This window comes from Shewanella sp. SW32 (assembly GCF_025653365.1).
In the GTDB taxonomy this organism is placed as follows: domain Bacteria; phylum Pseudomonadota; class Gammaproteobacteria; order Enterobacterales; family Shewanellaceae; genus Shewanella; species Shewanella oncorhynchi.
This window is the reverse complement of sequence record NZ_JAKKSJ010000005.1, coordinates 1-57671: the sequence shown is the minus strand read 5'-3', so window position 1 is coordinate 57671 and position 57671 is coordinate 1. Positions and strand designations below refer to the sequence as shown.

At 44.6% G+C, this 57671-nt stretch carries 48 protein-coding genes, 1 tRNA gene and 1 pseudogene (1 of these 50 running past the window's edge); 16 read left to right on the top strand and 34 right to left on the bottom strand.

The features are described from left to right. Window positions 1-81: the final stretch of a GNAT family N-acetyltransferase gene (locus L5M28_RS03985; protein WP_263202563.1), read on the top strand. Its footprint begins 183 nt before the window's first position; only the last 81 of its 264 coding nucleotides appear in the window; the start codon falls outside the window, past its left edge; it ends in the stop codon at window positions 79-81. A 21-nt stretch (window positions 82-102) separates the two neighbouring features. Here L5M28_RS03985 and L5M28_RS03980 read toward each other — a convergent pair whose 3' ends face one another. The 7 genes from L5M28_RS03980 to L5M28_RS03950 all read right to left on the bottom strand — a co-directional run bounded on the left by L5M28_RS03980 (window position 103) and on the right by L5M28_RS03950 (window position 8501). Further along, window positions 103-651: an HPP family protein gene (locus L5M28_RS03980; protein WP_198573880.1), complete on the bottom strand. Its 549-nt coding sequence runs from the start codon at window positions 649-651 to the stop codon at window positions 103-105. 123 nt (window positions 652-774) lie between these two features. Beyond that, on the bottom strand, window positions 775-1185 hold the full coding sequence (locus tag L5M28_RS03975; RefSeq protein ID WP_173497266.1) for an acyl-CoA thioesterase: 411 nt from the start codon (window positions 1183-1185) through the stop codon (window positions 775-777). Window positions 1186-1310: 125 nt separating this feature from the next. Next, window positions 1311-3767: a toxin-antitoxin system YwqK family antitoxin gene (locus L5M28_RS03970; protein ID WP_263202561.1), complete on the bottom strand. Its 2457-nt coding sequence runs from the start codon at window positions 3765-3767 to the stop codon at window positions 1311-1313. A gap of 142 nt (window positions 3768-3909) precedes the next feature. Next, window positions 3910-5718, bottom strand: coding sequence for an AMP-dependent synthetase/ligase (locus L5M28_RS03965; RefSeq protein ID WP_263169385.1), 1809 nt, complete (start codon window positions 5716-5718; stop codon window positions 3910-3912). Between the two features lie 192 nt (window positions 5719-5910). Beyond that, the gene (locus tag L5M28_RS03960) at window positions 5911-7227 is read right to left on the bottom strand and encodes an ABC transporter permease (RefSeq protein ID WP_168826856.1); all 1317 of its coding nucleotides are present in this window, start codon (window positions 7225-7227) and stop codon (window positions 5911-5913) included. Then, window positions 7224-8087 (bottom strand): ABC transporter ATP-binding protein, encoded by an 864-nt coding sequence (locus tag L5M28_RS03955; RefSeq protein ID WP_263197519.1) that lies wholly within the window; start codon window positions 8085-8087, stop codon window positions 7224-7226. The genes L5M28_RS03960 and L5M28_RS03955 overlap by 4 nt, the downstream gene beginning before the upstream one ends. Window positions 8088-8129: 42 nt before the next feature. Beyond that, window positions 8130-8501 carry a GntR family transcriptional regulator gene (locus L5M28_RS03950; RefSeq protein ID WP_168826852.1) on the bottom strand — a complete coding sequence of 124 codons (372 nt, stop codon included), beginning with the start codon at window positions 8499-8501 and terminating at the stop codon, window positions 8130-8132. A 93-nt stretch (window positions 8502-8594) separates the two neighbouring features. Between L5M28_RS03950 and L5M28_RS03945 the strand changes: the two genes are divergently transcribed. From L5M28_RS03945 to L5M28_RS03930, 4 genes and pseudogenes are all read left to right on the top strand, one after another. Then, a complete protein-coding gene (locus tag L5M28_RS03945; RefSeq protein WP_263202560.1) occupies window positions 8595-10235 on the top strand; it encodes an alpha/beta hydrolase in 1641 nt (546 codons plus the stop codon). A 3-nt stretch (window positions 10236-10238) separates the two neighbouring features. Further along, complete coding sequence (locus L5M28_RS03940) at window positions 10239-10973, top strand: ATP-binding cassette domain-containing protein (RefSeq protein ID WP_219254690.1); 735 nt, start codon at window positions 10239-10241, stop codon at window positions 10971-10973. 94 nt (window positions 10974-11067) lie between these two features. Beyond that, window positions 11068-12216: an ABC transporter permease gene (locus L5M28_RS03935; protein ID WP_263179449.1), complete on the top strand. Its 1149-nt coding sequence runs from the start codon at window positions 11068-11070 to the stop codon at window positions 12214-12216. A 109-nt stretch (window positions 12217-12325) separates the two neighbouring features. After that, window positions 12326-12573: pseudogene (locus L5M28_RS03930) on the top strand (hypothetical protein). Between the two features lie 71 nt (window positions 12574-12644). On the opposite strand, the gene mog reads toward L5M28_RS03930, so the two are convergent. The 6 genes from mog to L5M28_RS03900 form a co-directional block, all read right to left on the bottom strand. After that, window positions 12645-13178: a molybdopterin adenylyltransferase gene (gene mog / locus L5M28_RS03925; RefSeq protein ID WP_105250920.1), complete on the bottom strand. Its 534-nt coding sequence runs from the start codon at window positions 13176-13178 to the stop codon at window positions 12645-12647. Window positions 13179-13496: 318 nt separating this feature from the next. Next, a complete protein-coding gene (locus L5M28_RS03920; RefSeq protein ID WP_105250911.1) occupies window positions 13497-13961 on the bottom strand; it encodes an NlpC/P60 family protein in 465 nt (154 codons plus the stop codon). A 136-nt stretch (window positions 13962-14097) separates the two neighbouring features. Beyond that, window positions 14098-14835 carry a sulfite exporter TauE/SafE family protein gene (locus tag L5M28_RS03915; RefSeq protein ID WP_263202559.1) on the bottom strand — a complete coding sequence of 246 codons (738 nt, stop codon included), beginning with the start codon at window positions 14833-14835 and terminating at the stop codon, window positions 14098-14100. A 235-nt stretch (window positions 14836-15070) separates the two neighbouring features. Further along, a complete protein-coding gene (locus tag L5M28_RS03910; RefSeq protein ID WP_173497262.1) occupies window positions 15071-16315 on the bottom strand; it encodes an MFS transporter in 1245 nt (414 codons plus the stop codon). A gap of 107 nt (window positions 16316-16422) precedes the next feature. Then, window positions 16423-17154: a LytR/AlgR family response regulator transcription factor gene (locus L5M28_RS03905; RefSeq protein WP_105250908.1), complete on the bottom strand. Its 732-nt coding sequence runs from the start codon at window positions 17152-17154 to the stop codon at window positions 16423-16425. Further along, complete coding sequence (locus L5M28_RS03900) at window positions 17148-18821, bottom strand: sensor histidine kinase (RefSeq protein ID WP_287478759.1); 1674 nt, start codon at window positions 18819-18821, stop codon at window positions 17148-17150. The genes L5M28_RS03905 and L5M28_RS03900 overlap by 7 nt, the downstream gene beginning before the upstream one ends. A 584-nt stretch (window positions 18822-19405) precedes the next feature. Between L5M28_RS03900 and L5M28_RS03895 the strand changes: the two genes are divergently transcribed. From L5M28_RS03895 to L5M28_RS03865, 7 genes are all read left to right on the top strand, one after another. Next, window positions 19406-20329, top strand: coding sequence for a pirin family protein (locus L5M28_RS03895; protein ID WP_263202558.1), 924 nt, complete (start codon window positions 19406-19408; stop codon window positions 20327-20329). 283 nt (window positions 20330-20612) lie between these two features. Continuing rightward, the gene (locus L5M28_RS03890) at window positions 20613-21659 is read left to right on the top strand and encodes a PAS domain-containing sensor histidine kinase (RefSeq protein ID WP_263202556.1); all 1047 of its coding nucleotides are present in this window, start codon (window positions 20613-20615) and stop codon (window positions 21657-21659) included. Further along, a complete protein-coding gene (locus L5M28_RS03885; protein ID WP_131524531.1) occupies window positions 21660-22343 on the top strand; it encodes a response regulator transcription factor in 684 nt (227 codons plus the stop codon). A 32-nt stretch (window positions 22344-22375) separates the two neighbouring features. Next, window positions 22376-23077: a potassium channel family protein gene (locus L5M28_RS03880; protein WP_113941209.1), complete on the top strand. Its 702-nt coding sequence runs from the start codon at window positions 22376-22378 to the stop codon at window positions 23075-23077. A gap of 1 nt (window position 23078) precedes the next feature. After that, on the top strand, window positions 23079-24443 hold the full coding sequence (locus L5M28_RS03875) for a TrkH family potassium uptake protein (RefSeq protein WP_131524530.1): 1365 nt from the start codon (window positions 23079-23081) through the stop codon (window positions 24441-24443). An 846-nt stretch (window positions 24444-25289) separates the two neighbouring features. Continuing rightward, the gene (locus L5M28_RS03870; RefSeq protein ID WP_263202554.1) at window positions 25290-25925 is read left to right on the top strand and encodes a hypothetical protein; all 636 of its coding nucleotides are present in this window, start codon (window positions 25290-25292) and stop codon (window positions 25923-25925) included. Further along, complete coding sequence (locus L5M28_RS03865) at window positions 25925-26917, top strand: DUF262 domain-containing protein (protein WP_263202552.1); 993 nt, start codon at window positions 25925-25927, stop codon at window positions 26915-26917. The genes L5M28_RS03870 and L5M28_RS03865 overlap by 1 nt, the downstream gene beginning before the upstream one ends. Window positions 26918-27145: 228 nt before the next feature. Here the strand turns inward: L5M28_RS03865 and L5M28_RS03860 are convergent, their stop codons facing one another. The 18 genes from L5M28_RS03860 to L5M28_RS03775 form a co-directional block, all read right to left on the bottom strand. Beyond that, window positions 27146-28399 carry a TniQ family protein gene (locus L5M28_RS03860; RefSeq protein ID WP_263202551.1) on the bottom strand — a complete coding sequence of 418 codons (1254 nt, stop codon included), beginning with the start codon at window positions 28397-28399 and terminating at the stop codon, window positions 27146-27148. Further along, window positions 28392-29168, bottom strand: coding sequence for a M48 family metallopeptidase (locus tag L5M28_RS03855; protein WP_263202549.1), 777 nt, complete (start codon window positions 29166-29168; stop codon window positions 28392-28394). Before L5M28_RS03855 ends, L5M28_RS03860 begins: the two co-directional genes overlap by 8 nt. Beyond that, the gene (locus L5M28_RS03850; protein ID WP_263202547.1) at window positions 29165-32443 is read right to left on the bottom strand and encodes a type I restriction endonuclease subunit R; all 3279 of its coding nucleotides are present in this window, start codon (window positions 32441-32443) and stop codon (window positions 29165-29167) included. Before L5M28_RS03850 ends, L5M28_RS03855 begins: the two co-directional genes overlap by 4 nt. Window positions 32444-32463: 20 nt before the next feature. Beyond that, window positions 32464-34527, bottom strand: coding sequence for a UvrD-helicase domain-containing protein (locus tag L5M28_RS03845; RefSeq protein ID WP_263202545.1), 2064 nt, complete (start codon window positions 34525-34527; stop codon window positions 32464-32466). Continuing rightward, window positions 34528-36525 carry an ATP-binding protein gene (locus tag L5M28_RS03840; RefSeq protein WP_263202543.1) on the bottom strand — a complete coding sequence of 666 codons (1998 nt, stop codon included), beginning with the start codon at window positions 36523-36525 and terminating at the stop codon, window positions 34528-34530. After that, entirely contained in the window at window positions 36522-37799 is a 1278-nt protein-coding gene (locus tag L5M28_RS03835) for an SIR2 family protein (RefSeq protein ID WP_263202541.1), read from the bottom strand. The genes L5M28_RS03840 and L5M28_RS03835 overlap by 4 nt, the downstream gene beginning before the upstream one ends. Window positions 37800-37814: 15 nt before the next feature. Then, window positions 37815-39026: a restriction endonuclease subunit S gene (locus tag L5M28_RS03830; RefSeq protein WP_263202539.1), complete on the bottom strand. Its 1212-nt coding sequence runs from the start codon at window positions 39024-39026 to the stop codon at window positions 37815-37817. Next, window positions 39016-40527: a type I restriction-modification system subunit M gene (locus L5M28_RS03825; protein WP_263202537.1), complete on the bottom strand. Its 1512-nt coding sequence runs from the start codon at window positions 40525-40527 to the stop codon at window positions 39016-39018. The genes L5M28_RS03830 and L5M28_RS03825 overlap by 11 nt, the downstream gene beginning before the upstream one ends. A 2-nt stretch (window positions 40528-40529) precedes the next feature. After that, the gene (locus L5M28_RS03820; protein ID WP_263202536.1) at window positions 40530-41168 is read right to left on the bottom strand and encodes a restriction endonuclease subunit S; all 639 of its coding nucleotides are present in this window, start codon (window positions 41166-41168) and stop codon (window positions 40530-40532) included. Next, window positions 41152-41553: a hypothetical protein gene (locus tag L5M28_RS03815; RefSeq protein ID WP_263202535.1), complete on the bottom strand. Its 402-nt coding sequence runs from the start codon at window positions 41551-41553 to the stop codon at window positions 41152-41154. Before L5M28_RS03815 ends, L5M28_RS03820 begins: the two co-directional genes overlap by 17 nt. 251 nt (window positions 41554-41804) lie before the next feature. After that, on the bottom strand, window positions 41805-43202 hold the full coding sequence (locus tag L5M28_RS03810; protein WP_263202534.1) for a TnsD family Tn7-like transposition protein: 1398 nt from the start codon (window positions 43200-43202) through the stop codon (window positions 41805-41807). A 34-nt stretch (window positions 43203-43236) separates the two neighbouring features. Continuing rightward, entirely contained in the window at window positions 43237-44688 is a 1452-nt protein-coding gene (locus tag L5M28_RS03805) for an ATP-binding protein (RefSeq protein ID WP_263202532.1), read from the bottom strand. Next, window positions 44688-46844 (bottom strand): transposase, encoded by a 2157-nt coding sequence (locus tag L5M28_RS03800; protein WP_263202530.1) that lies wholly within the window; start codon window positions 46842-46844, stop codon window positions 44688-44690. Before L5M28_RS03800 ends, L5M28_RS03805 begins: the two co-directional genes overlap by 1 nt. Then, window positions 46834-47658, bottom strand: a complete 825-nt coding sequence (locus L5M28_RS03795; RefSeq protein WP_263202529.1) for a TnsA endonuclease N-terminal domain-containing protein — start codon at window positions 47656-47658, stop codon at window positions 46834-46836. Before L5M28_RS03795 ends, L5M28_RS03800 begins: the two co-directional genes overlap by 11 nt. Before the next feature lie 124 nt (window positions 47659-47782). Next, a complete protein-coding gene (locus tag L5M28_RS03790) occupies window positions 47783-48967 on the bottom strand; it encodes an NAD(P)/FAD-dependent oxidoreductase (protein ID WP_263202527.1) in 1185 nt (394 codons plus the stop codon). Between the two features lie 309 nt (window positions 48968-49276). Then, a complete protein-coding gene (gpsA, locus tag L5M28_RS03785; protein WP_105250843.1) occupies window positions 49277-50293 on the bottom strand; it encodes an NAD(P)H-dependent glycerol-3-phosphate dehydrogenase in 1017 nt (338 codons plus the stop codon). 4 nt (window positions 50294-50297) lie between these two features. Beyond that, window positions 50298-50783 (bottom strand): protein-export chaperone SecB, encoded by a 486-nt coding sequence (gene secB / locus L5M28_RS03780; protein WP_006083777.1) that lies wholly within the window; start codon window positions 50781-50783, stop codon window positions 50298-50300. A 295-nt stretch (window positions 50784-51078) separates the two neighbouring features. Further along, the gene (locus tag L5M28_RS03775) at window positions 51079-51513 is read right to left on the bottom strand and encodes a rhodanese-like domain-containing protein (protein WP_105253030.1); all 435 of its coding nucleotides are present in this window, start codon (window positions 51511-51513) and stop codon (window positions 51079-51081) included. Window positions 51514-51780: 267 nt separating this feature from the next. On the opposite strand from L5M28_RS03775, the gene gpmM reads away from it, so the two are divergent. The 4 genes from gpmM to L5M28_RS03755 are packed head-to-tail and all read left to right on the top strand — an operon-like array spanning window position 51781 to window position 56475. Further along, on the top strand, window positions 51781-53325 hold the full coding sequence (gene gpmM, locus L5M28_RS03770; protein WP_105250842.1) for a 2,3-bisphosphoglycerate-independent phosphoglycerate mutase: 1545 nt from the start codon (window positions 51781-51783) through the stop codon (window positions 53323-53325). A 10-nt stretch (window positions 53326-53335) separates the two neighbouring features. Continuing rightward, window positions 53336-54469, top strand: a complete 1134-nt coding sequence (locus L5M28_RS03765; protein WP_113941204.1) for a murein hydrolase activator EnvC family protein — start codon at window positions 53336-53338, stop codon at window positions 54467-54469. A gap of 32 nt (window positions 54470-54501) precedes the next feature. Next, a complete protein-coding gene (locus tag L5M28_RS03760) occupies window positions 54502-55710 on the top strand; it encodes a S41 family peptidase (protein WP_263202525.1) in 1209 nt (402 codons plus the stop codon). A gap of 9 nt (window positions 55711-55719) precedes the next feature. Further along, window positions 55720-56475 carry a divergent polysaccharide deacetylase family protein gene (locus L5M28_RS03755; protein WP_263202523.1) on the top strand — a complete coding sequence of 252 codons (756 nt, stop codon included), beginning with the start codon at window positions 55720-55722 and terminating at the stop codon, window positions 56473-56475. Here the strand turns inward: L5M28_RS03755 and L5M28_RS03750 are convergent. The 3 genes from L5M28_RS03750 to L5M28_RS03740 form a co-directional block, all read right to left on the bottom strand. Further along, window positions 56450-56905, bottom strand: coding sequence for an Rrf2 family transcriptional regulator (locus tag L5M28_RS03750; RefSeq protein WP_105250838.1), 456 nt, complete (start codon window positions 56903-56905; stop codon window positions 56450-56452). The genes L5M28_RS03755 and L5M28_RS03750 overlap by 26 nt on opposite strands. Window positions 56906-56927: 22 nt before the next feature. Then, window positions 56928-57182: a YkgJ family cysteine cluster protein gene (locus L5M28_RS03745; protein WP_131525655.1), complete on the bottom strand. Its 255-nt coding sequence runs from the start codon at window positions 57180-57182 to the stop codon at window positions 56928-56930. A 336-nt stretch (window positions 57183-57518) separates the two neighbouring features. Further along, window positions 57519-57595 (bottom strand) — tRNA-Asp (locus L5M28_RS03740). Window positions 57596-57671: the final 76 nt, after the last annotated feature.

Genomic DNA, 57671 nt, shown 5'->3' with positions numbered 1-57671 from the left:
CGCCACGGCTTAAAGTGGGCTAAAGGCCAAGACTTTACTATCCAAGCCAGCTGCTGGTATGTGCAGAAGTTTTTGAAATAGGCAGATTTAAGAACAAGTTCGCTAAATCCAATAAACAGGGTAATGGCGCTTGGGATCGGTGGAGAGGTTATTGACCACCAGCGCGACCAGTAAGAGTAATACTGAGCCGAGGAACACTGGCATTAACGCGTAAAGAAAGCCGAGTTGATGCACGTTTTCACCGCCAATCACGGCAATCAATGCCGTTGCGCCGCCCGGTGGATGAAGAGTGCGAGTCAGGTACATGAATGCGATAGACAGGGATACCGCTAAGGCGCTCGACAGCACCACATAATCGCCACACACTTGGTACACTGCGACCCCAATTAAGGCCGATAACACACTGCCACCAATCAAGTTACGCGGCTGAGAAAACTCCGCCAGCGGTGCACCGTACACTAGCACAGCCGACGCGCCGAACGAGCCAATGACAAACATAGTGTCGACAAGGTTTTCACTCATATAATTTGCGAGACTCGCAACCAAGTAAATGCCACAGAAAGCCCCAACCCATGACCACACAATCTTTTTAAGTGGCTGTCTTGGTGGACAAATGTCCTTCGATCGCATGCGGGTAAAATAGAATCTCATGGTTAATCCGAACCGATAAAAATTAAGCGATACAGACAAGTGATCTGCATCACAGTTAGCGGGTCGACAAATTAACCCTTCAGCAGCGCAATTGCAATTACGCTGACCGAAAGAGTAAGCAGACTAAGCGCTTTCACCACTCAGATTAGCGAGCATTTCGCGGATATCTTCAGGAATCGGGCGGCTTTTTTCACTGCTGTAATCGTAATGTACGAGTGTGGTTTTCACTTCGGCGGTCTTGTTACCCGCTTGCCAACAGGTTTGGGTCAGCTCGAAACTGCTATTACCAATACGGCTGACATAGGTTTTTACTGTGACACTCTTGCCATAGTAAGTCGGCGCGATAAATGCCACGGTAAACCCCGCTACGATTAAGTTCCACTGATGTAAATCCAGCTCAGGATTAAAAATCTCAAAGATTGGCGTGCGCGCCGCTTCGCACCATACGGGGATAACAGTGTTGTTGATATGACCTAGGCCGTCGGTTTCAGTAAATCTTGGATTGATTTCGAGACTGTATTCTGTGGCTGACATGCAAACTTCCTTTTTATTATTTTATGAATGGAAGAGCGTGGTGATTATCGCAATGAAACCAACCACCAAACTCATCCATTATCCTAAGCCAAACAGGTTCTAGCCACTAGCCCAAACCTAGCATTTTAAAACTGACAACTCGCCGTTTCTGGGGTTTGCTTGCCGTTAGCATCGTACTTTTTAAGGCATCCAGCCTTACCCATATCATACATTTTCTCGTATTCTAACTTGCCATTTTTATAAGACTTATACACCCCATGAGTTTTTGGGTTCTCTAAGTGATAAATCTTACGGCCCTTAGTGATATGTGAGTAATCGGCAAAACCCGGCTCTTCGGAATAGATAACACCGTTAATGTAGCGCTTGTGGATCACATGCTGTTCATCGATACGCAGCATTTCATTCGCTATCTTGCCATTCATGTCGTAACACACTTTATCCACGGCATAATTGCTATCGAGGTCTTCAATACAACTCACTGCACCATTATCAAAGTACTCGCGCTGTATACCGCAGCGCGCAATGGCGTTATCCCAGAAATAAGGTTCACCGTTCCAGGTTTCGCCTTCTTGCTGGCAGTAGTTCCACAGGCTTCTTAATTGCCCATTAGGATAGAAACTGTAATGGGGGCCAGAGACACGGTTATTCACTTGGTGACCATATCGGGAGAGTGAGTAACCACCATCAGTGGAATAACTGATACTTGGGCCGTATTCCTTACCCGCTTTGTACGTTTTTAAATTTAATAAACGGCCATTGGAATCAAACTGATATTCTTTATCTACAGCGCCATTGGTGTAATAAGCCAATTTATACAAGGAGCCGCTGCTATGATATTCGCGCTGCTCACCGTGTTTTATCGATGAAATTTCTTCATTTTTACCATTAATCACCCCTTCACAATCATCTGAGTAGGGATTCTCACGCATAATACATTCATCGTGCGAAGGCTTAAGCGTCACCGCTTCATTGAATTTATAACTCGTTAGTTCAGTCAGCTCACCGTTCTGGGGATTAAAGCGCATTTGCTGACCATCCAACTCTCCTTGGCGGTAGTTAGCGATATCCACCACGACATTCGGACTTGAATACCAAATACTCTGACCATTAAGGCGACCCTGCTCATAATGACGGGTATTAAACATCAGATTATTTTTGTCGAATGATTTAGACTCTCCTTGACGTAAGCCATTGACATAGTTCACTTCGGTACGAGTCCCATCTTCGGCTTTAAATGCCCAAAGGCCAGTGCGTTTTCCTGCAAGATAGGCGCCTTCACCTACTTGATCACGGAAATGTCCGCTCGTCACTTTATCGACCCAAGCGCCTTGCTTCACACCCTTTTGATATTGGCCTTTGCTGCCATCAGCCTCAAGCCACTCGCCATCTTTTACGCCATTAAGATAAATACCTTTTGCCACTAATCGCTTATCGCCTTCTGCACTGGAGTCATAATCGGGCTCATAGACTTCGTAGGGGCCGTCGAGCACATCCTGATTGTAATGGGCAAAACCAAAGTTATCGGCCTCATCGAACATCGACTGTGCAATCCATTTACCTTGCTTTTTACCGTCAAGATATTCGCCTTCCCAATAAATGGCTTGGTTCTCTGTCTCCATCCACTTACCGACTTTTTTGCCCTGTTTGTAGTTACCAGAGTAAACCACGCTACCATTGCGACCATCGTAGGCTGCATACGGGCCATCAAGCACGCCTTGGGCATAATGACTTTCACTGGCAAGCCCTGCCCAAGTGCTCGCCATGCTCATACTCATAAAATCGTAGGATGGGCCAGTTTTAGGGATCACGGCACCACCACTTTTAAGCCAATCAAAGTCATCGGCCTCAAAGGCCACGCTCACCAATACAAAACTGCCATCTTCTTCACTATATCCACTGCGATCAAAGGTGGTCACAAGGCTATATTGATGCTCATTACCTTGGGCATCTTTATCTTTACGAGTGAGTGGATAACGTAATTTATATTCGACGGCTGTCTTCACATCGACGGGTGAACCTTCGGAATTACGATAACCCACTAAGGTCGGCTTGAGCTTAGTAGAACCATCGACAATCGCTTTAATGGCGGGATCTTCAATCGCGTCAACATCATAGGTCATACGATATTGTTGCGGCGGAATTTGGCTTAACACTTTACGAACGCTACCCACGGTAAACGAGGTTAAGGTTGGTGCGACTTCATCGAGCACAACCTGTAGACGGGGAAGTTTTGTGAGATCATCCCCTTCAAAACCATAGCCCCGTAAATGCTGACCATCGGCATCTTTAAGCATGACAACCACTTCTTTGGTGCCACCTTTATCAAAATCGAGGTAAAAAACCGCAACCACTTCAGCAGAACCATAATCATCAAGACGCACGCCGGGCGCATCGCCATAGAGCATTTCGCCCCACACTTTATGATCTTTTTGATAGAAATTGAGCCATTGCCCGTTAGGCAAGTCCACTGGGCCATGGACGATTTTGTCGTAATCCTCAGCGTCAGCTGCAGGAATGACAGTTAAAGAAGATAACAACACCGCACTCACTGCAGCGAATAAACTACGAATCGAAAGTTCCATTTAACTACACCTTTTATACCGACGCCTCGCGCCTCATGCGCACCAGTAAACGGGGCGAATTTTAAGCGAAGAAAAGCACTTCAGGAAGTAGTAGATAAAAAAAAGGCCGCTTCTGCGGCCTTTAGCAACAACAACTTAACAATTAGTTGTTGTACATAGCATTTATTTCATGGGCGTATTTATGGTAAATCATCTTGCGGCGCAGCTTGAGCGTTGGGGTGATTAAACCCGCTTCCATCGAAAACGCTTCAGGCAACAGAGTGAACTTTTTAATCTGTTCAAAACCGGCCAACTCATGCTGTAACTGCTTTAAGCGTTGCTCAAAATGCTCAACCACATGACTATGGCGCAGCAATTCTAAAGGTGACTCATACTTCAGCCCTTTGTCCTTCGCCCACGCTTCAAGTGACTCAAACGCAGGCACAATCAAAGCAGTCACATAATTACGCGCATCGGCAATAATAGCCACTTGCTCGATAAAAGGACAACAGCCCACGGCGCCCTCAACCCTTTGCGGCGCGATATATTTACCGTTGGAGGTCTTCATCAATTCTTTAATACGATCGGTAATAAATAAATTGCCGTTCGCATCGAAACGCCCTGCATCGCCGGTTTTTAACCAACCATCCTCAAACGCAGCGGCGGTATCTTCAGGACGATTGTAATAGCCGCGCATCACAGTAGCGCCGCGGACTAAAATCTCATCATCCTTACCTAGCTTGATTTCGGTTTCCAGCAAAGGTTGTCCATTGGAACCTGGCACTCGATTACCTAAGGTATTGCAGGTCACAGTCGCGTTAGTTTCTGTCATACCGTATCCACAAAGTACTGGAATATTAATCGCATGGAAAAAACTACCGACATTCACATCTAAGGCTGCGCCACCGCAAGGCATAAACTTCAAACGGCCACCGAGCACGGCTTGCAGCTTGCTATACACCAGCTTGTGCGCCAAACGCCATTGCAGCGACAACCACAATCCGCCCTTAGCACGACCTTGGCCAACTTCGAACTGACGTTGGCCGACGCGCATCGCCCAAGCAAACAACTTCTTACGACCGTCGGCTGATTTGGCGACTTTATCTTGTACGGCGCTATACACTTTTTCGAGGAAACGCGGCACCACACACAAGGTATGTGGACGCACGGCGCTAATCGCCTCTTTCACTCTTTGGGTATTTTGCAGATAGACGTTATGACCGCCACGGCACAAGACGTAGAAACTCCAACTGCGCTCAAATACATGGCTCAATGGCAAAAATGCCAAAGACACATCGCCAGAATGGAAGGCCAGTTTTTGATCGTGCTGGCGTATGGTAGACGCCATATTACGGTAATCCAGCATCACGCCCTTAGGATCGCCCGTCGTGCCGGAGGTATAAATTAAGGTCAGTAAATCATCGAGATTTGCAGCGTGTAAACGCTGATGAAGCTCGGCTTCTTGCTCAATGTTTAACTGAGTGTCACCCGCCAATAGGGTATCTAGATGCCAATGCTGATTGGCCTTATCGGCAGCGAGTGTCACGCTGGCATCGAATACAATCACATGCTCTAGGCTTGGGCATAAGGCTTGCAACTCACACGCCATGGCGTATTGCTTAGCATCGTCGACAAAAATCACTTTAGCGGTGGCGTCGTTAACGATAAAGCTAGCCTGTTCGACGGTACTGGTGGGATAAATTGGCACCACAACGGCGCGAGTTTTGAGAGTGCCGACATCGGCACAAGTCCACTGCGGGCAGTTTTGCGCCAGAATAACGCAACGGTCTTGCACTTGTACGCCAAGTTCGATCAACACTTGTGCAATTTTACTGCTGATTTGGTCGAAGGCTTGCCAACTCACCTGATACCAAGGAGCGGCCATTTCAAAACCTTCCAGCGCTACTGCGTCTTTTAAAGACTCGCTCTGCTGCTGTAATAGTCGAATAACATGATATTGATCGAGAGACATAAGAGACTCACCTTTTTAGCTTACAAGTGTACCGCTTTTGCAGCATTCTACCTGAAGGCCAAATAAAAACTAAGAGTTTTTGCTCTAATGTTGTGCAAATGTCGCCCAAATCACGCTGTAAATAGGCTTTAGCGGCGTACCACTCTTAGTTTCACTTACTTGTCAGGGCGAACAAAATTTAATCTCAGAACGTCAACATGACCTCATAACATCGCCCTTCCAGAGGGTTCTCTTGCCCCAAATCAGCACCGCTTGCCCCAGCAGTATTAAGAGTAGATCCCATAGCAACCAATTAGTTAAATTGCCGCCATCACGTAAAGAGGTAAGGCTGATAGACACCCACAGGGAATGCCCCGCGACGACCATCATAGTGAGCGTGATATGCAAAACTCGGCGACACATACAGCCAAAACCTAACGTCAAGGCGCAGGCCCAGTAAGTGCTGAGCACCAGATGACCCACTAACTGCATATTCAGATCACCATTGAGCCAGCCCAACAGCAGACTACACGCCAGCATAATGCCGACGACCACATTCAGGAGTCTTTGCTGTCCAAGGCAAAATGCCGCTATGAATCCTTTTCGACCATCAAACCCTGGCATCAACAATAAGGTTTCTGTCGAGCGCGAGCGTTGCACTCGGCTCCAATGCACCAGCGAACAACTAATCACACTGAACTGCGCCAAAAACAATAATACAGGGATATTCAAATGAAATTGATGCGACAACAGCCCAAGCACTAAGCAGACTACGGGCAATAGCAGCAGTAAAATCGTCAACATAGGGCCAATAAAAAAATTGGTGGGATGCAAATAACGCTCGAAGCGACTCAAGATACGCATGGATTGCAGATTCGGCAGCCAAAACCACCCCATTTCGAGACCATTGAGATATACCGTCCTCGCCTCAGCGCGCCAAGGTAAAATACGGCATGCACGCGCAATCAGCATACCTAAAATCAGCAGGGCAATAGCACTTAGCCAAAGGGGAATGTGCTCTACAATCAATGGGATAAATGGCATTAAGACAAAAAGTAAAAACGAAGCATAAAACCACTGAGTACTGAGTAAACAAAGCCAAATAAAAGTTAAACTCATCACCAAAGCCAGCACTAAGCTCGCTAGGCTAGCCGTCAAACCTAAAGCTAAACAGAACAAGACTCCTATGCCAAAAACGCTAGCTAAAACAGTGACACTTTGAATGTAGATATGGCGACGATAATGGGGAATTAACTGTGCGCATTCATTCGCCATCAGACGTATGAGTTGCCATGCAACCGCCGCCGAGCTTGAGATAATCCCCATAGAAAATAACAGTTCAGCACTATCATTTTTACCATAAACTGCGGCGATACAAGCTAAGATCACCCCCAGTATAGCCATACCTAAAAAGCTCACACTGCCGATATCAAAACACCAAAAGCGCAGCATGCCCTTGAAAGGATTCATTCGTGGACTCGTTCTTTCGCCCTTCGCGACTTGTATCTGCTTATGGTGCGCCACACTCATCTGTGTAGCTCCATAAACAGTTGCTCCAAGTTTAAAGCTTCATTCTTTAACACACCTGATATTGACGCGCTGTGCTCACCTAAATCCACCAGCACCGAATCGCCAACACGGCTCAGCACTGTAATGGACTCAGGCAACACAGTTTCGGGCACGAGAGTGAGTAAGCGCACTTCTTCACGCAGGGCATCGATTTCCTTAAACAGCACTAACTCACCCTGTTTAATCAATGCCACATGGCTGGCAACTCGCTCTAGATCTGAGGTGATATGGGATGAAAACAGCACGGCAGAGCCAGATTCAAGGGCGAGATCGAACAAATCGACCATAAATTTGCGCCGGACTATAGGGTCGAGGCTGGCAACGGGTTCATCGAGGATTAACAACTCAGGGCGATAGGCCATCGCCATAATCAAGGCTAGCGACTGCCTTTGCCCAACCGATAAACGCTGCACCTGTTGGGTCACATCTAACTCGAAACGTACCAACCAATCTTGCTCTAATTGCATGTCCCAATTGGGATAAAAGCTGCGGTGTAAATCGAGGGCGCGTTCAATGGTAAAACCTTCATAACCAAAAGGTTGCTGCGGTACATAACCTAAACGCTCCTTTGCCTTTGAAGTTAAGTTTTCGGGCGTTTCGCCTAAGGTAACAATACTGCCAGAATCCGGTGTGAGCACACCCAAGGCGCAGCGCATTAGGGTCGATTTACCCGCCCCATTTTGCCCCAATAACCCCACTACCATACCCGCCGACAAAGTTAACGATAAATCCTTAAGCGCCCACTTTTCACCCACGCCTTTGCCACGAAAGATTTTATTCACTCGGTTAAATTCAAGTATTGGCGTGCGCTCTTGGTCCATCGAATTTCATCCTTTTTATGCTATTTATCGGTACATTACTTTCTAATCTTGCCAGCGCTCATTTAGCAGTTGCAGCAACTCGGGCAAGCTGACACCTAACTGCTTTGCCTGCGACAACAGGGCATCGAGCTGGGGTTCGAGCAGACTAATACCCGATGCCATAGTCTCAGTTCGCAACGCAACTTTTGTCGCTTGGCCGCGGCGACGTTCGAGCCAACCTTGGTCAACCAGCTGTTGAATGGCGCGGGAAACTGTCATGGGATTTACCGCTAAATGCTCGGCAATCTGGCGCACTGAGGGTAATACGTCTTCCACTTGCAGTTGACCGCCCACAATTAAACGCACGACTTGTTCGTGTAATTGTTTGTAAATGGGTTCACCACTGCTGGGGTTGACATTTAAAAGTTCTAACATTAGCCTTTACACACTGTATTAATACATTGATACACCGATACACTGGTATTTAAATTAACACACTCGTCCTGAAATGCAAAAAGGAAAGCGCGCATGATACATAGCATGACACACAGGAAGTTAAGCAACACAGTTCAACGCCTTGTGCCAACTCAGCCACGCCATGGTGCGACTAGTGCCACATGGCACACGCGTACTTTGAGAATGAGCGCCCTCATACTGGCAATGGCAAGTACGGCGACGTGGGCGAGTGATGTTAAAAGCCAAGAGACACAAGCGACGGCAGATATAGCTAGGAACATGGCGAATGACACCGACACTTGTTATGTGGAAGGCGTATCCGATCGTCTAAACTGCGGTTTTGTGACTGTGCCAGAAAACCCTAACAAACCCGATGGCAAACAGATCCAAGTGCATTACGTTGTTTTGCCTGCGGTGAAAAATGCCAATCATGAAGAAGCCTTGCTGGCGATTGCAGGCGGCCCAGGACAATCGGCCATAGAGAACGCGGCAGGTTTCGATGCCATGCTGAGCAAAGTCCGCCAACAGCGGGATATTTTACTGATCGATCAAAGGGGCACAGGCCGTTCGAATGTGCTGGCCTGCGATGAAGGTGCTCAATCTCCACTGTCCTTCGATGACGATAATGTCGATACCTTAGCCGAAACGCAAAAATGCTTAGCCAAAATTGATGCCGACGTGACCCAATATGGCAGCCTCAATGCGATTAAAGACTTCGAAGCCGTACGTGCGCACTTAGGCTATAAAAAACTGCATATTTACGGCATCTCCTACGGCACTCGCATGGCGCAACTTTACATGCGTTTATATCCAGAGCACTTAGCCACAGTGACCTTAGACGGCATAGTGCCCATGCAGCAAAGCGTATTAGAAATTGGCTCGGCAATTGATCGTGGCTTCGACTTATTGTTTAAGGATTGCCAAGCAACCGCCGCCTGTAACAGTCAATTCCCCGAGTTAAAAGCGGACTTTGAGCGAATCGACGCTAAGCTCGCCACAGGCCCTGTGATGGAAAACGTTTACGATCCCGTCACGGGCGAAAAAACCATGTTAACCATGACGCGCGGTAAATTCTCTGGCTCGATCCGTATGGCGCTGTATCAAGCCAATGTGCGCGCCCTCTTGCCCCATGCGATTCATCAAGCATCGAAAAACAACTTCCAACCCATACTCGGCCTATATGCCCTCACTATCGACAATGCTGGCATGGCGATGGGCATGCACGCATCTGTGGTCTGTGGCGAAGATATGCACCGCATTACCCCAACCATGCGCGAGCAGGCCAAAAAATCCTTTATGGGCAGAACCATGCTCGAAGGCTTAGAGGCGACTTGTTCAGTATGGAAAGTCCCTGCGGTCGATGACAGCTTTAGCGAGCCCATTAACAGCAACATTCCGACCTTGTTGTTATCCGGCGAAATCGACCCCGCCACCCCACCAAGCTGGGGCGAGTTAGCCATGGAAAAACTCACCAATGCCAAACACTTTGTCGCTCCTTATGCGACCCACGGTGTGGCCTATCAATCCTGCGCCAATAACCTGATTGCCGATCTCGTCCGCTCAGGCTCAGTCAACAATCTCGACGGCGAGTGCTTAAACAAAGATGTGCGCCGCAGCTTTTATTTAAATGCCAGCTCGGTGGAACCGCTTAATACGACCAGCACAAAAACCACGACAACAGATGATCACGCCAGCACTGGAGCTAAGGAATAAGCCATGATTAAAGTATCCCATCTTTCCAAACGCATCGGTGACGTGCAGGCGCTGAATGACTTAAGTTTCGTCGCACAAAACGGCCAAATCACAGGACTACTCGGCCCGAACGGGGCAGGTAAAACGACCTGTTTACGCACGATTTTTGGCCTGCTGAAACCCGATAACGGCAAGGCTGAAATCGAAGGCATAGATGTCGCCATCGACCCTATTGGCGCTAAGCAGCAACTCGGGCTATTCCCCGACCCTTTTGGTCTGTATGAACGCTTAACACCAAGGGAATACATTCGCTATTTTGCCGAGCTAAGCGGCTTATCATCCAAGGACGCCAAAGAGGCCACCAGCCAAGTGATTGCGAAATTGCGCCTCGAAGACATTAGCGATCGCCGCTGCAAAGGCTTTTCCCAAGGACAAAGAATGAAAACCGCCCTCGCACAGGCAATCGTCCACAGCCCGAGCAATATTATCCTCGACGAGCCGACCCGTGGGCTGGATGTGATGAGCACTCGCCTACTGCGTGACATTCTTATCGATCTTAAAAATCAAGGACATTGCGTGCTGTTCTCGAGCCATGTGATGCAAGAAGTCGCCGCACTGTGTGACCAAGTGATCGTCATGGCCCAAGGCAGAGTCGTCGCCATTGGTAGCCCAACAGAGCTTTGCATTCAAACAGGCAAAGACTCGCTCGAAGAAGCCTTTATTCAACTGATCGGCACGGATGAAGGGATAGCGGCATGATGACTCAGCAAAGATTACGCCCGCAGGTTTTAACCTTTAAGACCTTGATATATAAAAGCGTGGCATTTAAGAACATGGTTAAGGGAATGACAGCATGAATAAAATAATCGCTATGGTTCGTAAAGAACTCATCGATGCCGCCCGCGATAAGCGCTCTGTGATGGCGGGTCTCTACTACGCCATAGGCACGCCGCTGATCATGTGCGGCCTATTTATGGTGTTAATTGGCCAGCTAACCAGTCCTGATGATTTGAAAATCACCATTAAAAATCCCGATAAAGCACCGGATTTAGTAAGATTTTTATCAAATAAGGGCATCACTCAAGGCGCAGCCGATGGCTCTGACGCCAAAGACCTTAAAGCAATAGAACTGATCATCAGCACCGACTATGCCGCGCAAATGAACCAAGGCAAAAGCGCCGAAATCACTATCGTGGCCGATAATTCAGAGGAGAAACTGCAGAACTCGATTCGCAGACTCGAGAAACAACTGCAGGCCTACAGCGCTGAAATGGGCAGTTTACGTTTAATTGCCCGCGGTATCGACCCGCGCGTGGTGCAGCCACTCAAGGTGAATGTGCAAGACAAAGCCACCACAGACTCTAAGGGTGGGATGATCTTAGGTATCGCCATTTTCACTATGATTTACTCGGTATTTATCTCGGGGATGAACCTAGCTATCGACACCAGTGCCGGTGAGCGCGAACGCAACTCCTTGGCGCTGCTATTGAGCCATCCGCTGACCACTCGCCAATTAGTGCTATCAAAAATAATTGCGGTAAGCCTGTTCGCTTTGCTCGGTTTAGTGCTGATCTTGCTGGTGTCTAAAATCGCCTACGCCTTTGTGCCATGGCAGGAATTAGGCTTTAGCGTCAACATCACCACGGAATTTATGGCACTGATGTTAGTGGTCGGCATCCCCGTCGCGTTAATGGCCGCTTGTCTGCAACTGTTTGTGTCTTTTATGGCGAAAACCTTTAAGGAGGCTCAGTCCTATCTGACTATGGTGCTATTTGTGCCCTTAGCCCTGTCGATGGCCGCCAGTTACAACATAGCGCCAGATATGCTGCAGTGGTTGCCCGTCTCGGGTCAGCAACAGGCATTAATGGACTTTATCAAAGGTAAAGACTTGCCCATGTTGCAGTTACTGGTTTCGACCTTAGGCACACTCGCCATTGCGGTATTGCTCGCCTTTGGCATGGAAAGGTCGCTCAAGAGTGAAAAAGTGATCTTCGGTTTATAGGGCGCTTCGATTGATAAACTTGGGGACGATAAACTTAAACCGACAAACTTGAGGAGCGATAACTAAGTCGCTCCCAAGTTGAAAACCTCAATAGCTACGGGAGTTTGTTATGGAAAACGAATTTGTCTTAATAGTGATTATGGTCACCTTCATTATTGGCCTCAGCGCCACTAAATGTTTAAACACTATCTAAAGGCGCGCCAATTTGGAGTAGGCGCCGCAGACGATAGCCATCTTAAGGATAAAGTGACTCAACTCAGCCTACAAAACCAAGCACTGTTCGAGCGAGTACAAGTACTTGAAAAAATCGTGACAGAGCCAGAGTACGAGCTAAAGCAACAGATTAATCAGTTATGAGCCCTAAACGAACAAAACAATAAGGCCACTGAATTTCAGTGGCCTTATTGTTTTACAAGCTAGATAGAAGCTTACTTAGCCTTAGGCCTGAATGCTTTGATAACCGACTCATTGCACTCTAAATACGGGCCTTCCATCAAGTCGATACAGTAAGGAATGGCGGGGAACACGGCATCTAAACATTCGCGAATCGATTTTGGCTTGCCGGGTAAATTCACAATCAAAGAATCGCCACGCAAACCTGCGGTTTGGCGCGATAAAATGGCAGTGGGGACAAATTTCAATGACTCGGCGCGCATCAACTCGCCAAAGCCTGGCATCATGCGATCGCAGACGGCTTCAGTGGCTTCTGGGGTAACATCGCGTTTCGCAGGTCCTGTGCCACCCGTGGTGACAATTAAACAGCAATCCTGCTCGTCAGCCATTTTGATCAGCGTCGCTTCAATCACATCCTGCTCATCGGGGATCACTTGATAAATCGGCTCCCACTCGCTGGTGAGATAGTCGTTGAGCGTGTCGATAATCGCCTTGCCTGAGATATCTTCATAAATTCCCGCGCTGGCGCGATCGCTGACCGTCACAATACCGATTTTTGCTTTGCTCATAGGAAATCCCCAATGATGTTGAAATGAAACATGCCGAAGTGAAAATTGTCGACATCAAGCATGGAAGAAGCCGCGACAGCTTCGACCTTAAGCCGCAGCTAAAATAGCATAAATGCTCGGAAAAGGGGGCGACTAAAACGTGATGAAGTTCGCGCAACACCGTTTAGACACTCGGAATTTAAAAATTGTTCATTGATGACAAACGCCTTCCCCAAAGCAAAGCAGCATTGGGCCGATAAAAACATGCCATAAAGGGAGATTAGCTCAGGCACTCACACTGCAAGTTGAGCCATTCAAAAGATAAAAACGATCAAAGGGCTAAATCCGCCGTGCATTCCAATACTTAGACGCCCAATAACTGTTATGCAGGCTCGAAATCTTCACCCCTTGGCTAGTGGAAACGTGGAGAAAATTGTCGCCTCCTACATAAATGCCGACATGATGTGTGCTCCAGCCCGTCTTGAAAAATACCAAGTCACCCTTGCGCAGTTGGTTTCTCGGCACGGGTTTACCTAAGGCTTGTTGCTCTTCGACTGTGCGCGGTAAAGTCATACCCAACATCTTCTGATAGGCGACAGACACAAAAGCCGAGCAATCTATGCCACGCTTAGTGCCACCACCAAGGCGATAAGGTACTCCACGCCACTCAGAATGCAGTTCGGAGATATTGCTATCATTCCAAACTGTGGCGGGTTCAACTTGCTTTACCACAGGCTTAGGTTCTGGCGCGCTAGCACAAGCGCCAAGGCCTAAGGCTAAGATAACTATCAGTAATCGTTTCATAGCTTCAAACTCATTGCAGGCAGATTTCACAGTAACGTAATTTTGAGTTTTTATCAGGTAAATTCAGGGCGGCTGGGGATCAAAACGCCCCAACACCCGCGCACTCTAGCAGACTAATATAACCTAAAGCTTAAAACTATAACGCCGTCCACAATAAACGCACACCCACCAGCACCATTAAAATCAAGATGATGCGTTTAAATAACCTATCGTCAATTTTATCTTGAATGAACAAACCTAACTTTACCCCTAACCATGCCAGCGGCACCAATAACAGAGAAACGATAATATTCTCTTGGTTGATCTGCCCAAGCAAACTGTAAGGAACAAGTTTAACCAGATTCACCACCGCAAAAAACACCACGGCAGTGGCTAAAAACTCTGCCTTGGCCAAGCGCAACGGCAACAAATAAGCGTTGAGTGGCGGCCCGCCCGCATGGGCAACAAAGCTCGTAAAGCCAGCGGTTAAGCCACACAAGCGCCCAACCAAAGGTGAAGGTAATGCTTGAGTTTTATCCCCAAGGATCAAACCATACAAACCAAAACCTAAGGACACACAGCCTAGAATCGCCCGTAAGTAATCTTCGTTTAATCGATCGAACAACCAATAGGCTATGACTATGCCCACAATCGCCGCGGGTAAGAGGATCCATAAATGACGCGAATTATGTTGCCCCCACCATGATCGTACACTTAAAAAATCCATATAAATCAGCAGTGGTAACATGACTGCCGCCGCTGTAGCAGGGCTAATTGCCAGCGCCAATAGCGGGACAGTTAACCCGCCCACGCCACCCGCAAAACCGGATTTAGAAATCCCCGTAATCAATACTGCGGGTATTGCCACCAACCAAAAAAGAGGGTCCGTTAACATCAACACATCCTGAATAACGCCTTAAGGCTATCAAGTTACCTGTTGTTGGTGTGATAAAAAAGAGGCTGCAATTAGCTAACATCAAAAGTGTAATCACATAGATAAGTCAGCGAGCCTAAACGTGAGTAACAACCTCGCCCATAAAATACGGGATAAAAAGTAAAAAATCCGCAGCCATTTGGCTGCGGATTTTTTGTGTTAGCTTTTGGCTAAAGAGGAAAAGCTTAGCTTACGCCTATGCAGATTCGGCCGTCATATTCACTAAGCGAGGCGTACTCTTAGTCGCTTTCTTAGCTGACGCAGGAGTTTTGGGCTCTGGCATACGAATGGTTAATGACATGACTAACGCCACCACCAGTAGCACTAAAATCACGTTAAATGTTGCAATAAACCCACCAAATAACGAGGCGACAATCGAACCGATAATACTGCCGATACCGAAACCTAAGTAGATAACGCCATAGTTTTTAGTCAGGTTATTCAGGCCGAAGAAGTCGCTCACCAATGATGGATAAACAGTGATAGTACCGCCAAAACTAAAGGCAACGCAGGCAACCGCAACGAAGAACAGGTTAGCATTCAAAGGAATAAACAACAGTAACACCATACCGACTAAGGTGATGATCTGCGCCAGTGAAATAACCCGAATGCGGGGGATTTTGTCCGACAGAATACCCAGCACTAAACGACCACTGAGGTTCGCCATAGCAATCACAGCAACAGCATTGGCGGCGACCAGTACAGGCAAGTCGACCATCTTCTCACCGATATCTTTAGCCACACCAATCACATACAAACCACTCATACAGGCCGACAGGAACATCAGCGCCAGCATCCAGTATTGCGGCTTACGCATGGCTTCAGCGAGGGTGAAGTCGCGACTTTCGGCTTGCTGACTTGCGGCTGATTGTGCAGGCGCATCTTTCATCAACATACCGCCACACAAGACCAACGCCATGGCGATCAGCCCCCACAGTTGGAAGGTGGTTTCAAGGCCAGTGTTTTCGAGTAACAGCACGTTAATGTATTTAAATCCGAGGCTACCTAGACCATAAGCACCAATCGCTAACGCCGAAATCAGCCCTTTGCGTTCAGGGAACCACTTCACGCAGTTAGACAAGGTCATCAAGTAGCCAGTGCCATCGGCAAAGCCCACTAAAATCCCTGCGCACAGGTAAAGCATCATCAAGTTACTGGCTTGAGCAGTGAGTAAGAAGCCAACGCCGAGTAACAGGCCTGCGCCTAAGGTGACATTACGTACGCCAAAGCGTTCCTGTAATTTGCCCGCCATGGAAGATGCCACGGCCAAAGACAAACTCAGCAAACCAAACACAAATGCCACTTGGCTGACGGGTTCGTCGAGCTTAACGGCCAACTGCGCATTGAACAGGCTCCAAGTGTAAACTGAGCCGAGTGCAAACTGGGTGATAATAGTACCAACTAAGGTCAGGTACCGAGTACGGTTCATCTCTTTAGTCATGATGCATCTCGCTTTAGGGGATCAGGAATTGAGTCCACTATAAGAGAGATGCGATTCGCGCCGATCAATTAAGGCATGAAATACAGATCTGCAGGAATGAATGACAATTACAGCCTCATCAGCTGTCGAAAAGCCTTAATATTACTACGGCTAACGGGCACCTCGAACGACAAATCATGCAACCTAATCAGGTAAGTACTATTGAACCAAGGCACGATTTCGCGGATCTTGTTGATATTGACGCAATAGGAACGGTGACAGCGGAAAAAGCCCTCAGCGGGCAAGCGGCTGACAAACTCGCTAATGGTCATCTGCATCACATAACGGTCGGTGCGGGTGTACACATAGGTGAGTTTTTCATCGGCCTCGGCATAATAAATTTGCTCGCAGGGCGTAACGATAATCCGCTCACCTTTGACTAAATTCACGGTTCGACTGGTGTTACTCGCGGCCTCATGTTGCGGCTTTGGTGCTTGCCGCCCCACCTGTTCAATCTTCTGCAATAAGCTGATGATCCGCGGTTCATTGTAGGGCTTGAGAATATAGTCGAAGGCTTCGAGCTCAAACGCTTCTACTGCAAATTCTTTATAGGCAGTAACAAACACCACATGGGGAGGATGAGTCGATTTATGCAGATTCTTCGCCAACAAAAGGCCATCGATGGACGGTATTTGGATATCCAAAAACACCACATCGACCTCGTGATCCTGCAAATATTTAAAGGCCTCTAAGCCATCCTCGAAGCTAGCCACTATGTCTATCTCACTGTGGCTCTTCACTAAATACTCTAGCTCCTCACGGGCAAGATATTCATCTTCAACTATGATGGCTTTTAACATACTTGCGCCTCATTTTCCGGTAAGTAAAAACTGACTTCAGTCCCCGGTTCGAGCCGTTTAAGCTGCAAACCTTCGCCGTACAATAACTTCACTCTCTGGTGCACATTCATCAGCCCAATACTGCTACTTTCTACACGGCCAGCAGCTACGCCATCAATCACCTCTTGGCGGATCCCATAGCCAGTATCGCGCACAGCGACGCGAATACCTGCATCGAGTTTTTTCACTTCTATCGTCACTCTACCCGGTGCACTGCGCGGCTGAATGCCGTGCAAAATGGCGTTTTCCACCAGCGGCTGTAACAAGAGGCAAGGTACACAAAAATGCACATCGTCGACATCGAAGATCACTTCAAGCTTGTCACCAAAACGCGCCTGCTCGATCGCTACATAATCACGGACTTGCTTCACTTCTTCTTGGATATCAATCAGCTCATCGCCTTTAGCCAAGTTATAGCGCAGATAATCGGCCAGATTAGCAATCAACTGTCGCGCCTGCTGTGGCCGAATACGGATCAAAGAAGAAATCGCATTGAGGGCATTAAATAAAAAATGTGGATTAATCTTGCTCTGCAACGCCGTAAACTCCGCCTTGCGGGTCATCTCTTGCAGTTGCTCGATACGCGACACTTCCATCTGGGTCGAAATTAGCTGCGACAAACCCACAGCCATCTCCCGCAACGAGCTAGTGATACGATAGGTATTGCGATAGTAAATCTTCAACGTGCCACTCACAGTGCCGTTTTCGCGCAGCGGGATTATGATGACCGAATGAAAATCCGATAAATGATATTGGCGTAAGTCATTGTTAATAATGTTTTGATCTTGCTCTATCGCCCTTTGAGTCATTTCGCTAATCGCTTGATGACCATCGACCTCGTAGTAATCTTTACCAACGCCCATATAGGCTAATACATCGCGAGTATCGGTAATCGCCACAGCATCGGCATGGATTTCATTACGGATCACAGCGCACACTTGCTCTAAGGCATGGCGATCAATCTTGCGGAAAAAGGGTAAGGTTTTATTGGCAATATCCAGCGCGAGCTTGGCCTGCTTAGCGGCAATCAACTCTTTCTCATCGTCGAGGTCCTGCACTAGCTTGATAATCAGTCCGATACACACAGTGCCCGCAATCATGGGATAGGCAATGTGACTCACAATCTCAACGCCCACCTCGTGTGGCTCTGTCAGCAACCAAATCAACAACATGGTCAGCGTTTCGCACAACATGCCCGCCGCAATGCCATAAATCCACAACTTAGATTTGGGACATTTGTAATAAATCCACGTCGCCATAAGGCCGGCAATAATGCTAGCGATTAAACACGGAATAGAAGTATCACCATCCATATCAATAAGATATCTATGCAGCCCCGACAGCACACCCGCAGGAATACCAACCCAAGGGCCAAATAGAATCCCGCCAGAAATAATTGCGATAATCCGCACGTTAACCAACGCGCCTTCAACCTCAATGCCGGTATAAGTACTAAATACTGCAAATAAGCAAAATATCGCCGCCACAGAAACCAACTCTGCGGGGGTATGATTACGCTTTTGGAATAAACGCTGAAACGGTCGAGTGCGGGTTAAAAAAAACAGGGTCATCAGCATCAAGGCTGCCCGTTCAAATACCGCCAGTAACATCATTTGATTTTCGAGCACGCTTTCTCCTTGATCTATCACGCTGAATCACAGCCCAACGTTATATTTACCAATGATATATTTATGAGTGTTAAGCCTGTACGCTGAATGGATTAGGGTGAAGACAGGCTTTGCCGCCAACACAAGCTCCCATAAAAGATAGACTCGATTTTGCAGATCCAACGTAAGACATGGATGATAAAAATCACCGAGCCCCAAACTTGTCAAACACTCGTATTTAGGCTCGAGTAAAACATCAAACGCTAATGCCCACATAAATACAGGCTTGCTAAAGTAAAGGACAGATAAAAGTCCCATTCACGCGGGCTCAGTCACACATTCGTACTTGAATTAGGCTATCAAAGTGTATCGAAGGACAATTTGAAGAACCTAAAACACGTTAAGTTAACCACTAAAAAGTGAAATTGCCCTCTATCAGGTCACTGCCACAATTTGCAAAATCGACTGGAATACCCGAAGCTAAAACCTTCGGCTCGAATGCAAGATGAGATCACCCCCATGCGAGATTCTAGGTTCACACTTAGCAGCACTGAACCGAGCCAAACTGAACTGAGCATGCCCTAGTAATGGAATAAGGAGCGAACATGAGTGAACTAAAAGCACAGTTTTATGGTGGCCCTAAGGAATGTCCTATTGAAAATGGCCGCATTCAAGCTCAACGAATTGCCCCAAAAATCAGTGATGTCGGCGGCATACCTGTCGCACGGGCTATTCCCCAAAAAGAGCGCCGCCTTATCGGCCCTTGGTGCTTTCTCGACCATATTGGCCCAATCACCGACGGCCCGCAGTTAAACGTCGGCCAACATCCACACATTGGATTGCAAACCTTTACTTGGATGCTCGAAGGCGAAATCATGCACAGGGACAGCCTCGGCAGTGCTCAAGTGATCCGCCCAAAACAAGTTAACCTGATGACAGCCGGACACGGCATAGCCCACACCGAAGAGTCGATAGCGGGCCATCACACTATGCACGCAGCCCAACTATGGATTGCCTTACCACTGGAACACAAAGATACCACTCCGAGATTCGATCACTACCCAGAGCTGCCGACTTGGCTCGAAGCGAATATCGAATTCACCCTACTGATTGGCAATTGGCATCATAAACAGGCGCCCACATTACACTTCTCACCTATCGTTGCCATAGATCTGTTTGCCGCCCATGACGCTGAACTCACTCTGAATCTCGACCCTAGTTTCGAATATGCCCTCATGCCACTGGAAGGCCGCTTCCAAATCGAGGATGACAGTTTTGATAATAACCACCTCGCCTACCTTGGCATGCTACGCGAAACCATCACCATAAAACTCGAGGCGGGTTGTCGCATACTGCTGATTGGCGGCGCGCCATTGGCTGATCCTGTCAGCATTTGGTGGAACTTTGTTGGCCATAGCAAAGATGAAATAGTCAAAGCACAGGCAGATTGGGAAGCCGAAGATCCCCGCTTCGCCGCCGTTACTGGCTATAGTGGCAAACGCTTAGTGCCCCCACCAATACCTTGGTGATGCTTAGCTCAATGACGGGCGGGTCAATGACTCAGGGTTAGTGGTTGGATAGGCACTTTGGCATCTTACGTAATGGCCTGCGCCTAGGTTAAGGCTTACAACATGAGTGTATGCGGTAAGCCTTATCATTTACCCAAAGTGTGATGTGAACAAGCTCGAGTTTTCTAAGCTGAGTGCAAGCTAAGCCACTCACAAGGTTACAAATTTTACGACATTTTTACGCGCTATCTTAAAGTGCCTTTGCTAAAGTACAGGCACTTTCTTTATATGCGTCTTTCTATTCATGACTTCATCCATAGCGGCTCCCATGACACAATACTGGCGTTCGCACCCGACTTTATTTACCTTCATAGTGCTAGTGACGGCCATTTTCAGTAGCGCCTTTATCGATCACTTTTCACACTCGACTATCGCCGTACTGCTGATTTTACAATTGGCCGTAGTGGCCGTAGCCCTACAATGCAACGCCAACTTGGCCTATTTTGCGGCAGTATTTGAGGCGACCAGCTTTAATTTTCTATTTACCACACCACGTTATTCACTCCAGATGTTTAATCTTGAGGACATTCTCAATCTCAGTGTGTTTCTGCTTGTCGCCCTCACCACCAGCAAATTAGCCGAACACTATCGACGTCAGCAAGATGCTCTCGAACAAGCTCAGTTACGCAACAGTATTTTGCTGTCGGTTTCCCACGATTTACGCACCCCACTCGCCACTATCATAGGCACGCTCACCACCCTAAAGGAATACATGCCTAAGCTCAGCCCAGACCAAAAGGATGAGCTGATTGATAGCGCGGCGGCCGAAAGCCATCGCCTGCACCAATATATCGAAAACCTGCTGCAAGCCACTAAGTTACAACACGGCGCACTCAAATTTAGCTTGAGTGAAGACGCAATAGTGAATGTATTGCACCAAGCTATTGCCCGTTTTCCAGCCACGCAGCCGCGTATTATCATCAAGAGTGACGCCGATCTACCGTCACTGATGATCTGCAGTTCATTGATTGAGCAAGCTATTTTTAATGTATTGGATAATGCGCTGCGCTATTCGCCTTCTGATAAGCAAGTCATAGTAAAGGCGTATCAGCAGGGCGATGCATTATTGTTAGATATCCAAGATGAGGGTCTTGGCATAGAACCCGCTCAAGCGCAGGCAATTTTTGAACTCTTTTATCGCCAGCATCCCTCAACCGATAGCGGCTCGGGCCTTGGGCTTGCTGTTGCTAAGGGCATAATTACCGCCCATGGTGGCCAGATCAGCGCCGAACCTGTCGCTCATGGCAGCCTTATTCGTATCGCATTGCCGATAAAAAAGGGAGAGGAATAAATGGCTTATAAGGTGCTGGTCGTCGATGACGAAGCGCAAATCCACACTTTTATGCGGATATCGTTAGAAGCGGAAGGATTCGAATATCATGGCGCCGCCTCGATTGCGTCAGCCCTAGCGCAATATCATGCGCAGCAGCCACACGTGTTAGTGCTCGATCTTGGCCTACCCGATGGTGATGGCATCAGCTTGCTGCAAACCCTACGTCAGAGTGACAAAGTGCCTGTGCTTATCTTAACCGCCCGCGATCAAGAGGAAGAAAAAATTCGTCTTTTGGAAGCAGGCGCCAATGACTATCTCAGCAAGCCATTTGGGATCAGGGAGTTAATCGCTCGCATCAAGGTTTTAGTCCGCGATTTAGTCGATGAACCGCCATTAAGTGATTTACTGCAGTTTGGCGCACTTAAGTTGCAAAAAAGTACCCACCAGCTTTGGCTCGATCAGCAAGAAATCGCCTTAACCAAAAAGGAGTTTGCCCTGATGGAGACCTTAATGTCTCACCCTGGTCAGCTCGTTAAACAAACTGAATTACTGCGGGATATTTGGGGTAAAACCCATCAAGAAGACAGTCATTATCTGCGGATCTTAGTCAGTCAGTTACGTAAAAAACTCAATGACAGCAGCGAGCAGCAGCTCATTAAGACAGAAGCGGGCCTAGGTTATCGCTTAACAAACAATAGATAAGTATCTGTTATAAATTAGAAAAGGATATTTTAATGGCACATTTTACCGTTATTGGCTTAGGGCGATTTGGTGTCGCCGCTAGCCTAGAATTGATCCACTTAGGCCACACGGTCACTGGCGTGGATAGTGACCCTAAAATGGTGGAAAAATACGTAGAAGACCTAACCGAAGCGGTTATTTGTGATTGTTCCGACGAAGCCGCACTACGTGAGCTAGATCTCGCAAACAGTGAAGCCGTACTGGTCGCAATTGGCGAAGATATGCAATCAAGTTTGCTGTGCACCTTGGCACTGAAAAATCTAGGCGTAGAAGTCATTTGGGTCAAGGCCAGCACTAAAGCGCATCACACTATCGTCTCTAAACTCGGCGTCGCCCGCATCATACATCCAGAGGAAGAAATGGGCATACGTGTTGCCCAGTCACTCAACTATCCTATGGTGAACAATTTCCTGCCGATTGGTGATGGTCTCTATGTGGTCGAAATCCATATCAAGCCTCACCTTGATCAAACCACTGTCAGCCAACTCCTCGGCGCTGCACAGGATGATGTTAAAGATGATGTAAAAAGCAATGTGATACGTAATCCTAAAGGCAAAGTCGCCGCCATTATGGTTAAGCGGGATCTGACGGTTTTCAGCAAAATTGATAGTCAATTTATCCTGCAAACGAATGACGCCTTACTGCTCTGCGGTAGCCGTACTGAGCTCAAATACCTAGCGCCAAGGTTGGTGTAACTTGGTTCAATGGCATCCCTCCATCATGGCGATTGAGCATAAACCCAAATCGAGTAAAAAGCTGTTAGGCGCACCGCCCTTCATCCTAAGCGTGAGCTTTGCATTATTGATCATCTTAGGCACTTGCTTACTCAAACTGCCCATAGCAACCGAATCGTCTATTACGTGGCTACAAAGTCTGTTCACGGCCACCTCGGCAGTAACAGTGACAGGGCTGGTTGTTGTCGATACTGGCACTGTTTTTACGCCCTTTGGGCAAATCGTCATAGCGCTGTTAATTCAATGCGGTGGACTTGGGCTGATGACCTTCGCCATTGTCACCTTGATCGCCATTGGCGGTAGAATTGGTTTTTTACACCAAACAGTCGCAAAAGAGGCTTTTAATCAAACAGATACATCGACTCTAGTGTCAACGGCAAAATCAGTGTTAGTGTTTTCCTTACTGGTTGAAGCCGTAGGCATGGCCATTCTTTCCGTGTACTGGAGTCAGGAACTTGGTTGGCAAACCAGCTTATTCCACGGTTTTTTCTACACCATCAGCGCCTTTAACAACGCAGGTTTTGCCCTCAGTGCCGACAGCCTAATGCCCTATGTTGCCGATCCTGTCATTAATCTCACCATCACAGGCCTGCTCATCATAGGTGGCCTCGGATTTTCGGTGTGGATAGATCTTCGTAGGAACAAACGTTGGTCAAAACTCAGCGTTTACAGCCGCATGATGATCACAGGCACTATGATTATCAACGCCGTCGCCGTGATTGCGATTTACTTTATTGAGTACAACAACCCCAATACCTTGGCGCCCTTAAGCGAACTCGGGAAATGGTTAGCCTCATGGTTTCAAGCCGTGACACCGCGCACCGCAGGCTTTAATACACTAGCAATTGACCAACTCGAAGATGGTACAACACTACTCATGCTGGTATTGATGTTTATTGGCGGCGGCTCATTAAGTACCGCCAGCGGTATTAAGGTGGTCACCTTTATGGTGCTCATCTTGGCAACTTATGGCTATTTACGCCGCGATGAAGCTATTTATGTATTTAAGCGCGAGATCCCCAAAGACACTGTCAGCAAAGCCTTGGCGCTAACCATGATCTCCATTGGCGTCACTTGGCTAGCCATCTTCGCACTGGTATTAAGTGAAAACGCACCGTTAATTGATATCGTCTTTGAGGCCGTATCGGCACTGGGCACAGTCGGTTTGTCCCGCGGTTTGACAGGCAACTTAACTACTCTAGGCCAAGCCATCATCATTTTTATAATGTTCATGGGTCGCCTAGGCCCACTCGTACTCGCCTACTTCCTCGCCAGCCCAAGGACCAAGAAACTGCGCTACGCAGAAACCAAACTGGCGATTGGTTAGACGGCAGGCACTGCAAAAACACCATAGTTACAATCAGTTTAGCTGTGGGCGATCAGCAACTGGCACAAGGGGGCGTTAATGTAATAGTTAGCGTGCCCACTTTTTGTTTCGTTAAAAATCCGCAATCGACCAGTTGCTCTAAATATTTAGTGGGCCAGTAGTAAGCAAAGCAAACGAGTCTATATAGATAAATTTCGCTCTTTTTTATACTTAAGAGAGTCAATATGTATAGTTTTCCTCAAAAATTATACATGACGGAGAAAACACGTATCGTTTTTCAAGTTTTCTATACATCACATCTATCTAGTTCAACTCATGGATAAGTTTGTTAACCACTGACTAATGCTTAAAAATCTATGACTATTCAATCGCTGTAGCTTCTTAATCCATGATGTTCATGGGTAGCCTCAGCCCACTCATGATCACCGACTCCCTCGTCAATCCAAGGGTGAAAAAACTGCGCTATGCAGAAACAAAACTGACGATCAGTTAAAAAGATTGGTTGGACTGCAGGCACTGCAAAATGGTTAATGCCGTCCTTGCAACGACTCACCACGAATGGCCGCAGCTACAGGAGAGTTATGCAATTGTATTTCTATCACTTGGTTTTGAGTCGATATCTGTGCGTTTTATATCAAACCTCTAAAGATAAAAAACATTTAAAAATAATCACTTAAAAATTATCACTTCTAGGAAATAGATTTGGAAAACGAGCATGCAAAATTTCCCTGATAAATTATTGTATTTGAAAAACAATCGAAAGCTGATAAGTTCAATGTAATACAGACAGTTAATGTGCGCACTTTTACTGACCTAATGAGGTAAAAGCATATTCGCACTAATAGAATGTTAGAAGCAAAAGGAATAATTGTGCATCTTGAAAATTTTATGGAACAGTTAAAAGAACAAGATACGATTGAAAAACAATATGATTTCTGTAGAAAATTTGTTCTTCATGGAACTCCTCATGTATTTAGTGGAAGAGATAATGACTTTTATGAATTTAGAAAGAAGATCGCATATAAGTTCAATATTCCTTTTCATGAAATTTATATCACAGGATCAGGAAAATTAGGCTTCAGCCCTTTTCAACTTAAAAAATTTGATTATGATTCTGATATCGATGTAGCCATTATCTCACCTAGTTTATTTGAAAAAATTATGAGAGATATTTCTAAGTACCAAATGTCATTTCGTAAAGCTCGTACTGTTGTTCGTCAAAGTGAACTAGAGATGTACCACCAGTTTTTGGAATACGTAGCTTTAGGTTGGATTAGGCCAGATAAACTGCCAATTTCATTTCAAATGAAAACATTTAAAAATGATTGGTTTGATTTCTTTCAAAGTATGTCATATGGGAAATCTGAAGTTGGTAATTATAAAGTAAATGCAGGTGTTTTTAAGAGTTACGAGCATCTTGAAGATTATATAGTAAGTGGATTAATAGACATTAGAAAAAGTCGAATTTTAAGGAGAAAATAATGGCATATCAAATAAAACCTTCTGTAACCAATCCTACAATTGCTGATATCTATGAAAAAATTGAAGATAACAAGTTGAATTTATCGCCTGATTTTCAACGTAAGTTTGTGTGGACTCACGAGCATCAAGAACAATTCTTAGACACTATATTAAATGGTTTCCCGTTCCCGGAAATATATGTTTGCCAGGGTGACATTGATACAAAAAAGCTAAGAACAAGCCAAAAAGTAATAGATGGTCAGCAACGCTTAACTACAATTAAAAACTATATAGAGGATTCTTTTGATAAACCTTTGACAATTGTAAAAAAATTCGATGACTTAGAAGAAAATGAACGTGAAGAGTTTCTCTCCTATCAGATCGTTGTAAGAGATATCGGAAAAGTTGATGATTCTCTGGTGAGAGAAATATTCAGACGTATTAATTTAACTAAATTTAAATTGTCTGATATTGAAATTCAAAATGCTATTTACGATGGTAAATTTATTCAAACGGCTAAAGAATTGTCAAATGAGGTAGGGCTAGAAGAGTTTGGTGTTTTTCACGATTCAGAGTTTACTCGGATGGCAGACGTACACTTTTTTCTTCAAGTTATGTCTACGCTGGAGCGTGGAGGGTACTATCATCGGGATAATGAACTTGAGAAATGTATTGCAGAGTTTAACGAGGAATATCCTAATTACCATAAAATAAAATCTTTGATTTTAAATGCAATTTCAATTGTTAAATCGTTAAATCTAGATGTAGATTCAATTTGGTTCAGGAAATCAAACTTCTTTACGCTAATTGTTGAAATTTGCATGATTATAAATATCCCATCTAACTTTAAAGATAACTTACTATCTTTTGAAGAAAATATACTTAAAAACAAGCATACAAAAGACAATGATTTTGGAATTTATTATGGCTACATGTACGCAGGTACAAACAATAGAAAATCTAGGGTCACTAGATCAGAGATCTTTAGAAATACAGTATTAGTTGACTTCTAACATATTACTCAAACGGAAAAAGTAGCTGGCCTCTGCTCATTTCGAGCTAATTTTAGCCAGCTATTTTATTGCAGCTTAGCAAAACGTTATCAATAAAATAAACTCAATTAAACCAGATAGTCCGTAGCCTAAATTTCATTATTATTATACAAGCTAGAGACTTGATTAGGAACAATAAAGTTTGTACACTAAATCAAGTTTGGAATAATAAAGTTTGTACACTAATAATTAAGAGGGATGACAAACTTTGTTTAACTGAAAATTTACCTCCTCAAGATATTTCTTATCGTTATCAGTAACCTTTGGATAAAGATCGATAGCTCCCCATATCGACTCCTTTCTAGCTCTTATCGGTCTGCCCTGCATTGATATTCTTGCCAATGTATAAGAGTTTTCAAATAACTTCTTAAGGGTCAATTCAGTTGCATCTACATTGAAAGTGCCTTGATGTGTTTTCATAATGCAAGACTTTGCAGTACAAGTACCACAATCCCTCTCTGAACGCTTTGCAAAGATTTCTCGGAGAACTCCTTGTTTTCTTGGCCCCAACTCCAAACCGATAAGACTGACTTCATTAACCATGAACGAATTTAGTAATGCAGACTCATATTCTGCACAAAGCAGAAAAATACTCGCAAAGTCTCGCCTGTAATCAAATTTATAAAGTGTATAATAAGCAAAAAACTCTGCTTTCCTGGAGGTATATCTCTTATATAACGGATCAAGAACAAAATATTGATGTGTGACTTTTGCGGAAAAATTCCTCAATACTGTGTTTTCGAATAATGAATAATTATCATAGACCCATCGAGCAAAAACTGCCATCAAACATCCTGGAGCAAACTTAATCGGAAATAAATACCGCCCCGTTTTATCCCATGAAAGTTTTCTATAGTTATTGCTAACCTTTTCAGATTGAACCTTTAAAGTAATCGCATGTTTACAATCTTTTCCACTAAACAAGCGCTGCACGGCTTTTAACGTTTTAGAAAATCCCAACTCAGGTAGTTCTTTAAGTGGCTGACCATGAATAAGACATACATTTGAACAATCCCAAAAGTAGCGAAAATACCCATAACCAACACTATTAATCCCCTCTTTTATACAAGATAAGCAATATCTCACTCCCCTTGTAGGCATTGCACGCTCTCTCGCTCTTCGACCACCAAAAAATGTAGACTCGATTCGGTAGGTATATTCAGCAGGATTGTCAAAAAGACTGTTGCCATAGCCATCAACCGACAAATTCATATCTATTGTTTCTAGCAAGACATGGTCAGGATAGCGAGAGAAAAGATGCTCATATCCCTTATGGACAAATGGACTAACTATCCATCGGCCTAGGTCATTGATAATACCAATGGGCTTGACATTAGGGTCATACGCTAACAATGTTCGCAGTAAGGTACTATGTATAGATTCGTCATTGGGAACTTGCTCACGCAATAATTGAGCTAATTCAAAATCGAAATTTTCACTCATTCAAATACAGCTCCGCCATCCCATCTAGACGGCTTTTAACTTCTTTCCAATTGGGCATAACGCTTGTCAGTAAACGCCAAAAGCGCTCGCTATGGTTGTGTTCTGCAATGTGGCAAAGCTCATGCAAAATCACGTAATCAATACACTCTTTAGGCGCTTTGATAAGGTGGGGATTCAGCATTAACGTGCCTTTAGCTGAACAACTTCCCCACTGTTTAGTCATTGGTAAAACACGAAAACTCGGCACACCATCCACCCAAGGAGTTTGAGCAAGCAGCACACTTAAACGATCGTGGAAAACTTTCTTTGCTCTGACGCTATACCAACCTGACACCATAGCTTTAGTCATCGCGGCTTTGTCATTATTGAAGCGCATCAAGCTAACCTTTAGTTTGCCTCGTTCTATCTTAACAGAATGTGCTTCATCTAGATTTTCAATGACTTTAAGCACGTAACGACGACCCAAATAAAATTGCATTTCACCGCTGATGTATGCTTTGGGCTGCACGTATAACAAATGATTGCGAAACTCCTTGAGCGAATCGTAAACCCAACGCGCCCGTTTCAACACTGCTTCATGGATATATTCCCGCTTAGCATCATCCGGTGCTGTAACTACGATTTCACAATTAGGGTGTACCTTGATTGCAATTTTTCTTGGCTTATTTTCCGCAAGTGGTTTACGGACCACTTCATAGGTCACAGCTTCATCACCATAAATAAAGCTGTACTCCTCTTTATTATCCTCAGTAGAGTTTATAGAAGTCATGCTTGAAAACTTGCCAAGCCAAGACGAGTAATTTGAATAACATCAGCTAAAACCGCTTTTGCCTTCTCCATTCCAACAGCTTTGAACAGTGCAGGCAGTAACTCTCGGCGAATCTGGTTTTCTATTTCACTAGGGTTAATTGAGTATTCAGCAACAGCCGCGGTAACCGCAGCATCAATCAACAGCGCATGCTCAAATCGCTCATCCTCGCTAAGCGAACTTTCATGACCCACATTCTTGAGGAACAAGCCATAATAAGCTTGGACATGGCGCCTAATTTTCGGGTTAAGCTCTGCAAAGCGATCGTTAGGCATCCCTTCAACCTGGCGTTCCTTTACTTGCTCTTCAAAATCAGCAAATAGAAGATATTGCTTAACAGGCGCATCAAACATCTCTTTGGCTTGTTCAATTGCCTTTTTGAGGAGATTAGAGAAATACTCCTGTGCGTAAGGGTCATCCGCTAAATCTTGCTCAATCATTTTAGTTACACGTCCAGTGATGACGTCTTTCTTATTCCGAGCTTCATCATCAGTCATGTCTTCTGGTTTGGCGGCTTTTCCCATATTACCGACCAAATAAGCGCCGTCAGGCTCTTTAATTTCGACCCCTGCAATATGCTTATCTAACAAACCGCGAATATCTTCGGCATATTGATCATAATCAACCGTCTCTTCAGCATCTTCACGAACTTGTTTGCGAAGTTCAGACATGGATTTCAGCGTCTTTTTATACAAATCACGCTTATCATCAAAGCTCTTATCATCAAAGTACGTTGCTGATTGCAGCGCTACCTTTAAACAGTTGGCGAACAGTGTCAGTGCCGAATAGAAATCTTCACGCTTTTTCAGATTAGTATCAATCAGTTGACCATCAATGGTTTCAATCTTAGGCGTCAGAGCTTGGCGTAGCGCCTGACCATCTTGCTTGTTCTTCACATCATCAAAGATTGCCCACAGGTCGCGATACAAACTTGGCAGCTTCTTGTATTCTGTATCCATCCGGCTATATAAGCCTTTGAGATCGTCAATGTCGAAGCCGCCTTGAGTTCGCTCTGCCAGTTCTTGGTAATCAGCAATAGTGGAATCTAACTCTTTGAGGATTCCACGATAATCGATCAGATAACCAAATTGCTTTTTCTGATGTAGACGGTTAACTCGAGCAATGGCTTGGATTAAGTTATGCTGTTTCAGTGGCTTATCGATATAAAGCACTGTGTTTTTCGGCTCATCAAAACCTGTCAGTAGTTTATCAACCACTATCATAATGTCTGGGCCATCATCACGACCAAAGGCTTCGATGATCTGTTTGGTGTAGGTTTTCTCGTCCATATTACCTACGTTCTCTTTCCACCAATTCTGCACTAAGTCTTTGCTTTCACCATCAACGGTATCGTGACCTTCGCGTGTGTCAGGCGGAGACATCGCAACTACGGAAGTGACTTTGCCAATCTTATCCAATTGCTTCTTGTATTGGATTGCAGAAGCTTTTGAGTCACACGCTAATTGGCCTTTTAGCCCTTGGCTTTTAAAGTTTTGGAAATGGTCTGAAATGTCATAGGCAATTAACTCCAAACGCCCTTCGGTTTGGTAGATCTGGCCTTTTTGTGAGAACTTTTTCTTCAGGTCAGTACGCTGCTTTTCCGAGAGCTTATCTGTTGCTCGGTCAAACCAGGCATCAATCGCACGGTCGTTGGTGCTGAGTTCAGGAATACGTTCTTCATACAACAATGGGGTGACCGTTTGGTCTTCGACCGCTTGCTGCATTGTGTAGGAGTGAATGATTTTTCCGAACTTGTTCTCGGTCTTATCATCTTTCAGCAGCGGCGTCCCTGTAAAACCAATGTATGCGGCCTTGGGTAGAGCTTGCTGCATAAAGATATTGTTCGAACCGTTTTGGCTGCGGTGGCCTTCATCGACCAACACAATAATATCGGGGCTATCGTTGTAACACTCAGGTAAAGTGATAGCCGTACCGAACTTGTTAATGATAGAAAAAATGATCCGCTCATTTCCCTTACCAATTTGTTCAGCAAGGCGTCTGCCCGTAGTAGCCATCGCATCTTTCTTGTCTCTATCCGATAAGGCACCGCCAGAGGCAAATGTACGGGCTAGTTGATCTTCCAAATCTACTCGGTCTGTCACTATCACAACTCGGCACTTTTTAAGCTCCTCAAGCCAAATTAATGCCTTTGAGAGGAACACCATGGTGAAGGATTTACCCGAACCAGTGGTATGCCAAATCACCCCACCGTTACGCGCCCCCTTTCTCGCACCTGATAATGAGTCGTCGAACGAAGTGACTCTCTCAATCAGCGCCTTAATGCCAAATACCTGCTGATAACGAGCAACAATCTTGCCCGCTTTTTTATCGAATAAAGTAAATAGCCGCGCCATATCTAACAGGCGATCATGTCGCAGTAGTGAAACCAATAAGCGGTCTTGGTCCGTCACGACCAGCTCTCCACCTGCAATCAGAGATAAATACTCATCGCACAATTTGGCAGGACGGTGGTTAAACAACAGGTCGAGTTTGTCTTGTGCTAACTGAGTGTTTTTCAGACGTTCAAAGGTCGCTTCGGTAAGCTTTTCCTCTTTCCATTTTGCCCAAAATTTACTGGGTGTGCCGCAAGTGCCATATAGGCCTTCTTTGCCATTTATTGAAAGTAGCAGTTGGCAATAGGCAAACAGATGAGGAATTTCATCATTCTTCTGATTACGAATATTTTGCGAAATACCTTCAGCTACCGTCGGTTTACCTCCATGAGATGAATCAGGTCGTTTAGCCTCTATCACCACCCAAGGCAACCCATTAACAAAACAGACAATATCAGGGATGCGTTTACCTGTGCCGTGTGTGTTTTCAACTTCCATCTCTTCGGTGAAGTGGTACTTGTTATTGGCTGGCGTCTCCCAATCAATAATTTGGATAGTTGGATTGGCTTTTTTGCCCTCGATAAACTCAGTCACAGTAATGCCATAGGTTAAGGCATTGTAGAGCTTTTCATTTGCGGCATTTAAGCCAGCATTCATCGCTGGCGCGGCCAACTCTTGAATGATTTTATCAATAGCAGAATCCGTGAGTGGATAGTCCTTCCCGAGAAATGTATGGGTTTTGTGTTTCAGCACACTGCGCAAGACATTAGGTAGAATCACCGATGACATGCGGCCACGCATCGCCAAGCATTCCGCAGGCGGAATAAACTGGTAGCCAAGGTTAGTGAGCAAGGTGAGAGCAGGTATTTTAGCGCTGAACTCTTCTGTGAAATTTGCAATCATAATATGCCCTTAGCTTCCTTTCACAGCATTAAGCTCTCGTTCTGCTTGACTGATATCAGTCCTGCATCAATCAGCTTTTGAATATGTGGTTCGATTTCATTTTGGGTTGAAAGGGCCAGTGTAAGGTCGAACTTTGCGCGACTAAGCATAATGTAAGTAGTGCTAGATAGTGTGTTATTCGTCAGTGGAGCTATCACAACTGGAAATTCACGCCCCGCAATTTCGTCAGTAGAGATCAACAAAATATCTTTACTTTTATTAGATACATTGCCCAAACCAATAGAGTATCGAGCGGATAATAAGTCTTGAAAACGCTTCAAGTTGGCGCTGTTTTCATAAAATACAACCAAGGGGAAACGCTCAGTAAAATGGTTTTGAATGTACGATAGTTTCTCTGACACTAAGCTATAGAAGTCTTCCGTACTGTATATCCGCTTTAAAGAAGGTTGAGAATAACCAATCTGATCATCAAAATAATCTTGTTTAATGTCTTCAATCGCTCGCCCTAAAATAAGCTGCCTATAATTGTAACTTACCGTTCCTAACTCATAGGTTTGTCTGAAATTGTGGCGAAGCTTAAATAGGTTCTGCTTACCGTTCTCTGAGAACTCATTGTCGACAAAAAGAACACTGCTCCACGAGCCAACTCCTTGCTCAAGTTCCTGCTGAGACTCATCGCCCGCTAAAATCGTATTGTTGGCTTGTAGTCGAATCAACTCAATAGCTAGTTGAGAAACATCTTGAGCTTCATCAATAATCACAGTATGAAAACTATTTAAATGAGTAACGTGTTTGTTTGCATAGCGCGACAAAAGAGCCATTGGAATAGCCGAGCCAAATGCAGCCTTTAGGTTATCTTCTGAGACGAGCAACTTATCTAATACCACTTTAATTTGGTTTATTTTTTCCCGCATATAGCTGAGTTTTTGCTCGTTAACTTTCGCATTTTCTCGCTGTTTTTGTTCAAGGCTAGTCTTGTATTTTTGAACAATATTCCGAACTTTGGCTTCGTCGCCCAAGTTCAGTTTCACCTCTTCTGATTGAAATCCTAATCGCCTTAAAAGAGATTTACGTTTTTGGGCAAGAAGCTCAGATTCAGCTTTTTTCTGGTATCTAGCAAGCTGCTCCCTATCTTCTTTTTTCAAAGCATCTTGAGCTTGCATGAGCTTTTTACGCTCAAGGCAAAACTCTTCACACGACCGAATAATCAACTGAAGCTGCGAAGAAAAATTTTGGGAGCCAGCTAGTTGTGCACTTTTCTTCTTATCTGTAAGGCTTACAGAAGTAAGCTCTTCGATGTCGGTGATTTTGCGGTACTCTTCAACATAGCCATTTACTTTGTGGTAAGCGTCTATCAGAGTATCAAGAGTGAGTGATTCAGCATCAGCGTAGAATGACTTAACAAATTCAGTTTGAGTGTAAATTTTAATGTCATAAACTTGGAGGCTTTCTAAAAGCTTCTGAAAAGGCTCAACCACCTGCTTGTTTTTGACAATGATGCAAATTCGATCAGAACTAATCTTCTCGTGGAGTTGTAACAACTTGATTTTTTGAAGAACAGTTGTGGATTTGCCTGTTCCTGCTGCGCCGTCAATGATGTAGTTTCCTGTACCATAAATTGCTTTTCCTTGAGCACCTGTTGGGATAATTTCACGCATTGACATAAAGTTGCTGGCATCAATCTTTTTCTGGCCAGAGATATGTATCTCTTTATCAGAAGGTGCAGCCGCTTCAGATTTACTCAGCTCTTGTTTAGCACTTTCATAATAGGCTTTTCCCTCAAATGAGCTGTACTTCACTTCGGTTAAATCATCAGCATTGGGTAAGTAAGAACCTATCAGTTGAGCTTTGCCTAATGCAGGACTGAGCTGCCCTAGTTCAAAACCAAGAAAAGCCTTGGCTCTTATATCTGTCCAAGGAAAAACTCTGTAATGCCCCTGAGAGCCGCAACCTGTTGCTAAGTCATAATAACTTGCCTTGGTTAGGTAGATGCTAGTTTCATCGAATTTAATTCGGTGAAAAATAGGTTTATCTTGATGAAGCTTAGAGTGCTCTTCATAGTCATGTAGTAACTCTTCTCTCACTTAGGCTTCCTCCTCTGCATCTGACATAAACGAGACAAGTGGTAATGTCGGAGGCGGCGGTGGAAAAGCCTTAAACCATTCTTCATGAACTCTGCAGTTCTCACTATTTGGTTCAGGTGATGCCTGTTTAATACGAACATGCAAAGGCATTGAAACGCAGTTGCCGAACACTAAAGCCTCTCCTGGTACAGATTGCTTTATCTTGTTAGCAAAATCATCGGAGAAATAAGGCAAAATCGCATAGACATATTTCATATCTATCTCATTTTGAATACGGTGGATAATAAAGTTAGAGCACTGTGATAAAACAGTTCCTGACAACTCAGAGGGGCGCTGTGAAGAGATCAGTAAATACAGCGCATACTTACGGCCTTCACGTGCTATCTGCTCAAAAATATTTTCTCTTAATAGGTACTTTGTATCTCTCTTGATATAGCGGTGAGCTTCATCTAGTACCAAATGGATGGGCTTCTCCCGCCTTTGAGAACCTTTGAGCTTCTTCCGATAAGAGAAGTTAAGCCTTGATGTCACAGACGTTAGAGTTTCGAGGGCATCTCTTGAAAGCTCACTGGTATCAATGATTACCATATTGGTTTGTGCTGGAACTGTACATTTAGAGTTCCATAACCATTCAAGATAGCTCTCAATATCAGATGTGCTTGCAGGCCTATTCCGCATAAATCGGCAATCAGGATTATCAAGGAAAAAGTCCAGCCTAGTCATCATTGTTGAAGTGTATTCTCTGACCCTACCATTGCCTCTGGCATCTTCTTCAAGCAGAGCCATATTTGCAGCTTGCTTTAGAAAGCGATAGTCAAAATACTCCTCACCATGAGCTCTGCAATCCATGACTTCACGTACAGCAGCGTCATTAATTTTACCTCTAACAATTGTCAGAGCATTCTTTAGCTTATCCTTATTTTCACCGTATGAGATGGTACAGCTTGCAAGTAAGTTGTTCAGGTCGTCAATGACCCCTGCGGCTTGGCAAGCTATATTCAGATTAACATCAAGTTTAATTAGCTCAACTATGCCGTAAATTACGCTTTTGGCAGCAGTAATAATTACGGTTTCACTATCTCCTTGAGCATGAAGAGTGTGGAGCAAATTACATATCTTAAAACGAAGATAATTGATCAGTTTCAAGCGTTCATCTCCATCACGAGTGGAGATCATGTAGAACTTATAACTTTCCTGAAGCACCTTGTCCCAAAATGGTCGTTGAGTGGCATCCGTTGCCATCAAAAAAGCACTCCACTCGTCAATATTCATCAGAAAATGAGGGAGATAAAATGGCTCATAGCCATCTTCAGCAGTTTCAATGTTGGGCTTTAAGAATCGGACGCTTAAATTAGGGCATTTATCATGATTAACAAATGCATTGCGATACTCGCCATTAACATCAAAAATCAAGATCCTAGAGCCAATGGCTGAGTTATTCCGCTTCTTGTGTATATCCTGAATGATATGCGCAATGGTATTAGATTTGCCACTTCCAGAGTTGCCTAAAACGGCAGAGTGGATGTTGAAAAATGAGTTAATCGAGATATCGATAGGGTAGTTAATTAAGTTTTTACTCTCCCCCAAATGAAAGCTTTGGTGAACCTTGCTGCACAGTTCTTTGTCTAGGTTGGTCTGAAGTATCAACTTCATATCTTCAAACGTGACAATGTTAACTTCACTGTAGATAGCAGGGAAAATACCTACCCCAAGGTTAAAACGCTCATCTCTTGTGATTGTACCGATAGGCTTTAGTAGCAACTCTCTGCTGCTATCTACATCATAAGCCGCTGTATCACCCTTCATATCACTATCAAAGATAGAGATCACTTCACAAATGAGTTGCTCACCAATGGAATTAGTGGTCTTAAGGTAGCTACCAATGTTTCCAAAGTAGTAGATAACACCCGCAAGATTAACCGAATTCCCCCTTACTTCTGTTGATACTTTAACTTTAAACTGGTTAAAGTTAACCGAGGTGATTTTGCCAACTCTCATAAGTCACCTCTTGCCCGCTTCAGAGTTCGCATAAAGTCCTCAAGCAAATCGCTGTCACGGCTCTTATCTAAGTCAGGAATGAGTTTGTTGACGATATATTCGAAGTAGTGAATTTTTTTTGGCTCACCTTTTTCATCAACCTCTTTCGGGTGCTTACCTGAAATTTGATAAATACGCCTATCTGGAAGTTGCGTGAGGTTTTCATGTGAAGAGTAATCACCAAAGATCACCACGCTCAAACTTGGGTTTGATGCAAGAGCGGCATAAATGGCATTGTTAATATGCTCATCACTAAAGCTGTAGCCAATCACAATCAATACCCCATGTTGAAGCAGTAATTTGTTTTGAAACTCCCTAATCAAATCGGCATACGGTGAACCTAAACTCTTGTTCTGCTTTAAAGGTGTAGGATAAATCAAAACATTTTTTTGTAATGGTTCTTGTGTTGGCTTAACATCAATCTCTTTTATGTTAAAAAACGAGTTGTCATCTGACTCAATCCAGCTTATTGACCCATGTAACTTGTAGAGGTAAACCATGTTCTCTAATGGCTCATACTTCTCCATGCCAGAGTCAACTTTACGGGAAAAAGTGTAGGAGAAACGAGCAGGATTAAAAGTTCGGGCAAGGCCGCTGCTAAAGCCGTTGTTGTAGTTGATGTTCAGGTATCCAAGAGCTGTTTCACTTAGTAGGTCATTGTTGGTAGTAAAAACATTTACTCTGGCGAGATCTTTGTTTCGTAGTGAGAGTTTTTGGTAGAGCTTCTTATACAGATCTAATGATTTTTTTGCGGGAACAGCATTACAATCAATGTTGATTGATGTGTAGATTTGAGACTCGATAAGACTGATTAAGTAGTCGTTAACCTTATCCTCTTTACCAACTCCTTTCAGGTAAGATCGCTTTGAGTAGAGGGTGCCCAACATGTTTTCAAGGTTATTAGGTGAGTACTTTTTTACTTCCTGAAAAGCATCTTTCAATTCATCATGAGTAAAATTACGACCGCCAAATACGATATCTGCTGATGTATTCGTGTCGCATACTTTGTTCTCAACAATTTGAATTAGTGGAGCCATAGCAGGTATCGCATCGGCACTTGCACCTGCCCCAAGAAGAAAATGCAAGTTTTTAATGTTGGTCAGATCAGACATCTTACTCCTGATCTTCTCCAGCCCTGTCTCTACATCATCCGAGTCACCAAACAGCGAATCCTGCCCTTGTTTAAAAATCAGTAACTGTTTGGCTAATTGCTTTTCGCCTGATCCATCAAACATAACTACAACTCCCTTTTAATTAACTTGCACTCTGCGCTTACCCGTCAATAACTGCTGCATTAACGCCTTTTTCTCATCCTTCAGGTGAGCGAGTTTGGTTTCTAGTAGTTCAATCTCTCTATCAGCAGAGGTAAGAACTGAGGCGATTTTTTGTTGTTCTTCGTAGGTCGGACAATAGATTTTCAAACCAGCAACATCAGATGAGTTGATTGCAGGGTAATTGGAACCGACAACTAAACTATCAATTTGCCCAGTAACATGAGAGCTAAAAATATACTGATAAATGTAATCTCCACTCACACGCTTTTTAGGCGTCAGTACAGAAAAACCAGTTGAAGCAATACAATCAGCGTGCTTTTGAGATATCTTGGCAAATCCTTTTAGATTGGGACGAACGGTTGATAATAAGACATCGCCATTTTGTAGAACGCGACGAGCACGGGATGGAGCAGTGGCGTATTTATGAACTTCTAGGTTCACACCAATGGTTCCTGTCGCCACATCGGAAAGCGATATGTATTTAAACTCAAAATCATCAGGAGTTTTTTTACCTAATGATTTTTTATCTACATGCACTAAATCGGATAGTGTGTGACGCTCCCAATCTCCCTCAAACACCTTCCCAGTTTCAGGATTGACCAAGCGTTTTTTCCCCGTCAACAACTGCTGCATCAGAGCTTTTTTCTCCTGCTGGCTGGTTGCAATCAGCTTTTCGGTGGTCGCAATCGCTTTATCCCAAGTAGAGAGGATTTCGGCGATTTTTTGTTGTTCTGGAAGGGGGGGAACTGGAACTTTCAGTGCTCTTAGTACTGAAAGATTTAATGCAGACTGAGAACTTCCAGAAGAAGATAATCCTATTCTGTTCTTTGCTACATCAGAATTTAAATAGTGAACTAAGAACTCATAGTTTTTCGTACGAATTCTGCCAATATTTCTATGGATATTAGCACCATCCAAACTTGCTGGAACGATCGCTATGCGCCCAACAGTTCCAACTAAAGAAATGAGAATATCGTTAACTTGGATTTTTGATCTTCTGTACTCAAAATCTAACTCATCAGAAATTCTGTGGATATTTTCTTGATTATCCAAATTTCCGAGTAAATCTTTAATCTGTAAAAGAGGAGTTCCATTTGTACAGTACTCTCCAGGTTTCAACACGCCATAAGTTATAGGTGCATGACAAAGAGATTCCAACGTGGCTTGATTCCAATCCTTAGGCACCATAACCCAACTCCTCCAGATAACCTGCCATTTCCGCTTCTAGATCCGCCAGTTCACTTTGCAGAGCTAAGCGTTCATTACGCACAGCCATCAGGTCGATTTCGTCTTCTTCCTCAAAGGTATCAACATAACGCGGAATATTAAGGTTGTAGTCGTTCTCGGCAATCTCTTCTAACGTCGCCAGATACGCGTATTTATCCACGCTCTCACGGGCTTGATAGGTATCGACAATCTTCTGGATATTCTCTTCGGTCAGTACGTTCTGGTTTTTGCCTGGTTTAAACTCACGCGAGGCATCAATAAACAGAACCTTGTTATCGTCTTTGTGCTTTTTTAAAATCAGAATGGCCGCAGGAATCCCAGTGCCAAAAAAGAGTTTTTCTGGCAGACCGATTACGGCATCCAACAGGTTTTCTTTTATCAATTGTTGGCGGATTTGGCCTTCTGATGAGGCGCGGAATAACACACCATGCGGAACCACTACACCCATTCTTCCCGATTGTGGTTTTAGGGTTTCAATCATATGCGAGATAAACGCATAGTCGCCCTTGGTTTTGGGCGGCACACCACGGCGGAAGCGACCAAAGTGATCGCTTTCAGCATCTTCGTGGCCCCATTTATCCAAACTAAATGGCGGGTTAGCGGTTACCACATCAAAGTGTAGCAAGCCACCGTTGGCATCCTGAAGTTTCGGGTTACGAATGGTATCGCCCCATTCAATGCGGTGGTTATCTTCGCCATGCAGAAACATGTTCATTTTCGCCAGTGACCAGGTTGAGCCAATCGCTTCCTGACCATACAGGGCATATTTCTTCGAACCACCAAAGTTCTTCTGTACTTGCTTGCCACACTTCATCAACAATGAGCCCGATCCACAGGCAGGGTCGCAAATGGTATCGCCTTCTTGTGGTGCAAGAATAATCGACAGCAGATCCGAAACTTCCGCAGGGGTGTAGAATTCGCCTGCCGATTTACCGCTACCAGCAGCAAAGTGTTTAATGAGGTATTCGTAGGCATTGCCAATCACATCCAGTGAGCCGACACGGCTTGGACGTAGGCTAAGGGTTGGTTTGCCAAAGTCTTCTAATAAGTGGCGCAGAATATCGTTTTTCTGCTTTTCATCACCGAGTTTGTCAGTGTTAAAGCTGATGTCTTGGAACACACCTTTGAGTTTGGTATTCGCTTCTTCAATCGCGTGGAGCGCGGTATCAATTCGTGAACCATTACCTACTTCAAAACGTGCTTCATACAAATCCCAGAACGAGCTGCCAGTTGGAATTTTAAACGACTGGTTTTCAAGCATTTCAGCGATCAGTTCAGGAATATCGCCGTATTCTTTTTTCAGATCTTCCACTTTGTCTTGATGTACATCGGAGATGTACTTTAAGAACAGCATGGTGAGGATAAAGTCTTTGTAAATCGATGGATCTACCGTGCCACGAAAAGTATCACAGGCATTCCATACGGCTTTGTTGATTTCGCTTTGGTTGATTGGGGTATTCATCGTTATTTAGTCTCATTAAGTAATTGTTGAAACATGCCTTGAAGCATTGTTTTTCGATTCATTAGCAGAGCTTGGGTTAATGCCTGCTCTTTTTCCCATAACTGATTGAGGTGAAGTATTTTCTTTTGTGTCTCGATAGATGGGATATTGAGCTTTATCTCATTGCCAATAGATGTTTTAAGCATGACAGCCATCGATGACCCCTGACTTCCTGCACCTTCAGACAGTAAAAATTGAATTGAAGGTTGGTTTAATGACCAACACAAGAATTCGGGTAACACCTCAACCGTTGGTGTAATCACTAAGAACTGACTCGTTACCACCAAAGGTAATGAATCTTCCGAATTATCAACAACACAGGATGCTTGGAAGTAACCGCCTCTCGAACCTCTTGAAGGCAGTATTACCGTTCCAGACTCGACTAATGCTTTATCTTTACCCTGCCAGTCAATAGCAGGGAGTTTGCTTGGATCAAGCAAGAAAGAATTTGAAATTTCAGCTATCTCACGCACATCTTTAATCTGAGCAATACGAGCACTGCCCGTTTCTGCCTCAACTTCTTCCACCTTTTCTCGAAATGTGTACCCAGTCCGAATATCGGCTACTTCACTGAGTAATCGAAGATTAGTGTTTTGAAGCATAAAAACTCTCCGAATCGGCTTGCTTTACTAGAAAACAGGCTTTTTTAGTCGAACCATCACATTTGTAAAACTTTGCATCAGCCCACCCACACCGTTTTGCTTCGTCCAAAAACCACTGCTCCATGATTACTGTGAGCTTCTTTCGTGTGTCATGGTGATATTTGTTATAAATGTTCATCACACGATCATATTCACAAATAATTGAGTCATTTTCTTCTGCCGCTTTTGGAAACTGATATTGCGCACGCTTTTGAGCTTTTCCACTAATAGGAACAAGGGTTTCTTGAATATTGTGAGGATAACCGCCTTCATTCAGAAGCTTTTTCTGAATGAAAGTCGCTGTAATTTCTTGCACACGAGCGGTTATTTGGTAATCTTGATGCATAAATAAATCTCCTATATGTCTATCGTCGTATTGAGGTTTAGATGAGGTTCAGGTGGCCGCCTGAACCTCATCAATCACACCAAATAAAATGCAGTAGAGCACCTACAGATGATGTAATAAGGTCATATTAGTATGCACCTAGATTAACGTCAAGGTGTTTTACACTTTTTATCTACTGTATTTTTTCCATCAAAAAATGAAGGTGATGTCTAAATTTTGTGCGATTTGATGCCTCAAATTTAGAATCGGTGTTATTTCAGCCTAATCCTAGGATGTCGATGTGGGTGGGATGGCTTGGGTAGTACGGATTCAAGCCATTCAGGTTCATGATGATATAGCCAGTAAAACGCTGCGTTACAATCTCGCTTTATCTCTTTTCTAATCCTTAACGGATTATTGTATCGGTATCGAAGTATCTGGCATTTGTAGCGTCGCCGTTTCGATTCATGCTTACACTGCTTTCTCCACTCAACCAGCCCATTTACGCTCGAAATCAACATTTCAACACTTCCTGTCGATACAGATAAGCGTCGGGCGATCTCAGAGCGATGAAAACCGTTCTGTGCAAGAGCAATAACGCGCTCTCTAAGCGATGATTTTAGCTTCGTGGGGTCAAACAGATCCAGCATCCCAAAAGAATACGCCACGGATTTTACATAAGTCCGACTCTTTCCTGTTTGCTTGCTTATCGATGAAATTGATAGCCCTTGCTTTAGGAGAACCAAACATTCTTGCTCTAGATTATGGGTACTATCGGTACTATGTTCACTGATTATTTCTGGTGTTTTTCTAATCCTTCGCTGCTTCGATAACCAGTATTCAAAAATTAAGTACTTAAAAATATGCTGTGAATACTGGTTATAGAGCAAGTTGGTAATGTACTTAAAATCCGATTCTGATGATGGTAGAACGTTTGAAGATAGATAATGCAATTGGCTTGTAAACGTATAAAAGTCAGAGAGTAACTTTACCCTGCGTATTCGACCACTCTTGGTGACATAGCCAAGATTCGATAATTTATCAGAGTAACTATCTGTCCTAAATGTAGAAATATTATTTGATTGTTCTAGAAGTACCTGCCGAGAAAACTGCGCCAAACGATAGCTTTCATCGCTACTTTCTTGATACTCAGTTTCAAAAAAAGAAGGATACCCAACTGCTAACTTTAATCGTTTAGGAAGTCGAACATGCACTAGTTGCTGCTTATGATCACAACAAGATTCGATAGCAGGTATTTGATGCACTCGGTGCCAGTACGCCACACCAAATTGTCTGATATCTTCCTGAACACACACAGGGCACATTTTGAGGGTGAGTTGTGTATGTTCTCTCACGCACGAAAGCTGGCTTAACCTAATAGCAGTGTAATTGTCCGTTGAAGATATAGCTTCTGATAATTTGGCTTTGTATTGCGGGTAATAATGCATAAACAACGGAGCAAGAGTTTGATCCATTAGCAGGTCATTCTTGCTCTCACGGTAAAGGCTTGAAAGCGAACTTAAGCCAGCAGTAAGTATCGGGTTAATACTTGCTCTATGGTCTCCGTATACGCTTTTGAGAAATTCAGGTATGGGAACCGCGCCTACACTGCAATATCTAATCATTCGACTAAATAGTAGTTCATCGGGTAATGCATCAGGTAAACGCATATCACCTCCGAAGGATTTGCCATACAGCTAAATTCTAACTAAACGTCTCCAATGGGTCGTCACACAAAACGCCCGAAGCCCTGAGGTTTTCAAGTGGATCACTATCCTGAGAAGCCCTCTGGATCAGATTAGTATCCAATATCCGATCACTCAAATCTTCTGCAAAAACTAGTTCGGTTAGTTCTTCAAGGAACTCAGGGTGATGCGGACGAGTCAAGTCTCCTGGTATCGTTATAGCTTTAGATTTAGTATTGATGACTTCTTTCGATGAAACATCTTCACGCAGATGGCTGTCAGCTTCAGTGCTACCATCTTTTCGATTTCGTTTTAGAATAGAAATAGCGTGTTTCTTCCTCATTTCTTCTATTAGCTTTTTCGTTGCCCGTATAGCAATACTAGCTCCAAGCTCAAGAACCTCTTCAGTAATCCTCTCGTCTGAAGAACCAATAATTGCCTTTTGAGCTGAATAATAAATTCGAACAGCCAAATCCATATTACCAGCAGACAGTGAGTAAAGTTTATTGTTCAAACTTGGGGTCAACGGAGTTTCAACATTGGTCCACTGCAAACCCCAAAGCTCATCTACAAACAATTCCCACTCATCATCATTCTTCATTAGTTCTACATCGAAATAGCCACTACTTTCCGCTCGTCGCGCTGATTTAAAACTCTTACTTAAGAGTTCATCGAACGGAGGGTTTGCACAGAAAAGTATCGGAATACCTAAATTGTTAACTAAGTTATGCAAAAAGCCTAAAAGTCGATCGGCACCGCCTGCTTTAGCAAGGTTTAGGTTTTGCATTTCATCAATAACCAAAATTCCAAGGAAGTTTGACTTCATTTTCGATTCAATTTGTTGAAGTAGAAGAGCTATTGTTCCCGCAGGTTTTGTTGGAGGGTGTCCTAATTTTTGATCGATTTGCTCTAATATACGATGACAAAGACCTTTAACACTTGAGTCATCTGGACAATCGACTTTTATCCACACAACTTGCGGGATTGCTAACACTTTGTTCTGGTAATAGCGGTGTTCTATGACGTCAGGAAAACAGTTTAATACCTGCTCAAGCATGCAGGTTTTACCAACTCCACTTTCCCCGATTATTGTAATTCCACTGCCCTTTGGCTTAAAGAAACCTGTTCTGGGTTCAACATTGGGTCTATTCTCGGATGAGTAGTGCAGATAGTTCATTGTTGTGGGAGATAAAGGATTTTTTGCTGAATATCCCTCTTTGATTGCCACTTCTATGGCCCTAAAGACATCAAAATAGAGCGGCAGTGGCTGCCTCAACGTTTTTAATCGGGTGAGATAGTCCAACCTTTCAATTGCCTCTAACGTTGTTTCCTCAATGAGCCTCTCTGGATAATTACTCAGCTTAATAACTAACTCATCATCCTCAACCTTAGGTGGCAAAGCTTCAATCAAAGGATTACCACGATGCTCGGGTAATATCGCTTCATGGTAGATGGCATCTTCACATCTCATTATTGTTGGCCTTTTTTTCGCTTGAGCAATGAAATTACTTTTTTCTTCTTGTCATCAAGATATCCACTAGGTATATCCGATTCCATATCAGGCTGAGCTTGATGAAGTTTGGATTCTCTGTCCTCAACCCTCTGTGCAAGAATAGCCTCCCTTCTCCTTGCTTTCATGCCCTTTGTTCTCTCAGATTTTGAACTTAGCGACGGGGCCAATGCAGCTTCTTCTTTTGCAGTTTCGATAACCTGATTTCTTCTCTGGTGACGCTCTATCGATTTCGCTGTTGGCTTAGCTTTGTTTTTTTCCAACTTAATCCAGTCTTCAAAATACAGGATGTCTGCTTGATGCCTATGAGCAAAATTAACCGACTCCTTCATCAGGTAACATCGGGTAAAGCCACTTACTTCCTCAAGCCTGACAAATATGAAACTTGAATTATCATGATCAACTAAAGCATCTAGTTGCCATGAACCATTATTTCTCGCGATTACTTTCCACGTATCAAAATCAGCATGATCTGAGTCATAATACATTTGATCGTTCAGCCGAATTCCTTTGCCTGTCATGGTCACTCTTACTGTAGGCAATAGGCGAGAACGAATATGAGCCTCGTCAGCACGACTTAAAGCATGACGCTGCGCTTTAACATGTAGATTCCAATAGTTTATAGGGGTTGGAGAAAGTCCTGACTCAATAAGTAATGTACTTTGCTTGGCTAAATCTTTAAAAATTGAACTGTTGTGCTCTAAAACTTCATCAATAAGGAGCTTGGTTATTTCTCTGAGCGTAAAAGTAGCATCTAACCTTGGATCTCTATCTCCTCTGATATAATGCCGCCCTTTCGTCGTCCCTAACAGCTCATGAACTAGCTTCTCGTTCAGGATATTGAAACGTTGTTCTACTATACCTTTCAATTCCGCCCTGTATGGTGGAGCAATACTCAAGTGGCCAATCAATGGCACAGCGAGATTTTCGGCATCCTGACAAATAAACTCACCTCGATCACAAAGCAATCGTTGAGGTATATGATTACAAGGCCAATCAGCTTCTTCTATTTCAATGCCAAATTCTGCGCAATACTCTTTCTTAGAGGTAAAGCTGTTGATTAAAGCCTGCCGACCAGCCCTCCAAGAAGCGTATTCCATGGAGACATGCAGCCCGACAATCATGCGACTTTCTTTATCAACCACACAATAAACGGTTGGTCTCCCCAATACATGATTTCTCTGAAAATCCGAAACAATATGTACATCTAAAACCGTTGCATCCAATTCAAAGCAACTGCCAGGAACTTCTGTATGATCAGTAGCAGAACCTTTTAAGCCTCGCTTATTGCGGTCAAAGTCACCCTGATTTGTTTGTTTACGTAGTAGTATTTGTGCTGGAACTAGTTTTTTAGCCCAATAAACAAATGCTCGATAATTAGGTACTAAAGCTTCACGTGACTCAGATTCAGCAGCAATTAGCTCCTCTGCATATTGTTTGTATTCCTTAAGCATTTTGTCATACACACTACTGAACTTTACTTTTTCACCTTTGAGTCCAAACTCCTTCATCGCCTTAAGAAACAAAGCCTTATCCTGCTCAGTGGTATTCACACCTTCAGGCGCTTCAATACTTGGACTGGAGAGCTGTATTGGAGAGCCACGCTTTGTTACGCCAGCTACTCTTGATTTACCTCTGCCCCCAGAGTTCTTATAGCTCGGTAAGAGTGCATTTCGTTCTTGACCATATTTCCAATAAAGATTTAGTGTTCGATAGATATTCTGCACATATGTGTTGTGGGCTTTCGCGTGTATCGAAACAGCTTTGCTACGAGGTTGCTCAACCAAATTTAGCAAAAAATTGGGATTAGACACTAAGCCCATAATAAGTCGATATTTTTCATCTCTTTTTACAAGATAACTCTCTGAAATATCGTCTTCTGACTGTAATTGATAATATGGAAGCTCATATGGGGTTAATTCGGAATTACCCGTTTTAATCGCCTCGTTAAAAAAGTCAAAATCAAGCTTAAGTGGTCGTTGCAAAGCCTTTGATTCGAGCAAAGGAAACAAAATAACGATATGTTCCTTTGTATACAGTTGCAAAACCCTGTAAAGGCCATCCCCAAGACCATCCAAGTTATGAACTCGCCAAACGCTATTTAATTCAACTTGCATATTGCTGTGATTTCCCATCCATCTTAACTTGAACAATTTCTATCATCCCAGATAGAACTATGGGTCGCGCCAAATCTACAATCACTTCTTTGTCAGCTATCAAATATTTTAACAAAATCAATGCTTCGTCATTCGATATACCGATTTGATGAGAAAACGTGTCGCGAACATCACTTAATTGCATTGTACCCACCGTCAACAAACGCTTGGCTTCTTCTCTAACTTTGTTCGAAGGTGATGAGTACTTCTTACGTTGAGGATCAGTAATCCACTGAATATTCCTTGACTTAATTTGATTCAGTTCTGACAGGCAAAATACGTGAAAGGGAACACCTAATAACTCCCACCAAACTCTTTCAATATCCAGCTTTTCTGCCGTCCTCTTATCTAAAAGCTTTTCACTAGGCTTTACAGACACAGCTTCATACCAAATCCGCTTTCCATCACTACAGGTTAAAAGGAAGTCCGTAGTCATAATAATAGGATCTTTGGTTATTGGATGCTTGGGGTGCTCAACGTCGAGTAACTTAGATATTTTTAATGAAAGAGTGAGAGGAAGCAGAGGAAACTGTTCCCGAATATCGGTAACTGAATCGGAAAACTCCGCTAAATAGAAAAAACATGTCTCTTGCTCAGATAAGGTATGGTGAATTCGGCCCGATTTTATTCCGTCAATCTTACCGCTGAGCCCATGAGACTTAACATCCTGAACTCTTATCCAAGGAGTGTAATTGGCGCCTTCACCTAAGCCATATTTTTGTTTTAAAGCCCGCTTGAAATCAGCGAGATTTGCAAGTTTTCTTCGTCCAGCCACAACATATACTCTATCCTATTCGACAGACTATATTATAGCTTAGTGTACAAACTTTATTATTCCAAATTGCATTTGTGTACAAACTTTTTCAACAGTGTACAAACTTTATTGTGCCAAATCAAGACTAAACCGCTTGTCCTGCAGCCACGCCAGATGCCCAGGCCCATTGAAAATTAAACCCGCCTAACCAACCACTTACATCCATGACTTCACCGATAAAGTAGAGTCCGGCGACTTTGCTGGCTTCCATGGTTTTGGAAGACAGCTCATTACTATCAACGCCGCCTAACGTCACTTCGGCGGTGCGGTAGCCTTCGGTGCCGTTCATCAATACTGTCCAGTGGTGTATATCATCCACCAGTGTTGCGCGCTCGGCGTGCACTAGCTGATTTAACGCTTTATTCAACAGGGCTTCATCGAATAACACTTCCACCAGCCGTTTAGGCAACCATTGGCTGAGGGTGTTGCGCAGGCTTTGTTTTGGATGTGCGGCGAGCTGTTGCTCTAGCAATTGCGCCAAATCCATATTCGGCAAAAGATCGATTTCTACGGTTTCGCCCGCTTTCCAATAGTTGGAAATCTGCAAAATTGCGGGGCCAGATAAGCCACGGTGAGTGAATAGCAGCGCTTCGCTAAATGCAGTGCCATCTTTGGCGGTAATGCGGCTCGGCACTGCGATGCCAGACAAAGGCTCGAAACGAATTTTATCTTCACTGTGCCATGTAAAAGGCACCAGACCCGCGTGAGTTGGCAATACTTTTAGGCCAAACTGCTCGGCCAGTTGATAACCGTAAGGCGTGGCGCCGAGTTTAGGCATGGATAAGCCGCCCGTGGCGATAACCAGTGAGTCGCAGCTCAGTTCGCCGTTAGAGGTGTTGAGCTCAAAGCGCCCTGCTTCGGTCTTTTTAACGGCCAGAATATCGGTGCGCAGCTTAATCGTCACGCCCGCCCATTCACACTCAGTCAATAGCATAGTGACTATCTCTTTAGCCGAGTCATTGCAGAACAATTGGCCGTGATCACGTTCGTGGTATTCAATGCCGTGACGCTCGACTAATTCAATAAACTGCTGCGAGGGATAACGCGCGAGTGCCGACTTAACAAAGTGGGGATTGCCACAGAGGAAATTAGCGGGCTCGACTTTAAGGTTGGTAAAGTTACAACGCCCGCCGCCACTGATGAGGATTTTACGCCCGGCTTGCTTGGCATTGTCGAGTACGAGTACATCACGGCCTCGGTAACCTGCGGTCGCTGCACACATTAATCCCGCGGCGCCGGCTCCGATAATAATGACATCATGATGTTTCACGCTCTTACTCCACACAGATAATTGATTGATATTGGCTGCTAACGGGCAGTTTGCTGACTCGCTAACCTTTAGCCAGCAAGTCATGCAACAGCTAAACGGAGCAAAGATAGGCTCAAACGTTAGACACAAATCCCCTCTTTCACCATCTGACCTCCAGGGATGGAGGAAATGCCCGCCTGATGTCGAGAACATCAAGGGCCCTGATGACCGGGGATACATCTTGCACACCAGAAGTCCGGGCACAAAAAAGGGCGCTATTTTAGCACCCTTTCTTTTATTCGGCATTACAGCATCATCACGGCTCGCGGTTTATTGCGTAGGCGTTTCTGATTTCTTTTCTCTGCTGAGCAGCTCTTTAGCAGCATCGACCGGCGCTTTGCCTTGATACAAGACTTGGTAAATCTGCTCAGTGATCGGCATTTCAACCCCGAGGCGTTTCGCAAGCGTAAACACTTCTTTGGTATTGCGATAACCTTCAACCACTTGGCCAATTTCAGCCTGTGCAGTCATCACATCACAGCCTTTACCTAAGGCTAAACCGAAACGACGGTTACGGGATTGGTTGTCGGTACAGGTCAACACTAAGTCGCCTAACCCCGCCATTCCCATAAAGGTGGCTGCATTGGCACCTAAGGCTTCGCCTAAACGCGTCAATTCGACTAAACCACGGGTAATCAAGGCTGTTCTGGCATTGGCACCAAAGCCGATACCGTCGGACATGCCCGCGCCAATCGCGATCACGTTCTTTACCGCGCCGCCAAGTTGCAGTCCGGTAAAGTCGTCGTTGGCGTAAACCCGCAAACGTTTAGGGCTGTGTAACAGCTCGACGAGATCGTTAGTGAACGTAGGACAAGTGCCCGCAACCGAAATGGCCGTAGGTAAACCCATGGCGAGTTCTTTCGCAAAGGTCGGCCCAGATAACACCGCCAGCGGATATTGCTCACCTAACACATCACGGGCCACATCTTGCAACAAACGTCCGGTTTCAGGCTCAAGCCCTTTCGTTGCCCATACGATGCGCGCATCGCTACGGAGTAACGGTTTAGCTTGCTCAAGCACAGTACCAAACACATGGCTTGGCACGACCACTAACACATTGTTGCTGGCGGCTAAGGCTTTAGCTAAATCGGCTTCGATCTGTAAACAATCAGGAAACGCAATACCAGGCAAAAAAGCTTGGTTGCACTTGTCTTGAGCGAGCGTTTGCATGTGGACAGGATCGTGTCCCCATAACAAGGTCTTATGACCGTTGCTGGCTAAAGAAATGGCAAGGGCGGAGCCATAAGAGCCCGCCCCTAATACCGTGATATCGGCAGAGTTTTTCATGTAATTAAGCGTTAGCTTCTTCGGCAGCTGGTGCAGTCGCAGCAGCTTGACGTTGTTGCACGTATTGGGCAAACAGCGCGTCGAAGTTAACAGGTGCTAAGTTCAGTTGTGGGAAAGTACCACGACCAACTAAGCTGCCCACGGTTTCGCGAGCATATGGGAATAGGATGTTAGGGCAGTATGCTCCTAATGAATGGGCCAATTGTGGCTCAGTCAGACCAGTGATAGAGAAGATACCGGCTTGTTGTACTTCACATAGGAAAGCAGTATCGCCACCGTTTTGTGCAGTCACAGTTAAAGACAGGACAACTTCATACACATCATCAGCTAATTTAGCGCTGCGCGTGTCTAAATCTAACTTAACTTCTGGGTTCCATTCTTTTTGGAATACCGCTGGGCTGTTAGGCGTTTCGAAAGACACATCTTTAGTGTAAACACGTTGGATGTTGAATTGTGGGGCTTGTTGTTCGTTGTTTGCTACTTCAGCCATAATTTCCTACCTATCCTATCAATGTTGTATCGGCTTTTCGTTGAAAGCCAATTATTATTTGAAAGCCAATTACTATATGAACGTAAATTGGCTCGGGGCTTATGTTACTCAAGGCCTATATCAGATCTCGGTATCATCCCAACTTGTACCCATATTCGGGTATCGATCGAACCAGTCTAAAAACTTACATTAAGCCCTTAGCGACCGTAGGATCAGTATGCCAAACAATGATGACTTTATTACTGCACTATCCTGTGGATTGAGTGCAGCTGAAATCATAACTGCCGCCGACAACTTATCTTTTGCTTTTTGAAACAGGCATATTTGCTGCCTGCCATTCACCCATACCACCTTTCAAGTTGTACAGGTTTTCAAAACCTTGCTTACTCAAAAGCTGAGCGGCTTGAGACGAGGTCATGCCAGCATTGCATACCAATATAATGGGACTGGCTTTATACTTTTCAAGGGCTGATATCTGATTATTTTTAATATCGGCGAGCGTAACGTTAAGTGCATCAACAATATGGCCCTTGCGGAACTCGTCATTCGAGCGCACATCAACCACTTTAGCATCCTGTCTATTCACCATAATCGTTAATTCTTGATGAGAAATACTTTTGATTTTTGACATGCTCGATTTGATGATACTCGCGACAAGCACAACAAATAATCCCACCCAAGCCAAACTGAGCATTGAGTGAGCTTTAAAAAATTCGATATATTCTTGCATGATGATTGCCCGCATAAATGGCGAAAATTCGATAAGGGCACAGAGTATACCGATTGCCTTGGCAGAATGCAGCAGTTTAGTCACAGTTCGAGATCGCACTTTTAGTGCAATTGACTCTGTACTTGTCACAAGCCACTCACAGAATCGGGCGAATTAGTGATTCGATGACCTTAATCGGGGTAAAGCGCTTTTTCATACCCCGCTAACGTAGTAATATTTGACCAATTTCAGATTTCTATCGCTTCTATAAAACTTAAAGGTATCACTATGACGACAGCTAAACGTCCGCTCGCGTTGTTGATCCTCGATGGCTGGGGCTACCGTGAAAACACGCATAATAATGCGATTTTCCACGCCAAGACTCCGGTACTCGACCGTCTCAACGCTAAATATCCCCATAGTTTGATTTCAGGTTCTGGCTTAGATGTTGGCTTACCTGATGGCCAGATGGGAAATTCTGAAGTTGGCCATATTAACTTAGGCTCTGGCCGTGTGGTTTATCAAGAACTCACTCGTATCAGTAAAGCCATTGCAGATCATGAGTTTGAAAAAAATCCTGCGCTATGTGATGCGGTAGACTCAGCCATCAAAGCTGGCGGAGCCGTGCACATTATGGGCTTGCTTTCCCCCGGCGGCGTCCACAGCCATGAAGAGCATATCGAAGCTATGTGCCGTATGGCCGTTGCGCGCGGTGCAACTCAGGTTTATCTGCACGCTTTCCTCGACGGACGCGATACGCCACCGCGCAGCGCTAAGGGCAGCTTGAGCCATTTTGATGATCTGTTTACTACATTAGGCCATGGCCGTATCGCATCGATTATTGGTCGTTACTTTGCTATGGACAGGGATAATCGTTGGGATCGCGTGTCGCAAGCCTACGATTTAATCACCCAAGGCAAGTCAAAATTCCAATACGACAATGCCGTTACAGCATTAGAAGCGGCTTACGAGCGTAACGAGAACGACGAATTCGTCTCTTCATCGGCGATCACAGATGCCAACGGTCAAGTTGCGACCTTAAAAGACGGCGATGCCCTGATTTTTATGAACTTCCGTGCTGACCGCGCCCGTCAAATCACCCGTAGCTTTATTCACCCAGACTTCGATGGTTTCGAACGCGCTGTTATGCCGAAAATGCACTTCGTCACTTTGACTGAGTATGCTGGCGACATCACAGCACCTATCGCTTATCCATCTGAAAACTTAGTGAATACCTTAGGTGAAGTGCTGCAGAAACAAGGTCGTACTCAGCTGCGTATATCTGAAACGGAGAAATACGCCCATGTGACTTTCTTCTTTAACGGCGGTAAAGAAGAGCCATTCGAGGGAGAAGATCGCATCCTAATCAACTCGCCTAAAGTGGCAACTTACGATCTACAGCCTGAGATGAGTTCAGCTGAGCTGACTGACAAATTAGTCGCAGCAATTGAATCAACCAAGTACGACGTGATCATCTGTAACTACCCCAATGGTGACATGGTTGGCCACACAGGTAATTTCGATGCCGCCGTTAAAGCTTGTGAAGCTGTCGACGCTTGTATCGGCCGTGTGGTTGATGCGCTGGCGAAAGTGGGCGGAGAATGTATTATTACCGCCGACCACGGCAATGCCGAACAAATGACCGACGAAACCACAGGTCAGGCTCACACGGCCCACACCAGTGAACTCGTGCCTTTCGTCTTTGTTGGACGCGATGCGACCATAGATGAAGGTGGTAAACTCAGCGATGTTGCACCTACCATCTTGACCTTGATCGGCGAAGCCATTCCAGCTGAGATGACGGGCAAACCCTTAATCCACATAAAAGAGTAACCGTTACCTAGTGAGCACTCGACTCCTTGTTAAAGCCAGCATTATTGCTGGCTTTATGATGTTATCTTTCTCGGCACACGCTTCTGATTTGGAGAAGCGTAAGTCCGAGTTAAAATCAATCCAAACGCAAATAAATCAACAACAAAGCGCATTAAAAACCACCAGTAAACAAAGAGAAAAGCTGCTGTCATTGCTGCGTAGCGATGAAGAAGCGATTGCGTCAGCGGCCAAAAAAGTCAACAGCACCAAAAATAGCTTAGCGCAAATCGACACTAAACTTGCCGAGCTAAAACAACGTCAAGATGAGTTAGAAACGCTTAAGGTGACTCAACAACAAACACTGTCGAAACAGCTGTCGAGCGCCTATCTTGCCGGTAATCACGATTACACTAAGATGATGCTTAATCAGCAAAGTCCCGCCACTATCGAGCGTATGTTGGCTTATTACCAATACCTCAATAAAGCGCGAATGAAGTCGATCAACGAATTAAAGCAAACCTTGACCGAGCTAGATGAGATCAAGGTGTCGCAAACGAGTAAGCAAAAGCAATTAACGAAACTCGTGGCCGAACAACAAGTACAAGCTAAACGTTTGAGCCAAGAGCAAGATCAGCGTCAACTGACCATCAAAGAGCTGCAACGCACCTTAAATTCTAAGGGGGCAGAGCTTGAGCAGTTGCAAATTGAAGAGGCCAGCTTAAAGCGCGTCGTTGAACAAGCGCTGCGGGCCATGAAAGATAATCCCTCGATGGAAGGATTTGGTAAACAAAGTGGCAAACTTAAATGGCCGACAAAAGGTCGTGTGAGTGCTAGCTTTGGTAGCCAACGTTCCGGTCAAGTCGTGTGGAAAGGCACTATGTTGTCTGCACCAGAAGGGCAAAATATTCGAGCCGTTTCAGGTGGTAAAGTCATTTATGCCGACTGGTTACGCGGTTTTGGTCTTGTTATGGTCATCGATCACGGGAAAGGTTATATGAGTCTTTACGGTCACGCTCAAACCCTACTAAAAAGCCCTGGTGAGATGGTAAAAAGCGGTGAAGCGATTGCTTTAGTCGGACGTTCAGGTGGACAGAGCGAGCCTGGCCTATACTTTGAAATAAGGCATAAAGGGCAAGCCGTCGATCCAGCGAAATACTGTCGCTAATCATAACGGTCCCCTTATCACAGGGGACCGTTATGAAATACATGATCCGCTATATCAGTTGCGTTGGATTAGGTCTCACTTTAGGCCTATCCATCAGCCTCTCTGGTCAAGAAAATGCTAAGTCCTATCGCAGCAATTTTGACTATCCGTTACTGCAAGATGTGCTTGAAACGGTTGAAACTTACTATATCAAAACCGTTCCCAAAGAAGAGCTCGTGCAGGCCGCCATCAAAGGCATTTTTGAACATCTCGACCCCTATTCCAGCTTCTTGAATCATCAAGAATTACTCGATCTTAAAGATTCTAATCGCGGCGAATATTTTGGTTTCGGTTTCGAAGTCGCGGCCCAAAAAGACCACATCAGCATCATAGCCCCCTTTGCCCATTCTCCCGCAGAGCAAGCGGGAATACGTGCGGGTGATATTATTATTAAACTTAACGACACCCTGGCGACTGAAACGAATCTAGCCGATATCCTTACTGAAATAAAAAGACATAGTCTCAATAATCAGAGTATTAACTTAGAGCTAAAACACAGTAATGACGATGCCATCTTTAAAGTGTCACTCAAGCCAAGCAATATCACTATAGAGTCGGTCAGCACTCAACTGCTTGATGGCAATATTGGCTATGTCAGATTAAGCAACTTCCAAGAAAACTCTACCGAAGATATGGTGCGCTCGCTCAGCCAATGGCAAAAGAAACCACTCACAGGACTTATCTTAGACCTACGTAATAATCCCGGCGGCCTACTCGACCAAGCGGTTAAAATTGCGGATCTCTTTCTCGCCAAAGGACGCATAGTCTCGACCTCTGGCCGCTTCTTCGACGCCAACTCTGACTACTATGCCTCACCGCAAACCATGTTAACTAACGTGCCTATGCTAGTGTTAATCAACAAAGGCTCGGCCTCTGCATCCGAAGTTCTCGCCGCCGCATTACAAGAAAATGGTCGTGCAAAACTCTTAGGTGAGACCAGTTTTGGCAAAGGTACAGTACAAAGCCTGATCCCCATCTTAGAAGATGGTAACGCGATTAAACTCACAATTGCCCAGTACAATACTCCTAGAGGTGAAAACATTCACAACATAGGGATCATCCCCGACATAAAAATTGCCGCCGAAACTGGTTCCGGCGTTGGTAATTTAGCTATAATCGACGCCCTATCAGCCCATGCATCACTGGCCCAAGATCATCAAGTGACCTCTGCCATTGCATGGATACAGCACCATGACGAATAAGAAGAAATTGTGCGCTTACTTTATTCCTTGGCCCTATTGGCCCTAAGCATTTCTCAAAGCTATGCAGCCCAGCTTGCACTCATTATTGATGACATAGGTTATCGTCATACAGATAAAGCCGTGCTGGCACTGCCCAATACAGTAACACTCGCTGTATTACCTCATACCCCACTTGGCAAAGAACTCGCTAACGCAGGACACCAAAAAGGCCACGAAATTATGCTACATCTTCCCATGCAGGCGCTTAATGGTAAGACATTAGGGCTGGGGGGGTTAACCAATACGATGACTGAGGCACAAATTCGCACCAGTGTTATTGATGCGATTAACAGCGTTCCCTTTGCCAAAGGTGCCAATAACCACATGGGGAGTCTATTAACTCAACTGGACGATCCCATGCTATGGGTCATGGAAACACTCAAACAAAAGCAGCTATATTTTGTCGATAGTATGACAACACGATTCACTAAGGCAGGGGATAACGCAGATAAGCTAGGCATTCCTTTACTAAAACGCCAACTGTTTCTAGACAATGATACCAGTGCCAATGCACTCGAGAGACAATTTAACTTAATGATAAGTCAGGCACATACCCAAGGTAGCTTGGTGGCGATTGCCCATCCTTATCCGGAAACTATGCGCTTCTTGGAGGATAACCTACACAGACTTAAAACCGAGGGGATTGATCTGGTGCCAGCATCGAGTTTGCTCCCCATCGGTATTGCACTTAAAAGTGGTACTAATCCAGTTGCAGTACTGAAATAGAAAAGTCTGGCAGCAAGGCGACTAACTCATCACGGTTACTCACAATATCCAGCAAAGTATATTGATCCAGCACATTCAAATAAGCTTCAACAGCCTGGGCTAACACGCCTTTAAGCTTACAGGCTGGTGTAAATCGGCAGTAAGGTTTGCTGCAATCAATCGGTGCGAGTGAGTTTTCTAACACTCGAACTAACTGGCCTAGGTTAATCTCACTCGCAGGCTTACCCAAACGGAAACCACCCATCTTACCGCGGATGGTTTCAAGGTAACCCATCTTGCCTAAATGATGCACTATCTTAGAGACATGATTTGGTGACAGATCAAACACCTGCGTAATTTCAGCAATCCTAAATAAAGTTGTTCTATCTGGCTGAACCGCTAAATACATCAGGGTACGAACGCCAAAATCGGTATAACGAGTTAACTGCATATTTCACCTGTCAGCGATAAACTTAATGAGAGGTCTGAGATTCGAGTTGGGTAATCAACCAAATCGCCTCTTCGTTCGAATGACCACAAACATCTTCAGATGCATCGAAATCACTACAAACCGCAGGACGATCAGGCGAGCCGAAAATCAAACATAAATTGGCATCGCTCAATTGCACACAACGCTCACCCGCCGCCTTACCCTTTGGCATACCCGGAATACTGCTGCTTATTGAAGGCGCAATACAGCAAGCACCACACCCAAGACGACAATTCATTTTCGTTACTCATGAAAGACATAAGGCATTATACCGTTTAATTTGTCCGAGATCAGTGTCACAGGTCAATACTGCCAAGTCGCGCACAGGAGCTTTTCAGAACGTGAAAGAAACAATATTGATAAAGTGGAATAAAGATCGGCAAAAAAGTAGGTTTTGATTTTTAACATTGAAGCGAAAGCTTCATATTCTGATAAGGATTTCATCTACATGATGGCCGAGTATGAGGATAACCACATGCTTCGAGCCCGAAGCATTAGCGTCACTGACACGAAAATATCAGCAACGCCATAACGAAAAAAGCCTCATCTTTCGATGAGGCTTATCTCTTAATGTTGGCGGAGCGGACGGGACTCGAACCCGCGACCCCCGGCGTGACAGGCCGGTATTCTAACCAACTGAACTACCGCTCCTTTAGCTTAACGTCTACACGTTAACCTAAATTAGGCGCTTGGCGATGACCTACTCTCACATGGGGAGACCCCACAC

Bases quoted from the DNA above. Each gene is read 5' to 3' on its own strand.
- L5M28_RS03980 (WP_198573880.1), bottom strand. From the start codon at position 651: ATGAGATTCTATTTTACCCGCATGCGATCGAAGGACATTTGTCCACCA.
- L5M28_RS03975 (WP_173497266.1), bottom strand. From the start codon at position 1,185: ATGTCAGCCACAGAATACAGTCTCGAAATCAATCCAAGATTTACTGAA.
- L5M28_RS03970 (WP_263202561.1), bottom strand. From the start codon at position 3,767: ATGGAACTTTCGATTCGTAGTTTATTCGCTGCAGTGAGTGCGGTGTTG.
- L5M28_RS03965 (WP_263169385.1), bottom strand. From the start codon at position 5,718: ATGTCTCTCGATCAATATCATGTTATTCGACTATTACAGCAGCAGAGC.
- L5M28_RS03960 (WP_168826856.1), bottom strand. From the start codon at position 7,227: ATGAGTGTGGCGCACCATAAGCAGATACAAGTCGCGAAGGGCGAAAGA.
- L5M28_RS03955 (WP_263197519.1), bottom strand. From the start codon at position 8,087: ATGGACCAAGAGCGCACGCCAATACTTGAATTTAACCGAGTGAATAAA.
- L5M28_RS03950 (WP_168826852.1), bottom strand. From the start codon at position 8,501: ATGTTAGAACTTTTAAATGTCAACCCCAGCAGTGGTGAACCCATTTAC.
- L5M28_RS03945 (WP_263202560.1), top strand. From the start codon at position 8,595: ATGATACATAGCATGACACACAGGAAGTTAAGCAACACAGTTCAACGC.
- L5M28_RS03940 (WP_219254690.1), top strand. From the start codon at position 10,239: ATGATTAAAGTATCCCATCTTTCCAAACGCATCGGTGACGTGCAGGCG.
- L5M28_RS03935 (WP_263179449.1), top strand. From the start codon at position 11,068: ATGAATAAAATAATCGCTATGGTTCGTAAAGAACTCATCGATGCCGCC.
- mog (WP_105250920.1), bottom strand. From the start codon at position 13,178: ATGAGCAAAGCAAAAATCGGTATTGTGACGGTCAGCGATCGCGCCAGC.
- L5M28_RS03920 (WP_105250911.1), bottom strand. From the start codon at position 13,961: ATGAAACGATTACTGATAGTTATCTTAGCCTTAGGCCTTGGCGCTTGT.
- L5M28_RS03915 (WP_263202559.1), bottom strand. From the start codon at position 14,835: ATGTTAACGGACCCTCTTTTTTGGTTGGTGGCAATACCCGCAGTATTG.
- L5M28_RS03910 (WP_173497262.1), bottom strand. From the start codon at position 16,315: ATGACTAAAGAGATGAACCGTACTCGGTACCTGACCTTAGTTGGTACT.
- L5M28_RS03905 (WP_105250908.1), bottom strand. From the start codon at position 17,154: ATGTTAAAAGCCATCATAGTTGAAGATGAATATCTTGCCCGTGAGGAG.
- L5M28_RS03895 (WP_263202558.1), top strand. From the start codon at position 19,406: ATGAGTGAACTAAAAGCACAGTTTTATGGTGGCCCTAAGGAATGTCCT.
- L5M28_RS03890 (WP_263202556.1), top strand. From the start codon at position 20,613: ATGACTTCATCCATAGCGGCTCCCATGACACAATACTGGCGTTCGCAC.
- L5M28_RS03885 (WP_131524531.1), top strand. From the start codon at position 21,660: ATGGCTTATAAGGTGCTGGTCGTCGATGACGAAGCGCAAATCCACACT.
- L5M28_RS03880 (WP_113941209.1), top strand. From the start codon at position 22,376: ATGGCACATTTTACCGTTATTGGCTTAGGGCGATTTGGTGTCGCCGCT.
- L5M28_RS03870 (WP_263202554.1), top strand. From the start codon at position 25,290: ATGTTAGAAGCAAAAGGAATAATTGTGCATCTTGAAAATTTTATGGAA.
- L5M28_RS03865 (WP_263202552.1), top strand. From the start codon at position 25,925: ATGGCATATCAAATAAAACCTTCTGTAACCAATCCTACAATTGCTGAT.
- L5M28_RS03860 (WP_263202551.1), bottom strand. From the start codon at position 28,399: ATGAGTGAAAATTTCGATTTTGAATTAGCTCAATTATTGCGTGAGCAA.
- L5M28_RS03855 (WP_263202549.1), bottom strand. From the start codon at position 29,168: ATGACTTCTATAAACTCTACTGAGGATAATAAAGAGGAGTACAGCTTT.
- L5M28_RS03850 (WP_263202547.1), bottom strand. From the start codon at position 32,443: ATGATTGCAAATTTCACAGAAGAGTTCAGCGCTAAAATACCTGCTCTC.
- L5M28_RS03840 (WP_263202543.1), bottom strand. From the start codon at position 36,525: ATGAGAGTTGGCAAAATCACCTCGGTTAACTTTAACCAGTTTAAAGTT.
- L5M28_RS03835 (WP_263202541.1), bottom strand. From the start codon at position 37,799: ATGTTTGATGGATCAGGCGAAAAGCAATTAGCCAAACAGTTACTGATT.
- L5M28_RS03830 (WP_263202539.1), bottom strand. From the start codon at position 39,026: ATGGTGCCTAAGGATTGGAATCAAGCCACGTTGGAATCTCTTTGTCAT.
- L5M28_RS03825 (WP_263202537.1), bottom strand. From the start codon at position 40,527: ATGAATACCCCAATCAACCAAAGCGAAATCAACAAAGCCGTATGGAAT.
- L5M28_RS03820 (WP_263202536.1), bottom strand. From the start codon at position 41,168: ATGCTTCAAAACACTAATCTTCGATTACTCAGTGAAGTAGCCGATATT.
- L5M28_RS03815 (WP_263202535.1), bottom strand. From the start codon at position 41,553: ATGCATCAAGATTACCAAATAACCGCTCGTGTGCAAGAAATTACAGCG.
- L5M28_RS03810 (WP_263202534.1), bottom strand. From the start codon at position 43,202: ATGCGTTTACCTGATGCATTACCCGATGAACTACTATTTAGTCGAATG.
- L5M28_RS03805 (WP_263202532.1), bottom strand. From the start codon at position 44,688: ATGAGATGTGAAGATGCCATCTACCATGAAGCGATATTACCCGAGCAT.
- L5M28_RS03800 (WP_263202530.1), bottom strand. From the start codon at position 46,844: ATGCAAGTTGAATTAAATAGCGTTTGGCGAGTTCATAACTTGGATGGT.
- gpsA (WP_105250843.1), bottom strand. From the start codon at position 50,293: ATGAAAAACTCTGCCGATATCACGGTATTAGGGGCGGGCTCTTATGGC.
- secB (WP_006083777.1), bottom strand. From the start codon at position 50,783: ATGGCTGAAGTAGCAAACAACGAACAACAAGCCCCACAATTCAACATC.
- L5M28_RS03775 (WP_105253030.1), bottom strand. From the start codon at position 51,513: ATGCAAGAATATATCGAATTTTTTAAAGCTCACTCAATGCTCAGTTTG.
- gpmM (WP_105250842.1), top strand. From the start codon at position 51,781: ATGACGACAGCTAAACGTCCGCTCGCGTTGTTGATCCTCGATGGCTGG.
- L5M28_RS03760 (WP_263202525.1), top strand. From the start codon at position 54,502: ATGAAATACATGATCCGCTATATCAGTTGCGTTGGATTAGGTCTCACT.
- L5M28_RS03750 (WP_105250838.1), bottom strand. From the start codon at position 56,905: ATGCAGTTAACTCGTTATACCGATTTTGGCGTTCGTACCCTGATGTAT.
- L5M28_RS03745 (WP_131525655.1), bottom strand. From the start codon at position 57,182: ATGAATTGTCGTCTTGGGTGTGGTGCTTGCTGTATTGCGCCTTCAATA.